56 protein-coding genes (2 of these 56 running past the window's edge) are annotated in these 53,843 nt (G+C 68.9%); 21 read left to right on the top strand and 35 right to left on the bottom strand.

The genetic code is table 11. From position 1 onward, the window contains the following. The 3 genes in view from AC1M14_RS16355 to AC1M14_RS16345 are tightly spaced (at most 4 nt apart) and all read right to left on the bottom strand, a layout consistent with a single transcriptional unit that may run on beyond the window. On the bottom strand, positions 1-366 hold the 5' end (the start) of the coding sequence (locus AC1M14_RS16355; protein WP_479730040.1) for a DMT family transporter. It extends 582 nt beyond the left edge of the window; the window shows 366 of its 948 coding nt (coding positions 1-366); it begins with the start codon at positions 364-366; the stop codon falls past the left edge of the window. Continuing rightward, positions 363-698 carry a thioredoxin family protein gene (locus tag AC1M14_RS16350; RefSeq protein ID WP_102771539.1) on the bottom strand — a complete coding sequence of 112 codons (336 nt, stop codon included), beginning with the start codon at positions 696-698 and terminating at the stop codon, positions 363-365. The genes AC1M14_RS16355 and AC1M14_RS16350 overlap by 4 nt, the downstream gene beginning before the upstream one ends. 4 nt (positions 699-702) lie before the next feature. Then, positions 703-1,980: an allantoate amidohydrolase gene (locus tag AC1M14_RS16345; protein WP_479730039.1), complete on the bottom strand. Its 1,278-nt coding sequence runs from the start codon at positions 1,978-1,980 to the stop codon at positions 703-705. Between the two features lie 137 nt (positions 1,981-2,117). Here AC1M14_RS16345 and AC1M14_RS16340 point away from each other — a divergent pair, with 137 nt between their 5' ends. The 3 genes from AC1M14_RS16340 (at position 2,118) to AC1M14_RS16330 (ending at position 6,372) form a co-directional block, all read left to right on the top strand. Further along, entirely contained in the window at positions 2,118-3,740 is a 1,623-nt protein-coding gene (locus tag AC1M14_RS16340) for an acyl-CoA synthetase (RefSeq protein WP_479730038.1), read from the top strand. Between the two features lie 141 nt (positions 3,741-3,881). After that, a complete protein-coding gene (locus AC1M14_RS16335; protein WP_102771536.1) occupies positions 3,882-5,738 on the top strand; it encodes a phosphoenolpyruvate carboxykinase (GTP) in 1,857 nt (618 codons plus the stop codon). Between the two features lie 7 nt (positions 5,739-5,745). Beyond that, positions 5,746-6,372, top strand: coding sequence for a class I SAM-dependent methyltransferase (locus tag AC1M14_RS16330; RefSeq protein WP_479730037.1), 627 nt, complete (start codon positions 5,746-5,748; stop codon positions 6,370-6,372). A 185-nt stretch (positions 6,373-6,557) separates the two neighbouring features. Here the strand turns inward: AC1M14_RS16330 and AC1M14_RS16325 are convergent, their stop codons facing one another. From AC1M14_RS16325 to AC1M14_RS16295, 7 genes are all read right to left on the bottom strand, one after another. Then, a complete protein-coding gene (locus tag AC1M14_RS16325) occupies positions 6,558-7,052 on the bottom strand; it encodes an ureidoglycolate lyase (RefSeq protein WP_479730036.1) in 495 nt (164 codons plus the stop codon). Continuing rightward, positions 7,052-7,786, bottom strand: a complete 735-nt coding sequence (locus tag AC1M14_RS16320; protein ID WP_102771533.1) for an ABC transporter ATP-binding protein — start codon at positions 7,784-7,786, stop codon at positions 7,052-7,054. Before AC1M14_RS16320 ends, AC1M14_RS16325 begins: the two co-directional genes overlap by 1 nt. Beyond that, entirely contained in the window at positions 7,779-8,516 is a 738-nt protein-coding gene (locus tag AC1M14_RS16315) for an ATP-binding cassette domain-containing protein (protein ID WP_209164859.1), read from the bottom strand. The genes AC1M14_RS16320 and AC1M14_RS16315 overlap by 8 nt, the downstream gene beginning before the upstream one ends. After that, positions 8,516-9,484 carry a branched-chain amino acid ABC transporter permease gene (locus AC1M14_RS16310; RefSeq protein ID WP_479730035.1) on the bottom strand — a complete coding sequence of 323 codons (969 nt, stop codon included), beginning with the start codon at positions 9,482-9,484 and terminating at the stop codon, positions 8,516-8,518. The genes AC1M14_RS16315 and AC1M14_RS16310 overlap by 1 nt, the downstream gene beginning before the upstream one ends. Positions 9,485-9,486: 2 nt before the next feature. Continuing rightward, on the bottom strand, positions 9,487-10,377 hold the full coding sequence (locus AC1M14_RS16305; protein WP_479730034.1) for a branched-chain amino acid ABC transporter permease: 891 nt from the start codon (positions 10,375-10,377) through the stop codon (positions 9,487-9,489). 83 nt (positions 10,378-10,460) lie between these two features. Beyond that, complete coding sequence (locus AC1M14_RS16300) at positions 10,461-11,672, bottom strand: ABC transporter substrate-binding protein (protein ID WP_479730033.1); 1,212 nt, start codon at positions 11,670-11,672, stop codon at positions 10,461-10,463. Positions 11,673-11,828: 156 nt separating this feature from the next. Next, positions 11,829-13,400: an amidase gene (locus AC1M14_RS16295; RefSeq protein WP_102771528.1), complete on the bottom strand. Its 1,572-nt coding sequence runs from the start codon at positions 13,398-13,400 to the stop codon at positions 11,829-11,831. Positions 13,401-13,506: 106 nt separating this feature from the next. On the opposite strand from AC1M14_RS16295, the gene AC1M14_RS16290 reads away from it, so the two are divergent. Beyond that, positions 13,507-14,196: a FadR/GntR family transcriptional regulator gene (locus tag AC1M14_RS16290; protein WP_102771527.1), complete on the top strand. Its 690-nt coding sequence runs from the start codon at positions 13,507-13,509 to the stop codon at positions 14,194-14,196. A gap of 133 nt (positions 14,197-14,329) precedes the next feature. Further along, on the top strand, positions 14,330-15,280 hold the full coding sequence (locus AC1M14_RS16285; protein WP_479731812.1) for a Bug family tripartite tricarboxylate transporter substrate binding protein: 951 nt from the start codon (positions 14,330-14,332) through the stop codon (positions 15,278-15,280). 36 nt (positions 15,281-15,316) lie between these two features. Here the strand turns inward: AC1M14_RS16285 and AC1M14_RS16280 are convergent, their stop codons facing one another. The 3 genes from AC1M14_RS16280 to AC1M14_RS16270 are packed head-to-tail and all read right to left on the bottom strand — an operon-like array spanning position 15,317 to position 17,850. Then, complete coding sequence (locus AC1M14_RS16280) at positions 15,317-15,898, bottom strand: amino acid synthesis family protein (RefSeq protein ID WP_102771525.1); 582 nt, start codon at positions 15,896-15,898, stop codon at positions 15,317-15,319. A gap of 32 nt (positions 15,899-15,930) precedes the next feature. Next, positions 15,931-16,899: a Bug family tripartite tricarboxylate transporter substrate binding protein gene (locus AC1M14_RS16275; protein WP_246842398.1), complete on the bottom strand. Its 969-nt coding sequence runs from the start codon at positions 16,897-16,899 to the stop codon at positions 15,931-15,933. A gap of 42 nt (positions 16,900-16,941) precedes the next feature. Beyond that, positions 16,942-17,850: an NAD(P)-dependent oxidoreductase gene (locus tag AC1M14_RS16270; RefSeq protein ID WP_209164862.1), complete on the bottom strand. Its 909-nt coding sequence runs from the start codon at positions 17,848-17,850 to the stop codon at positions 16,942-16,944. 121 nt (positions 17,851-17,971) lie between these two features. On the opposite strand from AC1M14_RS16270, the gene AC1M14_RS16265 reads away from it, so the two are divergent. Beyond that, the gene (locus AC1M14_RS16265; protein ID WP_102771523.1) at positions 17,972-18,865 is read left to right on the top strand and encodes a LysR family transcriptional regulator; all 894 of its coding nucleotides are present in this window, start codon (positions 17,972-17,974) and stop codon (positions 18,863-18,865) included. Between the two features lie 33 nt (positions 18,866-18,898). Here AC1M14_RS16265 and AC1M14_RS16260 read toward each other — a convergent pair whose 3' ends face one another. Next, a complete protein-coding gene (locus AC1M14_RS16260) occupies positions 18,899-19,717 on the bottom strand; it encodes an IclR family transcriptional regulator (RefSeq protein ID WP_111825424.1) in 819 nt (272 codons plus the stop codon). 124 nt (positions 19,718-19,841) lie between these two features. Between AC1M14_RS16260 and AC1M14_RS16255 the strand changes: the two genes are divergently transcribed. The 3 genes from AC1M14_RS16255 to AC1M14_RS16245 are packed head-to-tail and all read left to right on the top strand — an operon-like array spanning position 19,842 to position 23,765. Continuing rightward, positions 19,842-20,633, top strand: a complete 792-nt coding sequence (locus AC1M14_RS16255; RefSeq protein WP_479730032.1) for an enoyl-CoA hydratase/isomerase family protein — start codon at positions 19,842-19,844, stop codon at positions 20,631-20,633. Then, positions 20,630-22,738: an acetate--CoA ligase family protein gene (locus AC1M14_RS16250; RefSeq protein ID WP_479730031.1), complete on the top strand. Its 2,109-nt coding sequence runs from the start codon at positions 20,630-20,632 to the stop codon at positions 22,736-22,738. Before AC1M14_RS16255 ends, AC1M14_RS16250 begins: the two co-directional genes overlap by 4 nt. Positions 22,739-22,772: 34 nt before the next feature. Continuing rightward, positions 22,773-23,765, top strand: coding sequence for a tripartite tricarboxylate transporter substrate binding protein (locus AC1M14_RS16245; protein ID WP_479730030.1), 993 nt, complete (start codon positions 22,773-22,775; stop codon positions 23,763-23,765). 57 nt (positions 23,766-23,822) lie between these two features. On the opposite strand, the gene AC1M14_RS16240 is transcribed toward AC1M14_RS16245, so the two are convergent. Then, the gene (locus AC1M14_RS16240; RefSeq protein WP_102771518.1) at positions 23,823-24,686 is read right to left on the bottom strand and encodes a pirin family protein; all 864 of its coding nucleotides are present in this window, start codon (positions 24,684-24,686) and stop codon (positions 23,823-23,825) included. 258 nt (positions 24,687-24,944) lie between these two features. Here AC1M14_RS16240 and AC1M14_RS16235 point away from each other — a divergent pair, with 258 nt between their 5' ends. From AC1M14_RS16235 to AC1M14_RS16220, 4 genes are all read left to right on the top strand, one after another. Then, complete coding sequence (locus tag AC1M14_RS16235; protein WP_479731811.1) at positions 24,945-25,382, top strand: DNA-deoxyinosine glycosylase; 438 nt, start codon at positions 24,945-24,947, stop codon at positions 25,380-25,382. Positions 25,383-25,506: 124 nt separating this feature from the next. Then, complete coding sequence (gene dsrO / locus AC1M14_RS16230; RefSeq protein ID WP_102771517.1) at positions 25,507-26,274, top strand: sulfate reduction electron transfer complex DsrMKJOP subunit DsrO; 768 nt, start codon at positions 25,507-25,509, stop codon at positions 26,272-26,274. Between the two features lie 11 nt (positions 26,275-26,285). Next, positions 26,286-27,323 carry an NrfD/PsrC family molybdoenzyme membrane anchor subunit gene (gene nrfD, locus AC1M14_RS16225; protein ID WP_479730029.1) on the top strand — a complete coding sequence of 346 codons (1,038 nt, stop codon included), beginning with the start codon at positions 26,286-26,288 and terminating at the stop codon, positions 27,321-27,323. A gap of 24 nt (positions 27,324-27,347) precedes the next feature. Next, complete coding sequence (locus AC1M14_RS16220) at positions 27,348-30,536, top strand: molybdopterin dinucleotide binding domain-containing protein (protein ID WP_479730028.1); 3,189 nt, start codon at positions 27,348-27,350, stop codon at positions 30,534-30,536. A gap of 2 nt (positions 30,537-30,538) precedes the next feature. Here the strand turns inward: AC1M14_RS16220 and ccmI are convergent, their stop codons facing one another. The 16 genes from ccmI to AC1M14_RS16140 form a co-directional block, all read right to left on the bottom strand. Next, positions 30,539-31,795 (bottom strand): c-type cytochrome biogenesis protein CcmI, encoded by a 1,257-nt coding sequence (gene ccmI, locus AC1M14_RS16215; protein ID WP_102771514.1) that lies wholly within the window; start codon positions 31,793-31,795, stop codon positions 30,539-30,541. Further along, complete coding sequence (locus AC1M14_RS16210; protein WP_479730027.1) at positions 31,792-32,274, bottom strand: cytochrome c-type biogenesis protein; 483 nt, start codon at positions 32,272-32,274, stop codon at positions 31,792-31,794. Before AC1M14_RS16210 ends, ccmI begins: the two co-directional genes overlap by 4 nt. After that, complete coding sequence (locus tag AC1M14_RS16205; RefSeq protein WP_102771512.1) at positions 32,271-32,792, bottom strand: DsbE family thiol:disulfide interchange protein; 522 nt, start codon at positions 32,790-32,792, stop codon at positions 32,271-32,273. Before AC1M14_RS16205 ends, AC1M14_RS16210 begins: the two co-directional genes overlap by 4 nt. Beyond that, complete coding sequence (locus AC1M14_RS16200) at positions 32,792-34,789, bottom strand: heme lyase CcmF/NrfE family subunit (RefSeq protein ID WP_479730026.1); 1,998 nt, start codon at positions 34,787-34,789, stop codon at positions 32,792-32,794. Before AC1M14_RS16200 ends, AC1M14_RS16205 begins: the two co-directional genes overlap by 1 nt. Continuing rightward, positions 34,786-35,241 (bottom strand): cytochrome c maturation protein CcmE, encoded by a 456-nt coding sequence (gene ccmE / locus AC1M14_RS16195; protein ID WP_479730025.1) that lies wholly within the window; start codon positions 35,239-35,241, stop codon positions 34,786-34,788. The genes AC1M14_RS16200 and ccmE overlap by 4 nt, the downstream gene beginning before the upstream one ends. Next, complete coding sequence (gene ccmD / locus AC1M14_RS16190; RefSeq protein WP_102771509.1) at positions 35,238-35,402, bottom strand: heme exporter protein CcmD; 165 nt, start codon at positions 35,400-35,402, stop codon at positions 35,238-35,240. Before ccmD ends, ccmE begins: the two co-directional genes overlap by 4 nt. Further along, on the bottom strand, positions 35,399-36,166 hold the full coding sequence (ccmC, locus tag AC1M14_RS16185; RefSeq protein ID WP_102771508.1) for a heme ABC transporter permease CcmC: 768 nt from the start codon (positions 36,164-36,166) through the stop codon (positions 35,399-35,401). Before ccmC ends, ccmD begins: the two co-directional genes overlap by 4 nt. Positions 36,167-36,170: 4 nt before the next feature. Then, a complete protein-coding gene (gene ccmB / locus AC1M14_RS16180; RefSeq protein ID WP_102771507.1) occupies positions 36,171-36,836 on the bottom strand; it encodes a heme exporter protein CcmB in 666 nt (221 codons plus the stop codon). Further along, complete coding sequence (ccmA, locus tag AC1M14_RS16175) at positions 36,802-37,476, bottom strand: heme ABC exporter ATP-binding protein CcmA (RefSeq protein WP_479730024.1); 675 nt, start codon at positions 37,474-37,476, stop codon at positions 36,802-36,804. The genes ccmB and ccmA overlap by 35 nt, the downstream gene beginning before the upstream one ends. Continuing rightward, on the bottom strand, positions 37,463-38,098 hold the full coding sequence (locus AC1M14_RS16170) for a cytochrome c3 family protein (RefSeq protein WP_479730023.1): 636 nt from the start codon (positions 38,096-38,098) through the stop codon (positions 37,463-37,465). Before AC1M14_RS16170 ends, ccmA begins: the two co-directional genes overlap by 14 nt. A 16-nt stretch (positions 38,099-38,114) precedes the next feature. Further along, positions 38,115-38,591, bottom strand: a complete 477-nt coding sequence (locus AC1M14_RS16165; RefSeq protein ID WP_102771504.1) for a nitrate reductase cytochrome c-type subunit — start codon at positions 38,589-38,591, stop codon at positions 38,115-38,117. A gap of 20 nt (positions 38,592-38,611) precedes the next feature. After that, positions 38,612-41,107: a periplasmic nitrate reductase subunit alpha gene (napA, locus tag AC1M14_RS16160; RefSeq protein ID WP_479730022.1), complete on the bottom strand. Its 2,496-nt coding sequence runs from the start codon at positions 41,105-41,107 to the stop codon at positions 38,612-38,614. Then, positions 41,091-41,408 carry a chaperone NapD gene (locus AC1M14_RS16155; protein ID WP_479730021.1) on the bottom strand — a complete coding sequence of 106 codons (318 nt, stop codon included), beginning with the start codon at positions 41,406-41,408 and terminating at the stop codon, positions 41,091-41,093. Before AC1M14_RS16155 ends, napA begins: the two co-directional genes overlap by 17 nt. 23 nt (positions 41,409-41,431) lie before the next feature. Next, entirely contained in the window at positions 41,432-41,590 is a 159-nt protein-coding gene (napE, locus tag AC1M14_RS16150; RefSeq protein WP_042793085.1) for a periplasmic nitrate reductase, NapE protein, read from the bottom strand. 134 nt (positions 41,591-41,724) lie between these two features. Then, positions 41,725-42,579, bottom strand: a complete 855-nt coding sequence (locus tag AC1M14_RS16145; protein WP_479730020.1) for a beta-keto acid cleavage family enzyme — start codon at positions 42,577-42,579, stop codon at positions 41,725-41,727. Continuing rightward, positions 42,576-43,538, bottom strand: coding sequence for a 3-hydroxyacyl-CoA dehydrogenase family protein (locus tag AC1M14_RS16140; protein WP_479730019.1), 963 nt, complete (start codon positions 43,536-43,538; stop codon positions 42,576-42,578). The genes AC1M14_RS16145 and AC1M14_RS16140 overlap by 4 nt, the downstream gene beginning before the upstream one ends. Before the next feature lie 107 nt (positions 43,539-43,645). Here AC1M14_RS16140 and AC1M14_RS16135 point away from each other — a divergent pair, with 107 nt between their 5' ends. Beyond that, positions 43,646-44,554 (top strand): LysR family transcriptional regulator, encoded by a 909-nt coding sequence (locus AC1M14_RS16135; RefSeq protein WP_102771499.1) that lies wholly within the window; start codon positions 43,646-43,648, stop codon positions 44,552-44,554. Between the two features lie 9 nt (positions 44,555-44,563). Here AC1M14_RS16135 and AC1M14_RS16130 read toward each other — a convergent pair whose 3' ends face one another. Both AC1M14_RS16130 and AC1M14_RS16125 read right to left on the bottom strand, forming a co-directional pair. Beyond that, on the bottom strand, positions 44,564-45,514 hold the full coding sequence (locus AC1M14_RS16130) for a hypothetical protein (protein WP_479730018.1): 951 nt from the start codon (positions 45,512-45,514) through the stop codon (positions 44,564-44,566). Beyond that, complete coding sequence (locus AC1M14_RS16125; protein ID WP_479730017.1) at positions 45,507-46,289, bottom strand: hypothetical protein; 783 nt, start codon at positions 46,287-46,289, stop codon at positions 45,507-45,509. The genes AC1M14_RS16130 and AC1M14_RS16125 overlap by 8 nt, the downstream gene beginning before the upstream one ends. A gap of 201 nt (positions 46,290-46,490) precedes the next feature. Here AC1M14_RS16125 and AC1M14_RS16120 point away from each other — a divergent pair, with 201 nt between their 5' ends. Next, on the top strand, positions 46,491-47,228 hold the full coding sequence (locus AC1M14_RS16120; RefSeq protein ID WP_168202132.1) for an N-acetylmuramoyl-L-alanine amidase: 738 nt from the start codon (positions 46,491-46,493) through the stop codon (positions 47,226-47,228). A 21-nt stretch (positions 47,229-47,249) separates the two neighbouring features. Then, entirely contained in the window at positions 47,250-48,824 is a 1,575-nt protein-coding gene (locus AC1M14_RS16115) for a PGAP1-like alpha/beta domain-containing protein (protein WP_102771495.1), read from the top strand. Positions 48,825-48,836: 12 nt separating this feature from the next. Here the strand turns inward: AC1M14_RS16115 and AC1M14_RS16110 are convergent, their stop codons facing one another. Beyond that, positions 48,837-49,208 (bottom strand): cupin domain-containing protein, encoded by a 372-nt coding sequence (locus AC1M14_RS16110; RefSeq protein ID WP_102771494.1) that lies wholly within the window; start codon positions 49,206-49,208, stop codon positions 48,837-48,839. A gap of 97 nt (positions 49,209-49,305) precedes the next feature. Here AC1M14_RS16110 and soxR point away from each other — a divergent pair, with 97 nt between their 5' ends. The 3 genes from soxR to AC1M14_RS16095 all read left to right on the top strand — a co-directional run bounded on the left by soxR (position 49,306) and on the right by AC1M14_RS16095 (position 50,903). Next, positions 49,306-49,779, top strand: a complete 474-nt coding sequence (soxR, locus tag AC1M14_RS16105; protein WP_479730016.1) for a redox-sensitive transcriptional activator SoxR — start codon at positions 49,306-49,308, stop codon at positions 49,777-49,779. A 58-nt stretch (positions 49,780-49,837) separates the two neighbouring features. Beyond that, positions 49,838-50,260 carry a DoxX family membrane protein gene (locus tag AC1M14_RS16100; RefSeq protein WP_479730015.1) on the top strand — a complete coding sequence of 141 codons (423 nt, stop codon included), beginning with the start codon at positions 49,838-49,840 and terminating at the stop codon, positions 50,258-50,260. Positions 50,261-50,351: 91 nt separating this feature from the next. Then, positions 50,352-50,903: a type 1 glutamine amidotransferase domain-containing protein gene (locus tag AC1M14_RS16095; RefSeq protein WP_102771493.1), complete on the top strand. Its 552-nt coding sequence runs from the start codon at positions 50,352-50,354 to the stop codon at positions 50,901-50,903. A 21-nt stretch (positions 50,904-50,924) separates the two neighbouring features. Here the strand turns inward: AC1M14_RS16095 and AC1M14_RS16090 are convergent, their stop codons facing one another. Next, positions 50,925-51,647: an IclR family transcriptional regulator gene (locus AC1M14_RS16090; RefSeq protein WP_479730014.1), complete on the bottom strand. Its 723-nt coding sequence runs from the start codon at positions 51,645-51,647 to the stop codon at positions 50,925-50,927. A gap of 146 nt (positions 51,648-51,793) precedes the next feature. Here AC1M14_RS16090 and AC1M14_RS16085 point away from each other — a divergent pair, with 146 nt between their 5' ends. Both AC1M14_RS16085 and AC1M14_RS16080 read left to right on the top strand, forming a co-directional pair. Next, on the top strand, positions 51,794-53,041 hold the full coding sequence (locus tag AC1M14_RS16085) for a CaiB/BaiF CoA transferase family protein (RefSeq protein WP_479730013.1): 1,248 nt from the start codon (positions 51,794-51,796) through the stop codon (positions 53,039-53,041). Further along, on the top strand, positions 53,041-53,843 hold the 5' portion of the coding sequence (locus AC1M14_RS16080; RefSeq protein ID WP_479730012.1) for a thiolase family protein. Its footprint extends 358 nt past the window's final position; 803 of the gene's 1,161 nt are visible here — the first part of the coding sequence; the start codon lies at positions 53,041-53,043; its stop codon lies off the right edge, out of view. Before AC1M14_RS16085 ends, AC1M14_RS16080 begins: the two co-directional genes overlap by 1 nt.

Below are 53,843 nucleotides of genomic sequence, written 5' to 3'. Positions count from 1 at the left end.
CAGCCCGAGCGCGGCGAAGATGGGCGCGGTGTACAGGAACACGGACATGTGCGAGGCGGTGGTGTAGACCAGGCCCTGCGCCACGAACAGGAATTCGCCGGCGAACAGCAGGCCCACCACCAGCCCGGGCAGGGCGGTGCCGTCGCGCACGGCCTGCGCGCCCTCGCGCCGCCACACCACCGCGGCCAGCACCAGCGCCGCGAAGGCCGAGCGCAGGCCGATCTGCATGATGGGCGCGACGTCGTCGGCCACCAGCTTGATCGCGATCTGCTGGAAGCCCCAGCAGACGCACAGCAGCAGCATGGCGCCGGTGGCCAGCGCGTCCAGCGGCTGGCGCAGCGGCCGGGGAGCCGGCAGCGCGCTCATGGCAGTTCCGCCGGATAGCTGTCCAGGGCCAGGCCGATCTGCTGGCGCAGGTCCCATTCCGCCAGGCTGGCCTGCACCGGGCCGAAGAACGCGCCGTCGCGGGTCACGAACATGGCGGGCAGGTGGAAGACTTCGTAGCGCTCGACCAGGCCGCCGTTCTCGCCGGCGTCCACCCAGCACAGGCGCTCCACCGGCAGTTCCAGCCGCGGCAGCTGCTCGCGCGCGACCCGGCAGTTGCCGCAGGTGCGGCTGTGAAAGACCAGTAGCGACAGGCCGGGGGCGTCGAGCAGGTAGCGGTCGGCGGTGCTGTCGTTGAGTTCTATCTGTTCCATGGTCTCAGGCGCCGCGCAGCACGCGGTCCAGTTGCAGCACGGACTGGTACAGCACGCGGGTGCCGTCCAGCAGCTGCGCGGGTTCGATCGATTCCTCGGGGCAGTGGCTGCGCCCGTTCAGGCAGGGGATGAAAATCATGCCGATGGGGCCGGTGGGCGCCATGTAGACCGCGTCGTGGCCGGCGCCGCTGGGCAGGCGCATGCTGGCGTAGCCCAGCTGGCCGGCGGCGGCCTCGACCGCGTCCATCACCAGCGACGCGCAGTCGGTGGGCCGCGCGCGGCTGAGCTGGGTCCAGCCGGCCGACAGGCGCAGCGCCTTCAGGTCCTGCGCCACGCCGGCCATCAGGGTTTCGGGAAAGGCGTCCAGCACCGCGTCGCTGTCGCTGCGCACTTCCAGCGTCAGTTCGACCAGGCCGGGCACCGCGTTGGCCGCGTTGGGCGTCATCGACAGGCGCCCGACCGTGGCCACCACGTAATGCGGATTGCCGCTGGCGGCGCTGGCCTGGCGGTTCGCGGCGTCGATGATGCGGGCCGCGCCCACCAGCGCGTCGCGGCGGATGTCCATGGGCGTGGTGCCGGCGTGGTCGGGCTGGCCCTGCACCGTGATCTGCACGCGGCGGATGCCGACGATGTTGGTGACCACGCCGATGGGCAGGCCGCGGCTTTCCAGCACCGGGCCCTGTTCGATGTGCAGTTCGACGAAGGCCGCGGTTTCGCCGGCGCGGCGCAGCGGCGCGCCCAGCGCCGCCGGGTCGCCGCCGATGCGGGCGATGCCTTCGGCCAGCGTCTCGCCCTCGGGGTTGCGCGAGGCCAGCATGTCGGCGCTCAGCTGGCCCGACAGCGCGCGGCTGCCGACACAGGAGATGCCGTAGTCGCTGGGCTCTTCGGACAGGAAATCGATGACCTCGAAGGGGTGCTCTAGCTGTACGCCGTGTTCGCGCAGCGTGTGGGCCACTTCGATGCCGGCCAGCACGCCGATGATGCCGTCGTAGCGGCCGCCGCTCATCACGGTGTCGCAGTGCGAACCGGTGGCGATGGGTTTGCGCGCGGGATCGCGCCCGGGCAGCGTGCCGATCAGGTTGCCGCCGGCGTCCAGGCGGGTGGCCAGGCCGGCGGCTTCGAATTCGCCGCGCAGCCAGGCGCGGGCCTGGTCGAACTGCGGCGAGAACGCGCGGCGGGTCCAGGGCTGGTCGGGCAGGGTGTAGCGGGACAGGGTTTCGGCGCGGGCCCAGAGGCGCTCGGCGTTCAGCGGAGGAAAGGCGGGGGAGGTGGTTTGCGGCATGAGACTTCCTGGAGTGCGCGTGCAATTATGGCACGCGCGGCAGCGGCCATCGCGGCGCGCGCGGCTTACTATATCGGTGCCGGCGCATGGCCCGGATGCCGCGCGCCAACGAGAATTCAAACCACGAGAGACAAACCATGCTGTCCAGAGCCGATTCCTACGCGCAGCTCGCGTCCCAGTTCCAATGGCAGGTGCCGGCGGCCTACAACATCGGCGTGGACGCCTGCGACAAATGGGCCGACGGCAGCGGCCGCCTGGCCCTGATCTACGAGAAAAGCGACGGCGCGCAGTCGCGCTATACCTTCGACCAGATCAAGGCGCTGTCCAACCGCCTGGCCAACAGCATGGCGCGCCACGGCGTGCGGCGCGGCGACCGGGTGGCCGTCTACCTGCCGCAGGCGCCCGAGACCGCCGTGGCCCACATCGCGATCTACAAGATGGGCGCGGTGGCGGTGCCGCTGTTCACGCTGTTCGGCGTGGACGCCATCCAGTACCGGCTGGCCGACAGCGGCGCGGCCGCGCTGGTGACCGACGCGGCCGGCTGCCGCAAGCTGCGCGAAATCCGCGCCGGCCTGCCGGAGCTGAAGGTCGTCTATTGCATCGACGACGAGGCGGTCGACGACGCCGTGCCGTTCCATGCCGCGCTGGCCGCCGAGTCCGACGACTACGCGCCGGCGGCCACCTCGGCCGACGATCCGGCCGTCATCATCTACACGTCGGGAACCACCGGCAAGCCCAAGGGCGCGCTGCATGCGCAGCGCGTGCTGCTGGGCCATCTGCCCGGCGTGGAGATGTCGCACGAATTCTTTCCCGAAAACGCCGCGCTGATGTGGACGCCGGCCGACTGGGCCTGGATCGGCGGGCTGCTGGACGTGCTGCTGCCGTCCTGGCACCACGGCGTGCCGGTGCTGGCGCGCCGCTTCGAGAAGTTCGACGGCGCCGCCGCCTTCGAGCTGATGGCGCGCCACGGCGTGACGCATACGTTCCTGCCGCCCACGGCGCTGAAGATGATGCGCGCCGTGGCCCAGCCGCCCGCGGCCGGCTCGCTGGCGCTGCGCTCGGTGGCCAGCGGCGGCGAGTCGCTGGGCGCCGAGCTGATCGACTGGGGCCGGCGCGTGCTGGGCGTCACCATCAACGAGTTCTACGGGCAGACCGAGTGCAACATGCTGGTGTCCTCGTGCTCGTCGCTGTTCGATCCGGTGATCGGCTCGATCGGCCGCGCCGCGCCGGGGCACCGGGTCGCCATCGTGGACGACCGGGGCGTCGAAGTGGCCGATGGACAGGAAGGCAATATCGGCGTATTGCGGCCGGACCCGGTCATGTTCCTGGGCTACTGGAACAACCCGCAGGCCACGGCCGAGAAATTCGCCGGCGACTACCTGCTCACCGGCGACCAGGGCGTGCGCGACGCGCAGGGTTTCATCCGCTTCGTCGGCCGCAACGACGACGTCATCACCAGCGCCGGCTACCGCATCGGCCCGGGTCCGATCGAAGACTGCCTGCTGGGCCATCCGGCCGTGCGCATGGCGGCGGTGGTGGGCGTGCCCGACGCCGAGCGCACCGAGATCGTGATGGCCTATGTGGTCCTGAACGACGGCGTGCAGGGCGACGAGGCGCTGGTGAAGTCCCTCCAGGCCCACGTGCGCACCCGGCTGGCGGCGCACGAATACCCGCGTGCCATCCGCTTTGTAACCAGTTTGCCGACCACTGCAACGGGCAAGATCATCCGCCGGGAGCTGCGCGACGGACGCTACGGGTAGCCGTCTCAACCCGTGACACTTCGTCCAAGAGGATGGGTTGACGGGCAGCCTGTGGCTGCAAGTATGATGGCCCAAATTGATACGGCCCCACTCAAACTGGGGCCGTATCATCATTCGCTGACTAGTATGGAGATAACCCCGATGGATAAGCCTTTGGATGGGGGATTGGCGGCCTTGAACGTACCTGCCTACGTCAAGCACCGTGGCCTGATCGACTGGGTGGCGAGCTTCGTCGCGCATGCCAAGCCCGAACGCGTCGTCTGGTGCGACGGCTCCCAGGAGGAGTACGACCGGCTCTGTGAGCAGATGGTGCAATCGGGAACCCTGCGCAGGCTGAACCCCGCCAAGCGGCCCAATTCCTATCTGGCCTGGTCCGATCCGTCCGACGTGGCGCGGGTCGAGGACCGCACGTTCATCTGTTCCGACCGTCCCGAGGACGCCGGCCCGACCAACAACTGGGCCGATCCGGCCGAGATGCGCGCCACGCTCAACGGCCTGTTCGAAGGCGCCATGCGCGGGCGCACGCTGTACGTGGTGCCGTTCTCGATGGGCCCGCTGGGTTCCGACATCGCCCACATCGGCGTGGAGCTCTCCGACAGCCCCTACGTGGCGGTGAACATGCGCATCATGACGCGCATGGGCAAGCAGGTCTACGAGGTGCTGGGCACCGACGGCGAGTTCGTGCCCTGCGTGCACTCGGTCGGCAAGCCGCTGGCGCCCGGCGAGGCCGACGTGGCCTGGCCGTGCAACCCCACCAAGTACATCGTCCACTTCCCGCAGACCCGCGAGATCTGGAGCTACGGCTCGGGCTACGGCGGCAACGCGCTGCTGGGCAAGAAATGCTTCGCGCTGCGCATCGCCTCGACCATGGGCCGCGACCAGGGCTGGCTGGCCGAGCACATGCTGATCCTGGGCGTGACCTCGCCCAAGGGCCGCAAGTACCACGTGGCCGCGGCCTTTCCGTCGGCCTGCGGCAAGACCAACTTCGCCATGCTGATCCCGCCCCAGGGCATGGACGGCTGGAAGGTCACCACCATCGGCGACGACATCGCCTGGATCAAGCCCGGCCCCGACGGCCGCCTGCACGCCATCAACCCGGAAGCCGGCTATTTCGGCGTGGCCCCGGGCACCAGCGAGCAGACCAACTTCAACGCCATGGCCACGCTCAAGGCCAACGTCATCTTCACCAACGTGGCGCTGACCGACGACGGCGACGTCTGGTGGGAAGGCATGACCGACACCCCGCCCGAGCACCTGACCGACTGGCAGGGCCAGGACTGGACGCCGGCCATCGCGCGCGAAACCGGCCGCAAGGCCGCGCACCCGAACGCGCGCTTCACCGCGCCGGCGGCGCAATGCCCGTCCATCGACCCCGAATGGGAAAACCCCAAGGGCGTGGTCATCGACGCCTTCATCTTCGGCGGACGCCGCTCCACCACCGTGCCGCTGGTCACCGAGGCCCGCAACTGGGTCGAAGGCGTCTACATGGCCGCCACCATGGGGTCGGAAACCACCGCCGCGGCCGCCGGCCAGCAGGGCGTGGTGCGCCGCGATCCCTTCGCCATGCTGCCGTTCTGCGGCTACAACATGAGCGACTACTTCAACCACTGGCTGAAGCTGGGCAAGCAGCTCGAAGCCGCCGGCGCCACGCTGCCGCGCATCTATTGCGTCAACTGGTTCCGCAAGGGGCCCGACGGCAAGTTCGTGTGGCCGGGCTTCGGCGACAACATGCGCGTGCTGCGCTGGATGCTGGGCCGCATCGACGGCCAGTCCAAGGGCGTGGAGCAGGTGTTCGGCATTTCGCCCAGCTACCAGGACATCGACTGGACCGGCCTGGAATTCAGCCCGGACAAGTTCGAGCAGGTGATGTCGGTGGACGCCGCCGCCTGGCGCGACGAGCTGGCGCTGCACGACCAGCTGTTCAAGCAGCTGGAGCAGGGCCTGCCCGCCGATCTGCCGGCCGCCAAGGCCCGGATCGAAGGCCGCCTGGCGGCCTGACGGCCCCATGAGGCTCGACGCCGAGGACCTGGCCAAGATCAGTGCGCTGACCCTGGCGCACTACCAGGAGAACGCCGAATCGTTCGAGGCCGGCACGCGCGACCACGATGTCAGCCAGAACATCGCCGCGCTGCTGCGCCACATCGAGGGCGCGCCGCCGTGCGACATCCTGGACTTCGGCTGCGGTCCCGGCCGCGACCTCAAGACGTTCACGACGCTGGGCCACCGCGCGGTGGGCCTGGACGGCACGCCGCGCTTCGTCGAGATGGCGCGCCAGGCCAGCGGCTGCGAAGTCTGGCTGCAGGACTTTCTCAAGCTGTCCTTGCCCGCCGGCCGCTTCGACGGCATCTACGCCAATGCGGCGCTGTTCCACGTGCCCGGCCAGGAACTGCCCCGGGTGCTGCGCGAACTGCGCGCCGCGCTCAAGCCGCGCGGGGCGCTGTTCAGCTCCAATCCGCGCGGCGGCAACCAGGAAGGCTGGAACCGCGGGCGCTACGGCGCCTACCACGACCTGGACGGCTGGCGGGGGTTGATGAAAGAGGCCGGATTCGAGGAACTCGAACATTACTATCGGCCGCAGGGTTTGCCGCGGAATCAGCAGCCGTGGCTGGCCAGTGTGTGGCGGCGGGTTTAGGGTGATGGGTTTCGCGCGTTCGATGATTGGGTTCTTGCCCGTGGATTCTCGCGCTGCACCCATCCTACGATGCGATTTCACGGCCGTAGGATGGGTGCAGCGCGAGAGACCCTGACCAAGAACATGAACGCCGAACGCGCGAAACCCATCAGGCGGCGCAAGCCGCCATTCATCCCCACACCCCCTCAAGCAAGCACCACCCAATCCCCCCCCGGCAGCGGCGCCACCTCGCAATCCACCTGCGCGCCCGCGCGCTCCAGCACCGCGAAATCCCCATCCGCCAGCGCCATCAACGGGTGATGCCAGACGCCGCGGCGCAGGGTGACGCCGGCGCCGGGCGCGGCCAGGAAGGCGCGCAAGGTGGCCGGGTCGGGCGCGTCCGCGCCCAGCGCCACCAGCACCACATAGGGCGCGGCGGCCAGGGGCAGGAAGGTCTGGCTGCCCAGGCGGTGGCGTTCCAGTTCGCGCGCGGCGAAGGGCAGGGCGATGGCGCGCGCGCGGAACACCGACAGCGACGGCCGGCCGCCGTCGCCCAGGATGTCGGGCTCGTCCATCTCCACCCGCAGCGAGGTGCCGGCATTGATGCTGCGGCCGCCGCGCCCCGCGCTGCTGACGACTTCGCCATAGGGCGCGAAGACCTCGGCCGTGAGGGGCTGCGCCGTCAAGGTCCGTGTATCCATCAGAAATTGATCCCCAGCCATTCGCGCACCTGCTCGTGCAGGTCGCCGGCGAAATCCTCGGGCGAGCCGGAGGCGGTGATCTCGCCCAGGCTCAGCACGTAGATGTGATTGGACATGGCCACCACGCGGCGCACGTTGTGGTCCACCAGCAGAATCCCCATGCCCGCGTCGGCGAAGGCGCGGATCCACTGGAACACCTCGGCGGCCACGCGCGGGGCCAGGCCGATGCTGGGCTCGTCGATCAGGCAGACCTGCGGCTGCACCATGTAGGCCTTGGCAAATTCCAGCGATTTCTGCTGCCCGCCCGACAGGTTGCCGGCCTGGTCCTTGAGCTTTTCCTTCAGCACCGGAAAGCGCTCCAGCGTGTCGGCGTAGCGCGCCTCCAGCACGTCGCCGTAGCGCTTGCGCCGGCCTTCCAGCGGCAGGCGCAGGTTCTCCTCCACCGTGAGGTAGGGAAACAGGCTGGATTCCTGCGGGATGTACCAGAGCCCGTCGTCGATCATGCGGTGCGGCGCCTGCCCGGAAATATCGCGGCCGGCGCGCGTGACGCGGCCGGACTTGGGCGGCAGAAAGCCGCAGATGGCCTTCATGAGCGTGGACTTGCCGGCGCCGTTCAGCCCGATTAGGCCGCTGATGCGGCCGGCCTGCACGGTCAGAGAAACGCCGCGCAGCACGTCGATGTCGCCGAGGTAGCCGGCGGTCACGTTCTCCATCGCCAGCAGCGTGTCAGCCATGATCGCGCTCCTCGTGTTGTGCTTCGCCGAGGTAGGCCTCGATCACGGCCGGCTCGCGCAGCACCTGCTGGGTCGGGCCGTCGGCCAGCACGCGGCCGGCGTTCATGCAGACCGAGCGCGGGCACAGGTCCACCACCACCGGCATATCGTGGCTGACCAGGATGAAGGTCTGGCCGTCCTGGTTGCGGCGGCGGATGAACGCCGACATGGTTTCCTTCATGACGGGATGCACCGCGGCGAAGGGCTCGTCCAGCAGCGCCACGCGCGGCGGCACCATGAAGCACGCGCCGAACTCCAGCAGCTTTTTCTGGCCGCCCGACAGCTGCCCGGCGTCCAGGTGCATGACGTGGCCGAGCTTCAGCTCCTCCAGCAGTTCCAGCGCGCGCCGGCTGGCGCCGGCCTCGTCCAGGCCCAGCGCCAGCCCGCATACCACCAGGTTGTCGTAGGCGCTCACGCGGTTGAAGACCCGCGTCATCTGGAACATGCGCAGCACGCCCAGCCGGGTCAGGCGGGTCGGCCCCAGGCCCAGCACGCTGCGCCCGTCCAGCCGGACCTCGCCGGCGTCGGCCTCCAGGTGGCCCGACAGCACGTTCAGCAAGGTGGTCTTGCCCGAGCCGTTGGGGCCGATCAGCCCCAGCAGTTCGCCGTCGGCCACGTCCATGCCCGCGCCGTTGACGGCGAGCAGGCCGCCGAAGCGCTTGCGTATTCCGGATATCTGCAACAGCGGCATCAGGCCCCCTTGGCGTTGGCGCAACGGCGCAGCGCGGCCCGGCGCGCCAGGCCCCACAGTCCTTCGCGGAAGAAGCGCGCGAACACGATGACCAGCAGCGCGAACACGATCATCTGGATATTGCCGGCGTCGCGCAGCAGTTCGGAGGCGACGTACACCAGCACCGCGCCCAGCAGCGGGCCGACCAGCGTGCCCATGCCGCCTATCACCACCATGGCGATGACGATGCCGGTTTGCGCCACGATGCCCAGCTCCGGGCTGACCAGCTGCGCGAACGTGCCGTACAGGCCGCCGGCGAAGCCGCAGATCGCGCAGCTCACCAGAAAGGCCAGGGTCTTGTAGCGCACCACGTCTATGCCCCGGCTGGCCGCGCCGATCTCGTCGTCGCGGATCGCCTGCAGGAAACGGCCCGGACGCGCCCGCAGCAGCAGGAACACCAGCAGCGTGACCGCCGCCAGCACGCCCAGGAACAGGTAATAGTTGCCGAGCCGGCTTTGGATCAGCGCCGGCACGTTCAGCCCCTGGTCGCCGCGGGTGAAGTCGATGGAGTTGTAGATCACCAGGCGCGCGATCTCGGCGAACGACAGCGTGGTCAGCGCCAGGTAGGGGCCCGACAGCCGCAGCACGATGCGGCCCAGCACCAGCCCGACCAGCCCCGGCACCACCGCCGACAGCGGCAGCCCCAGCCACAGCGGCGCCTGCCAGTGGTAGGCCAGCAGGCCGGTGGTATAGCCGCCCAGCATGGCGAAGGCCGCCGGCGCCAGCGAGAACTGGCCGGTGTAGCCGGCCAGCAGGTTCCAGCCCGTGGCCAGCATGGCGAAATACATGCTGACGATGAGCACGCCCAGCCAGTACGGCGAGGACACGCCCAGCGGCAGCAGCGCCAGCACCGCCAGGAACACCAGCGACAGGCGCATTTCCTGGCTGAGCTTGTTGCGCAGCAGATTGGGATGAGCCAGCGGTTCCATGTTCAGACCTCCCGCGCGCGTTCGCCGAACAGGCCGCGCGGCCGGAACAGCAGGATCAGGATCAGCAGCGCCAGCCCGAAGGTGTCGCGGTAGTCGTAGGACAGATAGACCGCGCCGAAGCTCTCCAGCACGCCCAGCGCCAGCGCCGCCAGGATGCTGCCGGGAATCGAGCCCATGCCGCCGATCACCACGATGACGTAGGACTTGATGGCGGGGAACGCGCCCACGTCCGGCGCCGGATTGATGACCGGCGCCAGCAGCGCCCCGGCCAGCGCGGCGAGCACGCCCGAGGCCATGAAGATGATGCTGCTGGCGCGCGCGGTGTCGATGCCGGCGATGGAGGCGCCCAGCCGGTTCTGCGCCACCGCCTGGACCTGCCGGCCCCACAGCGAGCGCTTGATGAACAGCGCCAGCCCGACCAGCAGCACGATGGAAAGCCCGGCCGTGATCAGCTTCTGGCCGCTCATCATGAAGGGGCCGACGGCCATGCGCGTCACGTCCGACAGCGCCGGCCCGCGCATGGGGTAGGGGCCCACGACTTTGTCCACCAGATTGATCAGCAGCAGCGACAGGCCGAAGGTGACCACCACCGCGTACTCGTCCTTCATCAGGCCCCAGGAGCCGTAGCCGGCGTAGAGCGGGCGCATCAGCCAGCGTTCGGTGGCCCAGCCCAGCAGCGCGCCGGCGGCCGCGGCCACCGGCAGCGCCAGCAAGGGCGGCACGCCCAGCGCCAGCGACACCAGGGTATAGGTATAGGCGCCGATCATGTAGAACTCGCCGTGGGCGAAGTTCACGACCTTCAGGATACCGAAGATCATGGTCAGGCCGACCGCCATCAGCGCGTAGTACAGGCCGATGATCAGGCCGTTGACGAACAGGTCCAGTGCCAGCACTCGATGCTCCCCGGCGCCGGGGAATTTTCCGGCGCGCATAGCGGTTCAGGAGTGGAGGCGTAAAACGCCTCCACGGGGGGCGGTCATTTTTCCGGTTTGACGGCCTTGTCGATCTGCAGCGGTTGGCCCGAAGCCTGGATCAGCGTGGTCTTGCTCAGCGGCTGTCCGACCTCGGTCAGCTGATAGGTGACGTACGGGATGTCGACCCATTGCTGGAAGCTGTAGCCGGGCTGCTGCGAAAAGCTGAACTTGCCGCGCACGCCTTCGAACTGCATGCCTTGCAGGGTCTTGATGATGGCGGCGCTGTCGGTGGACTTGGCCGCTTCGATGGCGCGGGCGATCAGCAGCACCGAGTCCGCGGCCTGGAAGATCAGGCGGTTGGGTTCGGTCTTGGCCTGCTTCTGGTAGGCGGCGCCCACGTCCAGGCCGAGCTGCGGCATGGGCATCTGCGGGTGGTACAGGCCGAAGGCCAGCATGTACTTGCCGGCTTCCTTCACGTTGTTCCAGAAGTCGGGGTAGTCGGCGATGCCGGCGCCGTCGTAGAACCAGGTGTGGGCGCTGGGCGCCACGCCCTGTTCGTACAGCTGGTTCATGAGGATGTAGGCGGCCGGCGGCAGCATGATGTTGACCACCAGTTCCGGCGGGCTGGCGCGCAGGGGCAGCACGGCGGGCGTGAAGTCCTTGCCGGCGCGGTCCAGCGCCACGTACTTGTATTGCGTCTGGGGCGCGGCCTTCTTGAGGAATTCGCCCAGCAGCTTGGCCTGGCCGATGCCGTAGTCGGTGTTCTCGGCGAAGGCGACCACGCTCTTGACCTTGAGCGCGGCGATGGTGTCGGCCATGGCGCTGGAGACGCGCGTGTTGTAGTTGGCCGGGTTGAATACCTCGGGGTAGCCCTTGGCGCGCACGTCGTCGGACCAGCAGTTGGTATTGACGTAGGGTACCTTGTAGCGGTGGGCCACTTCGATTTCCGCCAGGCAGACCGAGCTCTGGTGGCCGCCGGTCACGGCCACGACCTTGTCGCGGGAGATGAGTTTCTCGGCCGCGGCGCGGCCTTTTTCAGGGATGCCCTGGTTGTCTTCGTAGACGATCTTCAAAGGCCGGCCCAGCACGCCGCCCTTGTCGTTGATCATCTTGGCGATGATCTCGACGCCGTCCTTGACCTGGGTGCCTTGCACCACCGAGCCGGGCGGGGATTGCGCGATGCTGACGCCGATGACGATGGGATCGGCGGCGAGGGCGGAGGAGGAGGCAAGTACGACCGCGGATACGGCTGCGGCGAAGCGAAGCAGTTTCATCGTGGTTTCCTTAGGCGAAGGCGCTGCGGCGGTGCCGGCGTGCGCGCGAAACGCACGGGATCGGCGGTCGGGAACGTCGTTTGTTTTTTAATCCTGTCGGACTGGTCTGACCAGTTAGTGTTTACCAGCATGCGCGGCCGCCCGGCCGCGCCGCGTTCAGGCAGCCAGCAGCGCCTCCACCCGCGCCGCGGCGTTGAGCACGCGCCAGTCGGCGCCGCGCGCGCCCGCGATCTGCAAGCCGATGGGCAGGCCGTTGGCGCCGCTGCCGCAAGGCAGCGTCAGCGCGGGCATGCCGGTCAGGTTGAAGGGCATGGTCAGGCCGGTGACGGCGGTGTGCAGCGGCACCTCCTGGCCGCCGATCTCGACCGCGCCGCCGCCCGAGCGCGGCGGCTCGATGCGCAGGGTGGGCGTGACCAGCACGTCCACCGCCTGCATCGCCTGCTCGAACCTATGCGCCAGCACGGCGCGGCCGCGCTGCGCCCGGGCGTACCAGGTGGCGGGAAAGAACTGGCCGATCTCCAGCCGCACGCGCACGTCGGCGCCCAGGGTCTCGGGCTGGTCGACCAGGCGGCGCCAATGGATGTCGGTGGCTTCGCTGCACAGCGTGGCGAACTGCAGCGCGGCGCTGTGTTCGACGCCGGGCAGGTCGATCGGCACCAGCACCGCGCCGTCGGCCTGCATGCGGGCCAGCGCCTGGTCCACGGCGTGGGCCACGTCCTCGGCCAGCGGCGCGTAGAAGTAATTGCGCGGCACGCCCACGCGCAGCCCGCGCAGCGCGCCGACGCTGACGGTGCGTTCGGCCTGGCCGGCCATGATGGAGTAGGCCAGCGCGGCGTCGGCCACGCTGGCGGCGATCGGGCCGATGTGGTCCAGGCTGGCGCCCAGCGCCTGCGCGCCGTCGCGCGAAATCGCGTCGAAAGTGGGCTTGAATCCGACCACGCCGCAGCACGCGGCCGGGATGCGGATCGAGCCGGCGGTGTCGGTGCCGATGGCCAGGCGCACGATGCCGGCGGCCACCGCCGCGGCCGAGCCGCCGCTGGAGCCGCCCGCCGTGTAGCCGGCCGCCCGCGGGTTGCCGACCCAGCCGTAGTGCGGATTCTCGCTGGTGATGCCGTAGGCCAGTTCGTGCAGGTTGGTGGTGCCCACCACCAGCGCGCCGGCCTCGCGCAGCCGCGCCACGGCCAGCGCGTCGCGCAGCGCGGGCGGAGGCTTGAGCCCGCCGCTGCCGTTGGTCTGCGAGAAGCCGGCCACCTGCATCAGGTCCTTGACCGCGAAGGGCACGCCCATCAGCGGCATGGCGGCGCCTTCCCGCAGCTTGCGCGCCGCGGCGGCGGCCGCGCCATCCAGCGCCGGCGTGTCCGACAGCGTGATGAAGGCGTTCAGGCCGGCCTGCTGGCGGGCCGCGGCCAGCGCGGCCTTGGCCGGTTCGGCCGCGCGCTCGGGCGCGTCGCGCGCTTCGCGTGCAATGGCCGCGATGCCGGGCGCATGGCGCGAGACGGCGATGCCGCGGCCGGCCTGGGCCGCCGGCAGCTTGTCGCCGGGCGCGGCCGGCGGCGGCGCCAGATAGCCCAGCTCGGTCTCCGGGGCCAGCGCGTCCAGCGCCTCCAGTTCCGGCAGGTTGACGCGCAGGCGGTCGAGCCAGGCCTGGCGCCGTTCGCCATAGGGGTAGTCGCCCAGCCGCGCCAGGGCGTCGACGGCGCGCGAGAATCTTTCGTACAGATCGGTCATGTCGTGCTTGTCCTTACCGGTCAGACCAGTTGGGTGTCATAATGCCGAGGCAGGTATGGGCTGTCAACGACGCTACGCGCCGGCCTGCGCACCGAGGGACGCCGCGATGAATACCGTTGAACACATAGCCCAGCAGCTGCAGGCCCGCATCCGCGCCGGCGAATGGGCGGCGGCCGGCAAGCTGCCGGGCCAGCGCCAGCTGGCCGAGTCGCTGGCCGTGAGCCGCGCCTCGCTGCGCGAGGCCATCACCATGCTGGAAGGCCTGGGCCTGCTGCGCAGCGAAGCCGGCCGCGGCGTCTTCATCGCCCGGCCCGGCGAAAAAGGCCTGGGCAGCGCCTACGGGCGCTGGCGCTTCCAGGGGCGCTACGCGCTGCGCGACGTCTACCTGGTGCGCAACCAGCTCGAAGAACTGGCCGCGGGGCTGGCCGCCAGCGTGGTCACCCAGGCCGGGCTGGGCCGCCTGCACGCCACCATCGCGCAGATGGAGCAGGCCGCCGACGCCGGCGACCTGGTCACGATGTCCGAGGGCGACCATGCCTTCCATGCCTGCCTGTTCGAGATCGCCGGCAGCCCCATGCTGCTGGACCTGGCCGAAAGCATCGCCGACGTGGTCGACGGCAGCCGCCAGGTCGCCTTCGCCGACCCGGCCCGCGTGCGCGAGCCGATACGCGAACACGCCGAGATCATCCAGGCGCTGGCCACCGGCTCGCCCGAGGCCGCGCGCCGCGCGATGCGGGCCCATATCTGCAACGTGGCCGACCGCGCCGGGCTGTCGCTGACGATCCCCGGCGCTTGAACCCCCCTTGATACGCAGTCGATATCAGCAGGCAAATTCTTAATATTGGACACGAAGCGCGCCGGCCCTCTAGAGTCAGGTCACAACTAGACCAGATCAGGAGACACAGGTGCGAACCTACAGAAGACAATTGATGGCGGCCGCCATCGGCGGCTGCCTGCTGGCCGCGCTGCCCGCGGCGCACGCCGAGACCTTTCCTTCCCGTCCGCTGAAATTCGTGGTGCCGTTCGGTCCCGGCAGCGGAACCGACACCTCGGCGCGCTATTTCGCGCGCCAGCTGCAGGAGTTGACCGGCCAGCCCGTGGTGGTCGAGAACCGCCCCGGGGCCAACGGCTTCATCGCGGTCAAGAACGTGCTGGCCGCGCCGGCCGACGGCTACACCATCTTCATCGGCAGCAATTCCACGCTGGCCGTGAACGCCGCGCTGTTCAAGCAGCTGCCCTACGACCCGGTGGCCGACTTCTCGCCGCTGACCATGATGATGCGCTCGCCGGCCATGCTGGCCGTCAAGCCGCAGGCGACGTACGCCGACCTGAAAGGCTTGATCGCCTACGCCAAGGCCAATACGGGCAAGGTGAACTTCGGCGCCGGCTCGGCCGGCTACCAGTTGATGGGCGAGCTGCTCAACGACAGCGCCGGCATCCAGGCCGTGCACGTGCCGTTCAAGGGCGCGGCCGACGCCATCACCGCCGTGGCCTCGGGCACGGTGGACTACACCTTCGCCGAAGTGACGGCGGTGCAGGAGCTGGCCAAGGACGGACGGGTCAAGGCCGTCGCCGTGGCGTCGGACAAGCGCGTGTCGACCTCGCCCGACGTGCCGACCGCAAGCGAAGCGGGGCTACCGGGCTTCGAAGCCTATACCTGGGTGGGCGCGATGGTCAGCGCCAAAACGCCGCCCGAGCAGACCGCCAAGCTGGCGGAGCTGTTCACCCAAATCTCGAAAATGGACGAGACCCGGCGCTTCTACGAGCGCCTGGGCGCCACGCCCATGACGGGCGGTCCGCAGCAGATGCGCACCTTCCAGGAAAACGAGATCGCGCTGTGGAAGCGCATCGTCGTCAAGGCGAAGGTGCCGCAGCAGTAAGCGCGCCGGCCACGCCCGCGGGCGTGGCCGCCGGCTTCAGCGCTGGCCGTCGTGCACCTTGACGGCTTCTTTGGTCAGTCCGCCCAGCCGCGAATGCACGCGCCCGCCCGTGCCCATGACCAGCGCGAACAGGATCTCGTTGGCGCGCGGCGCGTCCTGGATGCCGATTTCGATGCTGTTGAAATGGCTGCGCACGTAAGAGGCGTGGATGTAGTGCACCGGCACCATCATGCGGTAGCCGGCCACGGCCACGGCCTTGACCGCCGGGACCATGGCCTTGGGCTCGCCCAGCACGCTGCGCATGGCCCAGCCGCCGGCTTCGTGCCAGACCGCGCCGTGTTCCATTTCGCCGTCCAGGCCCACGATGGCGGCCTTGCTGTAGACCTCGATCCTGTCCTTGCCGCCCAGCGTCTCCACCAGTTCGGTCGCCAGCAGCGTGCCCAGGCTGCGCAGCTCGGCCATGAAGGGCATGAGGTCCGGCTCGTAGCGGCCGGCGTAGGGATTGCGGATGACGGCGCAGGACGCGGCGAGCTTGAGCGGCTGCGCGGGCGGCGGGCCGTTTTCATGGAGCGTGGTCTCGACGATGAGGCAGCGTTTGCGGATATCGATCAGCGACATGGAAGTGTTCCTGGAAAAGTCGAAAGACGGAGTCATTGCGGCGGAATGCCGGTTTCCTTGACGATGGCGGCCCATTTGCCGATTTCGGCGCGCACGAAGCCGCCGAACTCGGCGGGGCTTTGCCGCTTGACGGTCAGGCCCTGGCGCGCGTAGGTCTGCTTCAGTTCCTCGTTGGCCAGCGCCTGGCCCAGCGATTGCGACAGGCGGTCGAGCACCGGCGCGGGCAGGCCGGCCGGGCCCATGAGGCCGAACCACACCGTCAGGTCGAAGCCGGGCGCGCCGGTTTCGTTCAGCGTGGGGATGTCCGGCGCCAGCGCGAAGCGCTCGGGCGTGCTGACGCCGTAGGGCTTGACCTTGCCGGCGCGCGCCTGCTGCAGGCCGTTGGCCAGGTCGGTGAAGGTCAGGTCCACGGTGCCGCCGATGACGTCGGTAAGCGCCTGGGGGCCGCCGCGGTACGGCACCGGCGTGACGTCGATGTTGCCCATGGCCGCCAGCTTGGCGCCGAACACCTGCGCGCTGCCCGAGCCATAGGCATAGGTCAGCTTGCCCGGATGCCGGGCGCCGTAGGCGTACAGGTCGGACACCTTGGTGCCCGGCATGCGCGGCGAACCCACCAGCAGGTAAGGGGTCTCGGCCACCGCGCCGATGGGAGCCAGGTCGGCGGCGGGATCGTAGGGCAGGTCCTTGAACAGGCTCACGCCGCTGGCCGCGGTGGAGACGCCCACCACGACCAGGGTGTAGCCGTCGGGCTTGGCCTTGGCCACGTCGTGCGTGCCGATGATGCCGTTGGCGCCGGGCTTGTTCTCCACCACCACGGGCTGGCCCAGGTCGTCGGCCATGGCCTTGCCCAGGCTGCGGGCCACCACGTCGGTGATGCTGCCGGGCGGAAAGGGCACGACCATGCGGATGGGGCGGTCGGGATAGGCGGCGTGCGCGGCGGCGGCCAGCAGGGCCGCGCCCAGGCCGAGCGCCAGCCCGAGCGCGGCGGCGGATGGTTTCATGTCTGTCTCCTGTGGATGTCGTTATGGTTTGGGCCGGCGCGTTCAGGCCGGCGCGCAAGCGTTCAGGCGTTCCAGGTAGCGATGGATCTCGGTGTTGTCCACGCCGGCCGGCATGGCCTCCAGGGCGCGCTGCCACAGCGCCGTGCACAGCGACAGCTGCGAGGCGGAAACGCCGGCCAGCGCCTGCAGCGAGTCGGCGGTGCGCAGGTCCTTGGCCATCAGCGCCAGCGCGAAGCCGCCGTTGTACGTGCCCGGCACGATGAACTGGCGCAGCTTGGTCTCGGTGGCCACGTTGCGGCCGCTGGAGGCGTTGAGCACTTCGGTGAACACGTCCAGGTCCAGGTCCATGCGGCGCGCGATCGTCAGCGCTTCGCTGGCCGCCAGCAGGCCGGCCGCGTAGACGTAGTTGTTGAGCGCCTTCATGGCGTGGGCCGAGCCCACCTTGCCGGTGTGGATGAGCGAGGCGCCCATGCGCGCGAGCACCGGCCGCACGCGCTCCAGGCCATCGGCGTCGGCGCCTATCATGATGGCCAGCGTGCCGTTGGCGGCCTTGGCCACCGCGCCCGACACCGGCGCGTCGATCAGCGTCACGCCGGCCTCGCGCAGCAGCGGCGCCAGCCGCAGCGTCTCGGCGGGGTTGGACGAACCCATGTCCAGCAGCACCGAACCAGCGCGCATCACGCCGGCCAATCCGTGCTCGCCCTCGATGACGGCGTTGGTCACGGCGCTGTCCGGCAGCATGGTGATGACCACGTCGCAGGCGGCCAGCGCCCGCAGGTCGGCGGCCGGCCGCAGCGTCCTGTTCCAGGCCGGATGCTGCGCCAGGCGTTCCAGCCGCGCGGGGTCGCGGTCATGGGCCAGGATCTCGAAGTTCTCTTCGCCGCGCGCCAGGTTTTCCAGCATGGGCAGGCCCATCATGCCCAGGCCGACGAATCCTATCTTGAGTGTCATGCATTCCCTTTATCGAACCGGCCTGGAAAGTGCCCCAGGCGCTTCCTGGAATGCTAATGAACGCCCGCATTTCCCGGTTATGCTAAGTTCGGCAGGGGATATAACAAACGATTATCGGATCATGCGTTTCAAGCTCAGGCAGATGGAAGTGTTCCGCGCGGTCATGCTGACCGGCTCCATGAACGGGGCGGCCAGGCTGCTGTTCGTGTCGCAGCCGGCCGTCAGCCGCCTCATCGCCCATACCGAACTGAGCCTGGGGCTGCAATTGTTCGAGCGCGACAAGGGCAAACTCACGCCCACCCCCGAGGCCCACCGCCTGTTCCAGGAAGTGGGGCCGCTATTCGAGGAAGCGCTGCGCGTCGACGAGCTGGCGCGCGACCTGGCCGAGCGCCCGCAGGGCGCATTGACGCTGTGCTCCAGCCCCAGCCTGGCGCTGAACTTCGTGCCGCCGGTGATCGCGCAATACCTGGAGCTGTATCCCGGCGTCAGGCTCAAGTTCCACACCACGCTGCTGGCGGACATGGCGCACGAACTGCTGGGGCGCAAGGCCGAGCTGGCGGTGTCGGTGCTGCCCATCGACCATCCCAACCTGGTGGTCGAGCCCCTGGCCACCGGCGAAATGGTCTGCATCCTGCCGCAAGGCCATCCGCTGGCTTCGCAGCCGGCGGTGGGCCTGGCGGAGCTGGCGCGATACCGGCTGATCCTCTACAGCCGCAACATTCCCTTCGGGCAACTGGTGGCGGCCGCGTTCCAGCGCGCCAACGTCAGCTGGAGCGCGGCGGTGGACATCGTGCGCGCGGAACTGGCCTGCGCCCTGGTGCGGGCCGGCGCGGGCGTGGCGATCGTGGACCAGTTCTCGGTCGGCGAGCAGGGCTGGCCGGGCGTGGTGACGCGGCCGCTGCGCGAATCGATTCCGCTGTCGCTGAGCCTGGTGCGCTCGCGCTTCGAGCGTCCCAGCCGGCACGTGCAGCGGTTCGTGCGCCTGATCAAGGAGCACGCGCGCGCCTCGCTCTAGCGTCCTGCCCCGCGCGGGCGATGGCGGGCCGGTTCATCGTCCCGGTTCCTGCGCCTCCAGTTCATGCAGGATCTTGCGCTTCAAGGCCAGCAGCGCCGGGCCGTGCCGCCGTTCGACCCAGGCCTGGGTTTCGTCGGTGATCAGGCTGAGGTTCAAGGCCAGCGTCGCGCCCGCCGGCAGCGCCAGCGGCGTGGACATGGCGACGACGCCCGGCTGCCACGAGGCCAGGCAATAGCCGGCGCTGGCGACCTTGGCGATGGCTTTCCCGATGTCGGCGATGACCGGTTTCCAGGACGCGCTGCGATAGCCGCGCATGATGCCGGCGAGCAAGGCGTCGCGGGCGGCCTCGTCCAGGGTGGCCAGATAGGCCCGTCCCAGCGAAGTCAGCTCGATGGGCACGCGCTGGCCGGCCACGATGGTGCGCAGCGACGCCTTGCGGTTGTAGCGGATGGATTCCAGGTAGACCATCTCGGCGCGGTCGGCGCTGGCCAGGCCGATGTTCACGCGCAGCTTGTTCGAGGCCTCGCGCATCAGCGGCGTGGCCGCCTTGAGCACCGGAGACGCCGCGCGCATCGCATGCCCCAGGCTGAGTACGGGGGCGGCCAGCCGGTAGGCGCGGGCGCGGCGGTCATGCGCCAGGAAGCCGCTGGTGACCAGCGTCTGCGTCAGCCGGCTGACCGTGGCGGCCGACAGTCCGGTGCGTTCGGCCAGCTCGCCGTTGCCCAGCAGATCGGTGCCGGGCTTGAACGCCCGCAGGATTTCCAGACCGCGCTCCAGCGAGCGGTTCTGGCTGACGCCATCGAAGCGCCGGCGCGCCGCGGGCGAAGAATCGGTAAGGGGACGAGCGTTCATGCAATTCCACTTTATGGAAATAGCTGCGTGTATTCGGCAACTGTAGCGCCTACTGTGTCGTCATAGCCAGCGCGGGGTCCGGCAACGGAGCGCGCCGGCCAGACCCCTAAGACGGAGCGTGGAGATGGGCGGGTACGAATACATCGGACTTCAATCGCAGGACGGCGTGGCGACGCTCACGCTGAACCGGCCGGACAAGCGCAACGCGATCAGCGACGCCATGCGCGCCGAACTGATACACGCGCTGGAGGCGGTGGCGCAGGACCGCGCCGTCCGCGCGCTGGTGCTGACCGGCGCGGGCAAGGGCTTCTGCGCCGGCGGCGACATTGCCGGGATGCAGCGCCGCATGGAGGCGCCCGCCGGCGAGGTCGGGTTCAACGGCTGGTCGCGGCAGCAGCGCGTGCATCATGCGGTCAACCTGCTGTTCCGCATGCCCAAGCCGACGATCGCGGCGGTCAATGGCGCGGCCGCGGGGCTGGGCGCGGACACGGCCCTGAGCTGCGATTTCATCGTGGCTTCCGAAGCCGCGACCTTCACCTGGAGCTACATCGCCCGCGGCCTGATTCCCGACGGCGGCGGCATGTATTTCCTGCCTCGCCGCGTGGGCCTGGCGCGCGCCAAGGAACTGATCTATTCCGGCCGCAAGGTGCAGGCCGACGAAGCGCTGCGGCTGGGCATCGCCGACCGGCTCGCGCCCGCGGGCGAGGAGCTGGGCGCCGCCCAGGCCTGGGCCGCCGAACTCGCGCGGGGCTCGGCCACCGCGCTGGCATTGAGCAAGTCCATCCTGGACCAGAGTTCCGAATTGACGGCCGACCAGGTCTTCGCCATGGGCAGCCAGGCGCAGGGCATTTGCTACACCAGCGCCGAGCACTGCGAGTCGGTGGCCGCGTTCCTGGCCGCGAGGCAGTCCAAATGAGCGCGCTGGAGAAACTGCTGCGTCCGCGCAGCGTGGCGGTGGTGGGCGCTTCGGCCGATCCCGCCAAGACCTCGGGCCGGCCGGTGGCGTACCTGCGCAAGCACGGTTTCCAGGGAGCCATCTACCCCGTGAATCCCAAAGCGTCCGAGATCGACGGGCTGGCCTGCTATCCGGACGTGCGTTCGCTGCCGCAGGCGCCGGACGTGGCCATCGTGCTGCTGGGCGCCGATCGCACGCAGCAGGCCGTGCGCGAGCTGGCCGATATCGGCGCGGGCGCGGCCATCGTGCTGGCCAGCGGCTATTCGGAAACCGGCGAGGCGGGCGCGCGCCGCCAGCGCGAGCTGCGCGAGGCGGCGGGCGCCATGCGCATACTCGGGCCGAACACGATCGGCCTGGTCAACCTGACCGACCGCATCGTGCTGTCAGCCAGCGGCGCATTGGAGATGGACGGCCTGGTCAGCGGCGGCATCGGCCTGGTGTCGCAAAGCGGCGGCATCCTGGGCGCGCTGCTGTCGCGGGCCACGGCGCGCGGCATCGGGTTTTCCAAGCTGATTTCCACCAGCAACGAGGTCGACCTGGACCTGGCGGATTTCGTCGACGCGCTGGCCGACGACCCCGCGACCCGCGTGATCGCGCTCTACGTCGAGAGCATCCGCAATCCCCGGACGTTCCGCGCGGCGGCGCGCAAGGCCGCCCGCGCGGGCAAGCCCGTGGTGGCGTTCAAGATCGGCCGCTCCGACTCGGGCGCGCAGGCCGCGGCCTCGCACACGGGCGCGCTGGCCGGCGCCGACGCCATGTACGACGCGCTGTTCGAAGAAACCGGCATCATCCGCGCGCAGACGTTTTCCGATCTGCTGGATATTCCCCTGGCCCTGGCCAGCGGACGTCCGCTGGGCGGGCGCCGGGTCGCCATCCTGACCTCGACCGGCGGGGCGGGCACCCTGGTGGCCGACAGCCTGGGCGTGGCGGGCTTCGCGCTGCCCGCGCCCGATGCGCGCTGCGGCGCGGCCCTGCGGGCGCTGCAGACCGGCGACCATGCGGCGCTGGACCGCAATCCCATCGACGTGACGCTGGCGGGCCTGCAGCCCGAACTGCTGCGCGGCGCCATCCGCATCGTGCTGGAGAGCGACCAGTACGACGCGATGGTGGTCATCGTGGGTTCGTCCGGCGTGGCCCGGCCCGAACTGATGGCCGGCGCGCTGAAGGACACGCTGGCGCTTTCGGACAAGCCGCTGCTGGCCTACATCAGCCCGCACGCGCCGCAGGCTGCCGAGACGCTGGGCCGCTACGGCATCCCGGCCTTCCATACGCCCGAGAGCGTCAGCGCCGCCTTGTCGGCCATGTGGCAGGCGCGCCCGCGCGGCCTGCCGGCGCAGGCCGAAGCTGTCGCGCCGGCGCCGCGCGCTCCGGTGGACTGCCCCGGGCAGGGACAGCTGGACGAAGCCCAGGCCAAGGCGCTGTTCGCCCGCTTCGGGATTCCGGGCGTCCGGGAAATCGTGGTGCATACCGAGGAACAGGCCGCCGAGGCGGCGCGGCAGCTCGGGCCCCGCGTCGTGTTGAAGCTGCTGTCCAGCGAGATCACGCACAAGAGCGACGTGGGCGGCGTGGCGGTCGGCGTGCCGGCCGAACACGTGGCGGCCCGCCTGCGGCGGATGGCCGATGACGTGCAGCGGCATACGGGCCGCCGGCCCGACGCCTTCCTGGTCCAGGAGATGGTGACCGGGGCCGCCGAAGTGATCGTCGGGCTGCACAAGGACCCGCTGGGCGCGGCGATTCTGCTGGGCATGGGCGGCGTCGTCGCCGAACTGATCCGCGACACCACGCTGCTGTTGCTGCCTGAAGACGGCGCGGCGCTGACGCCCGCGCAGGTCGAGGCGGCCTTGCGGCGCCTGAAGACCTGGCCCTTGCTGGACGGCTATCGCGGCCGCGAACGGGCCGACGTGCCGGCCCTGGTCGAGGCCGTGCTGGCCTTTGCCCGCATGGCGCATGCATTGCAGGACCGGCTGGCCGAGGCGGAGATCAATCCGCTGTTCGTCAGGCGCATGGGGCAGGGCGTATGCGCGGCCGACGGCGTCGCGGTGCTGGACCATCCCCGTGCGCCTTGAGCGTACGGGCGTTAAAAAACACGAGGAGACGATAATGAACTTCAGCAGCATATCGACGCGATGCGTCCGGGCCCTGGCCGCCGCGGCGGCGGCGGCGGGCGTTCTGGCGGCGGCGCCGGCGCAGGCCGCTTTTCCGGAACGGCCGCTGCGCATCGTGGTGCCGTTCACGCCGGGCGGCGGCACCGACATCGTCGCGCGCCAGTTGGCCAAGGGACTGACCGATGAACTGGGGCAGTCCGTCATCGTCGAGAACCGGCCCGGCGGCAGCACCATCATCGGCACCGAAAACGTGGCCAAAAGCCCGGCGGACGGCTACACCATGCTGATGGCGACCTTCGCCCACGCCGTGAATCCGGCCATGCAGAAAAAGCTGCCCTACGACACGGACCAGGCCTTCGCGGCGGTGGCGATGATAGGCAAATCGCCCAACGTCCTGGTCGTGTCCGCCAAGTCCCGCTTCAACAGCGTGCGGGACATCCTGGCCTATGCCCGCGCCAATCCGGGCAAGCTGACGTTCGGCTCCTATGGCAACGGCACCTCCGCGCACCTCGCGGGCGAGCTGTTCAAGAGCCTGGGCAAGGCCGACATCCTGCATGTGCCGTACAAGGGATCGGGACCCGCCATCAACGATCTGATCGGCGGCCAGATCGACATGATCTTCTCGACCTCGGCCAGCGTCAGCGGCCAGGTCAAGAACCGGCAATTGCGCACGCTGGCGGTGACGACCAAGAACCGTTCGCCCGCCTATCCGGGCGTGCCGACCGTGGCCGAGTCCGGCGAGCCGGACTACTTCGTCGACAGCTGGTATGGCGTGTTCGTGCCCCAGGGCACGCCCAGGCCCGTCATCGACCGCCTCAACGCCGCGATCAAGAAGGTCTCGACGGACCAGGCGTTCCAGGCGGCGCTGGAATTGGAAGGACTGGCCGCCCAGGTCGGAACGCCCGAGGAGCTGGACGCGTACGTGAAGCAGGAGGAAGCGCGCTGGACCAGGATCGTGGAGCAGGCGGGAATCGCCGAGCAGCCCTAGGCGCGCCGGCCCGGCGGAAAACCCGTTGCGGGGCCGGCCGCCGCCGGCCCCGCCGCTTCAATGCATCTGGCCGTAACGCCCGGCGTTGAAGTCCTGGATGGCCTCGACGATCTCGGCCTGGGAGTTCATCACGAAGGGGCCGTAGCCGACCACCGGCTCGTCGATGGGCTCGCCGCTCAGGATCAGGAACACCGCATCGTTGTTGGCCTCGATGCTGATGTCCTCGCCGTCCTGCGAGAACAGCGCCAGCTGCGCGTCGCGGGCGACGGTTTCGCCGTTGACCAGCACCGTGCCGCGCAGCATCACCAGCATGCTGTTGCGGCCGGCGGCGATCGGGAAGGTCGCCGACTTGCCGGCGCTCATGCGCACGTCCCACACGTCCATGGGCGTGAAGGTGCGCGCCGGCCCCGCGTGGCCCGCGTAGTCGCCCGCGATCACGCGCAGCGTGCCCGCGCCGTCCGGCAGCGCCACCGCCGGGATGTCGGCGTCGAGGATGCTCTGGTAGCCCGCCGGGGCCTTCTTGTCCTTGGCCGGCAGGTTGACCCACAGCTGCACCATTTCCAGTTCTCCGCCCTTGCGGGTGAATTCATGGGAATGGAATTCCTCGTGCAGAATGCCCGAGGCGGCGGTCATCCATTGCACGTCGCCGGGACCGATGACGCCGCCCTTGCCGGTGGAATCGCGGTGCTCGACTTCGCCGCTGTAGACGATGGTCACGGTTTCGAAGCCGCGATGCGGATGCTGGCCCACGCCGCGCGGCTGGTCGGCCGGCTCGAAGCGGGCCGGGCCGGCGTAATCCAGCAGCAGGAACGGGCTGGTGTTCTTGCCCTTGTCGCTATAGGAGAACATAGAGCGCACCGGGAAGCCGTCGCCCACCCAGTGGGGACGGGGGCTGGCATGCAAACCGAGGATCTTCTTCATGGTCGTATTTCCTGTTGCGCGGCCCCATCGGGGCCGTTCGTCATGTTTATGAAGATAAGGGCGCAAGGCCGCTGGCGGTAGTCCCTGCCATTGATAAGCACTGTTCCATAAGCTGAACGATGGCGCGGGATTTTGCCGTTGGCGTATTCTGTGGCCATGCAACATTCCACAGACCCGGCCCGGGCAGGGCATGACGACCGGGTGCAGGGCTTCGCGCCGGTGGCGCGCGCCGATGCGCGCGTCCTGGTGCTGGGCTCCATGCCCGGCGTGGCCTCGCTCAGGCAGGCCCGCTATTACGCGCATCCGCGCAACGCCTTCTGGCCCATCGCGGCCCGCGTTTTCGGCTTCGATCCGGCGCTGGACTACGCGGCCCGGCTGGCCGCGCTGCAGGCGGGCGGAGTCGCCTTATGGGACGTGCTGCAAGCCTGCGAACGCCCGGGCAGCCTGGACGCCGACATCCGCGCCGATACGCTGGTGGCCAACGATTTCGCCGCATTCTTGGAACGGCACCCGGGCATCGCGCGGGTCTGCTTCAACGGCGCCAAGGCCGCCGCGCTGTACCGGCGCCACGTCCTGCCGGGCCTGGACGCCGGGCTGGAATACGTCGCGCTGCCCTCGACCAGCCCGGCCCACGCCGCGGCCTCGTTCGAGCAGAAACTGGCCGCCTGGAGCAGGGCGCTCAGGCCGGCGGACTGACCCGGCGAAGCATTCTGGGGACGGATTCGCGATTAATCCGTCCCCCGTTGATTCATATCAAGCCTCTATATAACCCCGAGTGATAAGTTTATTCACGTAACACTTATGCGCTTGGAGAATCCGTATGCATCCCCCCGCCAGCCCCCCGGAAACGCCTTTGCCGGGTAAACGTGGCTTCCTCAAAGGACTACTCGGGCTGGGGGCGGCGGCGACCGTCATTCCCATCCATGCCGAGGCCGCCGGCCTCAACGGGCAGCCGCCGCGCCGCCCCGGCATGGCGGGCAAGCGCTACGGCATGGTGGTGGACATGCGCAAATGCATCGGCTGCCAATCCTGTACGGTCAGCTGTTCCATGGAGAACCTGCCCCCCATCGGCCAGTTCCGCACCACCGTTCTGCAATACGAGGTCAAGCCCGACGACGGCCCGGCCGCGATGGTGATGCTGCCGCGCCTGTGCAACCACTGCGACAACCCGCCCTGCGTGCCGGTCTGTCCGGTGCAGGCCACGTTCCAGCGCGAGGACGGCATCGTGCTGGTCGACAACGAGCGCTGCGTCGGCTGCGCGTATTGCGTGCAGGCCTGTCCTTACGACGCCCGCTTCATCAACCACGAAACCCAGACCGCGGACAAGTGCACGTTCTGCGAGCACCGGCTGGAGGCCGGCCTGCTGCCGGCCTGCGTGGAAAGCTGCGTGGGCGGCGCCCGCGTGATCGGCGACCTGAACGATCCGGATAGCGCGATTTCGCGGCTGCTGGCCGAGCACAAGGACGAGGTCAAGGTGCTCAAGCCCGAGATGAAGACCGATCCCCACGTCTATTACATCGGCCTGCCCGATGCGTTCGTCCACCAGGTCGACGGCCAGGCCGGCGTGCGGCTGGCCGGCGCCCATTGAAGGGGATATCCATGCAGATCTCCGAATTGCTCACGCCGGTCTACGACGCCGCCTGGCTGCCCTGGGCGGTGCAGTACTTCTTCCTCATCGGCATCAGCGCCACCACGGCGCTGACCGCCGCCTTCTCGGCCTTCGGGCGCGAGGGGTCTTCCGCGCGCCGGCTGCTGCCGGCGGCGGTGGCGGTGCTGCTGGTCAGCGCCATCGCCGCGCCCGTGTCGCTGCTGGCCGACCTGCACCAGCCGGGCCGCTTCTGGCATTTCTATACCCAGCTCACGCCCTGGTCGTGGATGTGGCTGGGCGCGCTGTTGCTGCCGGCCTTCGTGGGCCTGGCGCTGCTGTTCAGCGCGGCCTGGTGGTGGGGCCGCGTCGGCGTGCTGCGCGCGACGGCCACGCTGCTGGCGCTGTCGGCGCTGTCCATCCTGGTCTATACCGGCGCCGAAGTCATGGTGCTGCGTTCGCGGCCGCTGTGGCACACGGTGTTCCTGCCCGTGAACTTCGCGCTGACCGCCTGGCTGGGCGCGCTGGGCGCCATGTTCCTGATGGGCCGCTGGCTGCCCGGCGGCATGCGCGCCTTGCCGGTGGACATGCTGCGCCGCCTGAGCGTGACTGCCGTGGTGATGATGGCGCTGGGCGCCGGCGCCTGGGCGCTGCTGGGCCTGCTGGGGCTGGACCCGTCCTTCGACGCGGCCCTGCGCCTGTTCGCGCAATTCCCCATCTGGCGCATCAGCCTGGCGGGCGCCGTGATCACGGCCTTCTGCATCATCGCGCTGCTGCAGCGCCCGGCCCGCACGCTGGCCGAGCCGCTGCCCTCGGCCGCGCTGGCGCTGACCATGCTGGCCGCCGCCTGGATATTCCGCTGGGTCGTGTTCATGAGCGTGCAGGGCGTGCCGAAGTACGGCGCCGGCCTCTATCTGTACGACATGCCCTGGGGCAGCGATGGCCTGCTCGGCATGGTGGGCGTGCTGGGCCTGTGCGTGGCGCTGGTCGCCGCCGTGACCTGGGCCCTGGAACTGTTCCCGGCGCGCAAGCCGGGCACGGCATCGGCCTGACGCAAGAACCTGGAAGACGAAGCAATGGACAAGCAACACAAAGACGACAAGCCTGGCGCAGCGCCGGAGCAGCCGCGCGACGAAGCGCGGCGCAAACTGATGGTGCGCGGCGGCCTGGTCGCCGGCGGCATGGCGGCCTTCGCGGCCGGCTACGGCGAAACCGTGGCGCGCGCGGTCAAGGGACTGGCGCAGGGCACGGCCGGCGCGCCCACGGCGCACGCCGTGCGCGGCAATTCGCTGACCCCGGAGTTCCGCATCGACCCGCTGACCGGCGCGCTGAGCGCCCAGCCGGGACAGACCGTCAGCCCCTCCAGCTGCCTGGGCTGCTGGACCCAGTGCGGCGTGCGGCTGCGCGTCGACACCGAGCAAAACCGCATCCTGCGGGTGGCGGGCAACCCCTACCATCCGCTGGCCACCACCCAGCCGGCCGCGATGGAGACGCCGGTGCGCGACGTCTACGCGCAGCTGGGCGGCGACAACGGACTGGAAGGGCGGGCCACTTCCTGCGCGCGCGGCTCGTCCATGCTGGAGCAGCTGGAAAGCCCCTACCGCGTGTTGCAGCCGCTCAAGCGGGTCGGCCCGCGCGGCGCGGGCAAGTGGCAGAGCATCTCCTTCGAGCAGCTGGTGCAGGAGGTCTGCGAAGGCGGCGACCTGTTCGGCGAAGGCCATGTGGACGGGCTGCGCGCCATCTACGATCGCGATACGCCGCTGGACCCGCGGAACCCGGAATACGGCGCCAAGGTCAACCAGCTCCTGTTCACCGATGCCGGCAACGAAGGCCGCACGCCGCTGATCCAGCGCTTCGCCGCGCAATCGTTCGGCACGGTCAACGTCAGCAATCACGGCTCGTACTGCGGCCAGAGCTTCCGCGTGGGCGCGGGCGCCGCGCTCGGCGACCTGAAGGGCATGCCACATGGCAAGCCGGACTGGGACCACGCGCGCTTCGGCCTGTTCATCGGCACCTCGCCGGCGCAGGCCGGCAACCCGTTCCAGCGCCAGGCGCGGCAGCTGGCCGAGGCCCGCGTGCGTCCGGAAGAAAGCGGCTTCTCGTATGTGGTCGTGTCGCCCATGCTGCCCGCGTCCTCCAGCCTGTCGGCCGGAACGGGCAACGAGTGGCTGCCGGTCAACCCGGCCGGCGACCTGGCGCTGGTGATGGGCATGATCCGCTGGATGCTGGAGCACGAACGCTTCGACGCCCGCATGCTGTCGCAGCCCGGCCCGGCCGCCATGCAGACCGCCGGCGAGGCGGCCTGGACCAACGCCACCCACCTGGTCGTGGCCGAAGCAGGCCATCCGCGCCAGGGCAGTTTCCTGCGCGGCGCCGACCTGGGCTGGCCGCGTCCGGCGGACGCCGACGAGAAGTGGGAAGACGTGTACGTGGTGCGCCTGGAGGACGGCACGCTGGCGCCGCACACCTCGGCCGTGCCGGCGGCGCTGTTCGTGGACGAGACCGTGGCCGCGCCCGGCATGCAGGGCGCGCCGCAGTCGCTGCGCGTGCGCTCCTCGCTGTCGCTGCTGCGCGAGGAAGCGCGCCGCAAGACGCTGGACGAATACGCCGAACTGAGCGGCGTGCCGGCCGCGAAGATCGCTGCGCTGGCCGAGCGCTTCACCAGCCACGGCAAGCGCGCCGTGGCCGACGCGCACGGCGGCACCATGAGCGGCGCGGGCTTCTACACCGCGTACGCCATCGCCATGCTCAACACGCTGGTGGGCAACCTGAACGTGGAGGGCGGCCTGCTCCTGGACGGCGGCCCGTTCCCGCCCTACGGCCCGGGGCCGCGCTACAACATCGCCGGCTTCGCCAACCGCGCCGCGCCCAAGGGCGTGCCGCTGTCGCGCAACCGCTTCCCGTACGAGAAGTCCAGCGAATTCAAGCGCAAGCAGGCCGCCGGCCAGCCCGTCTATCCGGCCGAAGCGCCCTGGTATCCGGCCACTGGCGGGCTCAGCTCCGAGATGCTGGCCTCCGCGCTGGCGGGCTATCCGTACCGCGCCAAGGTCTGGTTCAACCACATGGGCAACCCGGTCTACGGCGTCGCCGGCTTCCGCAACGTCGTGGCCGACAAGCTGAAAGACCCGCGCCTGCTGCCGCTGTCGGTGTCGATCAATCCCTTCATCAACGAAACCAACGCGCTGGCCGACTATATCGTGCCCGACACCGTGACCTACGAAAGCTGGGGCGTGTCGGCGCCGTGGGCCGACGTGGTGGCCAAGGCCTCCACCGTGCGCTGGCCGGCCGTGCAGCCGCGCGTGGCGCGTACGGCCGGCGGCGAGCCGGTGTGCCTGGAGACCTTCCTGATCGCCTGCGCCAAGCGGCTGGACATGCCGGGCTTCGGCGCCGGCGCGATCTCGGACAAGGAGGGCGGCAAGTATGCGCTGGACACGCCCGAGGACTTCTTCCTGCGCGGCATGGCCAATATCGCGTTCGCCGCGGGCCGCCCGGTGCCCGAGGCCAGCGACGAAGACATGGCGCTGACCGGCGTGGACCGCTACAAGGACCTGCTGCAGCAAAAGCTCAAGCCGGGCGAGTGGCGCCAGGTCGCGATGCTGATGAGCCGCGGCGGCCGCTTCGACAAGATGGAGGACGCCTGGGTCGGCGAGGGCGCCGCGCGCCGCCTGCGCGCGGCCTATGCCAAGCCGCTGACGGTCTGGAGCGAGGAGCTGGCGGGCTTTCACCATTCGCTCACCGGCGAGCGCTACAGCGGCTGTCCGACTTGGTATCCGACGCGCCTGGCCGACGGCCGCGACATGCGCGCCGAATACGGTAGGCAGGAATGGCCGTTCCTGCTCAGCTCGTTCAAGTCCAACCTGATGAGCTCCATGTCCATCGGCGTGAGCCGCCTGCGCCAGGTGCATCCGCACAACCCGGTGTCGATCAACCGCCAGGACGGCGAGCGCCTGGGCCTGCGCAACGGCGATCCGGTGCGCATCGTGACGCCGGGTGGCGCGGTCACCGGGCTGGCGCTGCTGCGCGACGGCATCCAGCCGGGCGCGGTCGGCATCGAGCACGGCTACGGCCATACCGAGCTGGGCGTGCGCGCGCATATCGTGGACGGCAAGCCCATGCCGCACGATCCGGCGCTGAGCGCGGGCGTGAACCTGAACGACCTGGGCTTCGGCGACGCCACGCGCGGCGCGCACGCCAACGTCTGGATCGACTGGGTTTCGGGCGCGGCGGTGCGCCAGGGCCTGCCGGCCCGCATCGAGCGCGCCTGACGCTAGCGCACGACGGTATCGGCCACCAGGTCGACGCCGTCGCTGGGCACGGCCACGCCGGCCAGCGCGCCGCCCAGGTCTCCGGGCCGGGCGGCCGCCGCGCCCGCGCGGCTTACCCGGATCTCCACGCGCACCTTGCTGGCGCCCGACAGGGTCGCCTGCGGCGACATCGCGCTGCTGTCGTCGAGCACGAAATCGCGCGGCAGGTCGGAGACCTGCATCTGCAGGATCGCCAGCGGCATGCGCGGGCCGTCCTCCGGCCGCGCCAGGATGAATACGGTATCGGTGGGCTGGACCTGCGCGCGCAGCGCATCGGCGATGCGGGCGCGTCCGCTGATGCGGGCCTTGGCCGTGGCCGCGGCGGCCGCGTTCGGCGCCGCGCCCTTGGCGGCCGCGGCCGGCGGCGAACCCGTCGCCATGGCGCGCGCCTGCGCGATATTCGATTGGATCTGGCGCGCCGCTTCCGAGTCGGGCGGCAGCCGCGCCTGCAGGCGCTCCCAGTGCGCCAGCGCCTCGGCCGCGTCGCCGCGGCGCAGCGCCATCATGCCGGCCAAGGCCAGGGCCTTGGGCTGGTCGGGCTGGGCCGCCAGGGCCTGCGCGACGGCGGCGATCGATTCCGCGTCAGGCGCGCCCTGGTTGGCCGACAGCAGCGCGTCGGCCAGGTCGGCCAGCACCGCCGGCTGGTCCGGCGCCAGGCGCAGCACCTGCCGGTAGGCGGCCACCGCGTCGCTGTAGCGTCCCAGGGTTTCGTAAGAGCGCGCCAGCACATACCAGCCGTCGGGGTCGTCGGGGGCGGACCGCAGGCGCCGGGCCAGCGCGTTGATCGCCATCGCCATATCGTCGTTGGAGGCGCCCGCGTGCGGCTCGGCGGCGGCCACGACCGCGGCCGCGCTGGCCGCCGCGCGCGGATTGCCCAGCTGGCCGTAAAGCAGCACCGCCGCCACCGGAATCAGCACGCTCAGCAGGCAGGCGGCCGCCACGCCGGCGCGCTGGCCGGCCCACGGCGCGGCGCGGCTGCGGCGCAGCGCCAGGTCCTGCAGCAGGTCGCGCTGCAGTTCCTCTTCGGCGCGGGCCCGGGCCTCGGGGCTGAGACTGCCGTTCTTCAGGTCGCGCTCCAGCTGCTCGCGCTGCGCCAGGTAAAAGGCGCGCACACTGGCCTCGGCGGCCTGCGCCGCCGGCGCGCGGCGCAGCAGCGGCGGGATCAGGCAGAGCAGGGTCGCCAGCAGCAGCACGAGCACGGCAATCCAGAGCGCGGTCATGAGCCGGTGTCCAGGAAACGGGCGGCGCGTTCGCGCTCGTCGGCGGTCAGCGGCGCGCGCGCGCCGGCGCGGCGCCTGAGCGTGCGCAGCAGCACGGCGAAGCCCAGCGCCAGCAGCGCGAACGGGCCCAGCCACAACAGCCAGGTGATCGGCTTGAACGGCGGGTCGTAGCGCACGAAGTCGCCGTAGCGCTCCTCGAAGAAACGCATGATCTGCGCATCGGTCCTGCCGGCGGCCAGCTGGCCGCGGATCAGGTCGCGCATGTCCTGCGCCAGCGGCGCGTTGGATTCGGCCAGGGGTTGGTTCTGGCACACCAGGCAGCGCAGGCCGTGCGCCAGCTTGTCGGCGCGCTGCTCCTGTTCGGCCGACAGCGCCGGCGCGGCCGCTGCCGGGGCCTGGACCTGGGCCTGCGCCTGCGCCTGCGCCAGGACCAGCGCCAGGACCAGCGCCAGCGCCGCGAGCATGGCCGCCGCCTTCATTGCAGCGCCTCGATCACGGGCAGCATGCGGGCGCTCCAGATCTCGGGCGTGATGAGGCCGAGCTGCCTGTAGCGGATGCGTCCTTGCTTGTCGATCACGAAAGTCTCCGGCACGCCGTACACGCCGTACTCGATGCCGATGCGGCCGTCGGCGTCGCTGGCCGAGGCGATGTACGGGTTGCCGTTGCGCGCCAGCCAGGCGGTGGCGTCGTCCGGCTTGTCCTTGTAGTTCAGGCCGTACAGGGGGATGCCGTGGCGCTGCGAGACCTCGCGCAGCACCGGCAGTTCGTCGCGGCAGGGGCCGCACCACGACGCCCACACGTTCAGCAGCCAGACCTGCCCGCGCAGCGCCTGCACGTCCAGTTTCCGGTCCGGCGCCAGCAGCACCGGCAGGCCGATGGCCGGGGCCGGCTTGTCTATCAGGACCGAGGGCACCGCGCGCGGATCGCGCGACAGCCCCATCGCCAGGAACACGGCCATCGCCAGGAAAGCGGCCAGCGGCAGCAGGTAACGCAGCATCAGGCGCCCTCCCGGGTGGGCGCGGCCACCGGCGCGGGCATGCGCGCCTGCGCCTCCAGCGCGCGGCGGTAGCGCTTGTCGCCGGCCGCCAGCAGCCCGCCCAGCGCCATCAGGATGCAGCCCGACCAGATCCAGGTCATGAAAGGCTTGACCTGCAGGCGCACCGTCCAGGCCTGATCGCCCACCGGTTCGCCCAGCGCCACGAAGAGGTCGCGGGTAAAGCCGCTGTCGATGTCGGCCTGGCTGAGCGCCATGTCCTGCACGGTGTAGAGACGCTTTTCCGGATAGAGCGTGGTCACCGGCCTGCCGTCGCGCGTCACCGTGAAGACCGCGCGCTGCGCGCTGTAGTTGGGGCCGGCGGCCGGCCCCAGGCCGGCGAAAGTGAAGCGGTAGCCGCCGGCCTCGCGCGTCTCGCCCAGCGCCAGCCGCAGTTCCTGCTTGACCTCGTAGCCGTTGGCCAGCGTGACGCCGGCGATGAATATGCCCACGCCGGCGTGGGCCAGCAGCATGCCATACCAGGCGCGCGGCTGGCGGCCCAGGCGGCGCAGCCAGTGGCCGTCGCCGTCGGTCAGGCGCTGCCAGGCATGGGCGGCGGCGCTGGCCACCGACCATGCCGCCAGCCACAGCCCCAGTATCACCATGGGCGAGCCCAGCCGCGCCGGGCCGGGCATGGCCAGCGGCAGCAGCACGGCGGTGGCCACGCTGACGGCGAAGGCCGCGCGCAGGCGCCGGCCCAGGTCCGGCAGTTCCGCCTGCTTCCAGCGCGCCACCGGCCCCACGCCCATGAGGAAGATGGCCGGCGTCATCAGCGGCACGAACACGGCCTCGAAGTAGGGCGGGCCGATGGAGATCTTGCCCCACTCCAGCACGTCCAGCACCACCGGATACAGCGTGCCCAGCAGCACCGAGCCGGCCGCCACCGTCAGCACCACGTTGTTCGACAGCAGCAGCGATTCCCGCGACAGCAGGGCGAAGCCGCCGCCCAGGCCCACCGTGGGCGCGCGCCAGGCATACAGCGTCAGCGAGCCGCCCACGATCAGGGTCATGAACCCGAGTATGTACAGGCCGCGGCCCGGGTCGACCGCGAAGGCGTGAACCGAGGTCAGCACGCCCGAGCGCACCAGGAAGGTGCCCAGAATGCTGAGCGAGAAGGCGCAGATGGCCAGCAGCACCGTCCAGCTGCGGAAGGCGCCGCGGCGCTCGGTCACGATCAGCGAATGGATCAGGGCGGTGCCGGCCAGCCAGGGCATGAACGAGGCGTTTTCCACCGGGTCCCAGAACCACCAGCCGCCCCAGCCCAGCACATAGTAGGCCCAGGCGCTGCCCAGCAGAATGCCTATGGTCAGGAAGGTCCAGGCCGCCAGCGTCCACGGCCGCACCCAGCGCGCCCACATCGCGTCCAGCTCGCCGGACAGCAGCGCCGCGATGGCGAAGGCGAAGGCCACGGAAAAGCCGACATAGCCCATGTACAGCATGGGCGGATGCACGATCATGCCCGGATCCTGCAGCAGCGGATTCAGGTCGCGCCCGGCCATGGCCGGCGGCATCAGGCGTTCGAACGGATTGGATAGGAACAGCAGGAACAGCAGAAAGCCCACGCTGATCCAGCCCATCACGGCCAGCACCCGTCCCACGAAAGGCAGCGGCAGCCGGCGGCTGCACATGGCCACCGCCAGCGTCCAGGCGGTCAGCAGGTACAGCCACAGCAGCAGCGATCCCTCGTGCCCGCCCCATACCGCCGCGAACCGGTAGCCGGCGGGCAGGTCGGCATGGGAATTGGCGGCCACGTACAGCACCGAGAAATCGTTGTCCACGAAGGCCCAGGCCAGGCAGCAGAAGGCCACCGTGGTCAGGCCGAACTGCCCGACGGCGGCCGGCCGCGCCACCCGCAGCCCGGCCTGCCAGCCGGTGGCCGCGCCCACCAGCGGCAGTATGCCCTGGGCCAGCGCCGCCAGCAGCGCCAGGATCAGGCTGAACAGGCCGATCTCCGGAATCATTGCGCCTCCCGCATCAGATGGGCGGGCGCGGCGCCGGCGCGCTTGATGGCGTCGGCCGCTTCGGGCGGCATGTAGTTCTCGTCGTGCTTGGCCAGCACCTCGGTGGCGCGGAACACGCCGTCGGCGCCGAGCTTGCCGGCCACCACTACGCCCTTGCCCTCGCGGAACAGGTCCGGCAGCAGCCCCTGGTAGCTCACCCGCACGGTGTGCGCGGTGTCCGTCACCACGAAGCTCAGCGTCAGGCCATCGGCCTCGCGCCGCAGCGACCCCTGTTCGACCAGGCCGCCCACGCGGAAGCTGCCGCTGGCCGGCGCTTCCCTGGCCACCACCTGGGTCGGGCTGAAGAAGAACACCAGGTTCGATTGCAGCGCATTGAGCACCAGCGCGGCGGCCAGGGCCAGCAGCCCCAGGCCGCCGGCGATCGCCAGGGCGCGGCGCTTGCGCGGGCTCATGGGCGGCCTCCGCCGGGTTGCGCCTGCCGCGCCGCGCGCCGGGCGCGGGCGCGGCGCCACAGCACGAACGCTTCGACGCCGATCAGCGCCAGCGTCACGCCGTAGGCGCCCAGCAGGTAAGGGCCGTGGCCCTGCATCGAGAACAGCGCGTCCCAGCTCATCGCGCCTCCCGCGCGGCGCGCCCGATGGCGGCCGGCTCGCGCTCGGCGATGATGCCGCGCACGCGCGCCAGCCCGGCCGCCGCGCTGTAGAGCCAGAACGCGGCCACCATCAGCAGCATCGCGGTGACCATGATGCCGGCCATGCTGGGCGCGGCGGTCAGGTTGATGGAAGCGCCCTGGTGCAGGGTGTTCCACCAGCGCACCGAGAAATAGATGATGGGCACGTTGATCACGCCGGCCAGCAGCAGGATGGCGCCGCCGCGGTCGGCGCGCTGGGCGTCGTCGCAGGCGGCCTGCAGCGCCATGAAGCCCAGGTACAGGAACAGCAGGATCAGCTCGGACGTGAGGCGCGCGTCCCAGACCCACCACGTGCCCCAGGTCGGCTTGCCCCACAGCGCGCCGGTCCACAGCGTCAGGAAGGTGAAGAGCGCGCCGGTGGGCGCCAGCGCCCGCATCATCATGAACGACAGGCGGGTGTTGAAGACCAGGCCCAGCGCCGCGTACAGCGCCATCACCAGGTACAGGAACATGGACATCCAGGCCGCCGCCACGTGGATGAACAGGATGCGGTAGACCTCGCCCTGCTGGCTGTCGGTGGGGGCCACGGCCAGGCCCACGACCAGGCCGGCGCCGCCCAGCAGCGCCGCGGCCAGTGCCAGCCACGGAATCAGCCGTCCGGCCAGCGGGTAGAACAGCGCCGGCGAGGCGTAGCGCAGCCAGGACGCGCCGGCGGCGGGATATGAGTTGAGGGGCGGATTCTGCATGGCGTCAGTCCAGCGCCACGCGCAGCGCCGCCGAGGCGCTCCAGGGGCACAGCAGTATGGCCAGGCACAGGCCCGCGCCCAGCAGCGACAGCTGCGGGCCGGCGCCCATGCCGTCATGGGCGGCCGACACCGCGCCGGCGCCGAAGATCAGCACCGGCACGTACAGGGGCAGCACCAGCAGGGGCAGCAGCGCGCCGCCGCGCAGGCCCAGCGTCAGCGCCGCGCCCAGTCCGCCCACCAGCGCCAGCGTGGGCGTGCCCAGCAGCAGCGACAGCGCCAGGATGCCGATGGCCTGTGGCGGCAGGCCGAACTGCAGTGCCAGCACCGGGCTGGCCAGGATCAGCGGCAGGCAGCTGCTGAACCAGTGCGCGGCCAGCTTGGCGCCCACCAGCAGCGGCAGCGGATGCGGCGACACCAGCAGCTGTTCCAGCGCGCCGTTCTCGTAGTCCTGCGCGAAGGGGCGGTTCAGGGTCAGCAGCACGCCGAGCAGCGCGCAGACCCACAGCACGCCCGGCCCGATGGCCGCCAGCAGCGCCGGGTCGGGTCCTACCGCCAGCGGGAACATCGAGCCCGCCACGACGAAAAACAGGGTGGCGCCCAGCGTATCCGCCGGCCGTCTCCAGGCCTGCCGTATCTCACGTAACGCCAACTGCGACAGCGTGCCCAGCATCCGCGTAGTCATCCATATCCAGGGTTTGGGTTTGCGCCGCGGCCGTGCCCGGCTCGCGGTGCGAGGCCACCACGGCCGCGCCGCCGGCGGCCAGATGAGCTTGCAGCGCGGCGTGCAGCTGCGCCAGGCTGGGCGCGTCCAGGCCGGCGTCGGGCTCGTCCAGCAGCCACAGCGGCTTGGCGCCCAGCACGATGGCCGCGAGCGCCAGCCGCCGGCTCTGCCCCTGGGACAGGCGCCGGGCGGGCACGTCGGCGCAGCGCTCCAGGCGCCAGCCGCGCAGGGTCTCGGCAATGCGCGGCGCCGCTTGCGGCGTGCCGGCGACGTGCAGCGCGTAGCGCAGGTTCTCGGCCGCGGTCAGTTCGGCGCACAGGCCATTGCCATGCGCCAGGAACGCCATGCCGCCGTGGTACGCCGGCAGGTCGCGGCGCGCGTCGGCGCCACGCCACAGCACGCTGCCGGCCTGCGGGCGCAGCAGCCCGGCCAGGGTGCGCAGCAGGCTGGTCTTGCCGCTGCCGTTGGCGCCGCGCACGTGCAGCAGCTGGCCGGCGTACAGCTCGAAATCCACCGGCGCCGCGCCGCCGCGGCGGCCGACCAGGCCGCGCGCGCCCAGCATGGGCGGCGGCGCGTCAGCGGGACGCACGCGCGACCTCTTTGCCCGCCTCCGGGGCGGCCCCCATCGAAGCGCCGCCCGGCCCCATGTTGGGCAACTGGTGGGCGATGCCCTTGTGGCAGTCGATGCAGGTCTTGCTCTTGTCGGCCAGATAGGTGGAATGCATGTTCTGCGCGCGCACGCTCTGGCGCGTGAAGTCCATGTAGTCGTAATTGTGGCAGTTGCGGCATTCCAGCGAATCGTTGGCCTTGAAGCGCGCCCATTCGTGCTGCGCCAGTTCGAGCCGCTTGTCGACGAACTTCTCGCGCGTGTCGATGGTGCCGAAGATCTTGCCCCACACCTCCTTGGAGGCCTGCATCTTGCGCGCGATCTTGTCGGTCCAGTTGTGCGGGACGTGGCAGTCCGAGCACAGCGCCCGCACGCCCGAGCGGTTGGTGAAGTGGATGGTGCCCTTGAGCTCGGCGTATACGTTGTCGCGCATCTCGTGGCAGCCGGTGCAGAACTTCTCGGTGTTGGTGAGCTCCATGGCGGTGTTGAAGGCGCCCCAGAACAGGATGCCGCCGATGAACCCGCCCACCGTCAGGAAGCCCAGGCTGAAATGCACGCTGGGCCGGCGGACGATGTTCCAGTAGCGCTTGATGAGTTTGACCATGGCAGCCTCCCGCGCCTTACTTCTTGTCGGACGCCGGAGCCGTCAGGCGCTTGAGGATCACGTCTATGTCCTGGTAGGTGTTGCTCACCAGCGGCTTGGCCTCGGCCTGCGGCACGTGGCATTGCACACAGAAGTAGCGGCGCGGCGACACCTCGGCCAGCACGTTGCTGTCGCGGTCCATGTAGTGGGTCACGCTCAGCGGCGGCGCCTGGGTCTCCTCGGTGTTGACGCGCGCGTGACAGGCCAGGCAGCGGTTGAAGTTCTTGTCGATCTGGTAGCCGTCGATCTTGTGCGGGATGGTGGGCGGCTGCATCGAATACGTGCGCATCCGCTTGATGTCCTTGTTCTCGATCGGGCTGATGAGCGGCGGATCGGTCTCCTGGGCGACCGGCGTCGGCCCGCGCATCGGGTCTTCCAGTTCCAGCGGCGGCGCGGCCCAGGCGGCGGTGGCGAGGACGGCGCACAAGGTGAGGGTGAGGGCGCGTAGCTTCATGGCTGTCTCCGGTTCGCCTTTCAGACCTTGACGATCTTGACCGCGCACTTCTTGAAGTCGGTCTGGAACGAGATGGGGTCGGTGGCGTCCAGCGTGACCTTGTTGATCAGCTGGCTGGCGTCGAACCAGGGCACGAACACCAGGCCGCGCGGCGGCTTGTCGCGTCCGCGGGTCTCCAGGCGCGTGCGCATCTTGCCGCGGCGCGACACGATCTCGACCTCGACGCCGCGGCGCAGGCCCATCTCCTGGGCGTCGTCCGGATGCATGAAACAGACCGCGTTGGGAAAGGCCTTGTACAGCTCCGGCACGCGCCGCGTCATGGAGCCGGAATGCCAGTGCTCCAGCACCCGCCCGGTCGACAGCCAGAACGGATATTCCTTGTCGGGCGACTCCGCCGGCGGCTCATAGGGCAGGGCATAGATCACCGCGCGGCCGTCCGGATTGCCGTAGAACTCGAAGCCGGCGCCCGGCTTCACATAGGGGTCGCTGCCTTCGCGGTAGCGCCACAGGGTCTCCTTGCCCTTGACCACGGGCCAGCGCAGCCCGCGCACTTCGTGATAGGTGTCGAACGGCGCCAGGTCGTGGCCATGGCCGCGGCCGAATTCGGCGTATTCCTCGAACAGGCCCTTCTGCACATAGAAGCCGAAGGCGTCCGACTCCTGGTTGGCGTAGTCCTTGGCGCGCTCGGTGTTGGGGTAGCGGTTGACCTTGCCATTGGCGAACAGCACGTCGAACAGCGTCTTGTCGCGGTATTCGGGCTTCTTGGCCAGCAGGTCGGCGGGCCAGACCTCCTCGACCTTGAAGCGCTTGGAGAACTCCATCAGCTGCCACAGGTCGGAGCGCGCCTGGCCGGGCGCGTTGACCAGCTGGTGCCAGAACTGGGTGCGGCGCTCGGCGTTGCCATAGGCGCCTTCCTTCTCGACCCACATGGCAGCCGGCAGGATCAGGTCGGCGGAGATGGTCGTGACCGTGGGGTAGGCGTCCGACACCACGATGAAGTTCTCGGGGTTGCGGTAGCCCGGCAGGCCTTCGTTCATCAGGTTGGCGGCGGCCTGCATATTGTTGTTGACCATCACCCAGTAGGCGTTGATCTGGCCGTCCTTGAGCATGCGGTTCTGCAGCACCGCGTGCGCGCCCACCTTGCTGGGTATGGTGCCGTCGGGCAGCTGCCACAGCTCTTCGGCATGGGCGCGGTGCTTGGGATTGGTCACCACCAGGTCGGCCGGCAGGCGGTGCGAGAAGGTGCCCACTTCGCGCGCCGTGCCACAGGCCGAGGGCTGGCCGGTCAGCGAGAACGGGCTGTTGCCCGGCGTGGAGATCTTGCCCGTCAGCAGGTGGATGTTGTAGACCATGTTGTTGGCCCACACGCCGCGCGTATGCTGGTTGAAGCCCATGGTCCAGAACGAGGTCACGCGCACCTTGGGATCGGCGTACAGCTCGGCCAGGTCCTGCAGCTGCTTCTTGGGCACGCCGCTCAGCTTGGAGGTGTAGTCCAGGTCGTACTTGGAGACGAACTTGGCGAATTCCTCGAAGGTGATGGGGTGCGAGCCGCCGGCCTTGTCGGCGTTCTTGGCGGCTTTCTGCAGCGGATGGTCGGGGCGCAGCCCGTAGCCGATGTCCGCGTTGCCCTGGTGGAACACCGTGTGCTTGTCGACGAAGTCCCGGTTCACCCGCTTGGTTTCGATGATGTAGTTGGCGATGTAGTTCAGGATCGCCAGGTCGGTCTGCGGGGTGAAGGTCAGCGTCAGGTCGGCCAGCTCGTACGAACGGTGCTCGAAGGTGGAGAGCACCGCCACCTTGGTCTTGGGCGCGGACAGGCGGCGGTCGGTGACGCGGGTCCACAGGATGGGGTGCATCTCCGCCATGTTCGAGCCCCACAGCACGAAGGCGTCGGCGTTCTCGATGTCGTCGTAGCAGCCCATGGGCTCGTCGGCGCCGAAGGTGCGCATGAAGCCCACCGCGGCAGAGGCCATGCAGTGGCGCGCGTTCGGGTCCAGGTTGTTGGAGCGAAAGCCCGCCTTCATCAGCTTGAGCGCGGCGTAACCTTCCCAGACGGTCCATTGCCCCGAGCCGAACATGCCCACGGCCTCCGGGCCTTTCTCCTTGAGCACGCGCTTGAACTGTTCGGCCATCACGTCGAAGGCCTGGTCCCAGGACACCGGCGCGAACTCGCCGTCCTTGGCGTACTTGCCATCCTTCATGCGCAACAGCGGCTGGGTCAGCCGGTCGTTGCCGTACATGATCTTGGACAGGAAGTAGCCCTTGACGCAGTTCAGGCCCTTGTTGACCTCGGCGTTGAAATCGCCGTGCGTGGCCACGACCTGGTTGTCCTTCACGGCGACGTTCACGCCGCAGCCGGTCCCGCAGAACCTACAGGGCGCCTTGGACCACTTGAGCTTGGCGGCCTCGGATTCGGTGACGATGTTCTGCGTGTAGCCGACGATGGGAATGCCGGCGACGGTGGCGGCCGCCGCGGCGGCGGATTGCTTGATGAAGTCCCTACGAGCCATTGCCATCGTCAATCTCCTCGTTCATCGCGTCCAGCGTGTCGGCATGCTGGTAGACCAGCGCCGAGGCCAGTACGCCATCGAGGCGCTGGATTTCCGATATCCGCGCCATCATGTCGTCGGTGGAGGGAGCTTCCAGCGTGACCACCAGTTTCCCGGTATCGGAAGCGGCATGGATTTCCGCGCTGGCGATCTCGAGGATCGCCGCTCGGACGTCGTTGATGCGCGGCGGCGCCGCGTGCACCACCATGCTGGCGATGTGCAGCTCTGGCGGCGCCGCGGGAGGCGCACGGTGGGGAAGGGTAGGCATGGGAGCGCTTCCGTCGCGTCTGGTCAGCTGCCGGGAGGGCCGGCGAACAGCTGATAGAACCAGACGAGGAAACCGTAACCCGCCACGATAATGACCGACAGGACGGGCGCCATGACTGCCGTCAGGAACAGGAAGCTGCGGAGTTCCTGCGGCTTTGTGTAGCCATCAGACTCGTTTTGCACACACCACCTCGCTACGACGTTGGGGCATTGCGTTTAACGTGCGGATGTCGCAGTTTTTAGCAGATGCCCTTGCGGGGCGTCAATGTTGCGCCGCGGCGTTGCGCGGGCGCCGGCGCGCGGCCGGCGCAGGGTATTCAGCCCAGTTGTCCGTAGATGCGGCGCGCGGCGGCCGCGTCGGCCAGCGGCCGGCCCAGCGCGTGCGCGCCTTCGGCGGCCTGCGCGACCAGCGCCGCGTTGCCGGGCGCCACGCTGCCGTCGCGCAGCTTCAGGTTGTTCTCGAAGCCCACGCGCATATGGCCGCCGAACGCCGCCGCGGTCGTGACGCAGGCGTTTTCCTCGGGACCGAAAGCGCAGACGGCCCAGGGCAGCGAATGGTCGTACGCCGACAGGAACGGCAGCAGGTCGTAAGCCGATGAAGTCTGGCCCGCGCTGTAGCGGCCCAGCACGAACAGCACCGACCAGGCGCCGGGCGGCACCAGCCCGCGCTGGCGCAGGGCCAGCCAGCGCCGCACGTCGCCTTCGTCGTACAGGATGATCTGCGTCATGATGCGGCGCTCGGCCAGCCAAGCCAGGAAGGCCGCCAGCTCCGTTTCCGGAATGTCCGGCACGGCGATTTCGCGCAGCCCGATGGAAACCGCCTCGGGCTGCAGCTCGCGCACCACGGCGATCTGTTCGGCCGCCTTGTAGACGCCGGCGGCCTCGCTGGTCACCTGCACCAGCAGCTCGTCGCCGACCGCGCGCCGCACCGCGGCCAGCGCCTCGCGGTAGGCGTCGGCGCACAGCAGATGGCTGCCGTCGGGCTTGCGCACGTGCATGTGCATCATGGCCGCGCCCGCGTCCAGGCAGGCGCGGGCCTCGCGCGCCAGGGCCTCGGCCGTCAGCGGCACGGCGGGATGGTCGGCGGCTTTCTTATAGGCGCCGTTGGGCGCCACGGTAATGATGGCGGGCGTATCGGCCAGCGCCGCGCGCGGCAGGGCGGTTGCGTTCATGGCTGGATCTCCGGCAGTTCGGGCGCCATCAGATCCAGGCCGGCGCGCAGCAGGCGGTCGTAGCGCTCGCGCTCGGCCGCGATGGTCTCGGGCGTCCAGGCGTAGAAGCCCTGGCCGGCCTTCATGCCGTGGCGGCCGTCCTGGGCGCGCTCGGTCAGGCAGCGCGCGGGCCGGTCGGCGTTGCAGAACGTCGGGTACATGGTGGCGCCGGCCGCGGCATGCACGTCGATGCCCGCGTGGTCGCGCTGCATCACCGGCCCGGCGGCCAGGAAGCGAAAGCCGAAACCGAAGCGCACCGCCGCGTCCACATCTTCCGGCGACGCGATGCCGCGGTCGATCAGGTCGAAGGCCTCGCGCGAGAGGGCGTGCTGCAGCCGGTTAGCCAGAAAGCCCGGCAGGTCCTGGGCCACCTTCACCGGCACGCTGCCGCAACGCCGCATGAAGGCGATCAGCGCGTCCGCGCAAGCGCCGTCGCTGCCCGCGCCCAGCACCACCTCGACCAGCGGCACCAGGTGAGCCGGCATGAAAAAGTGCAGGCCCAGCATGCGGCCCTGGCTCGCCAGCCCCTGGCCGATCGCGCTGATCGGAAAACTGGAACTGTTGCTGGCCAGGATGGTGTCGGGCCGCGCGCGCCGCTCCAGTTCCGCGAACAGGGCCTGCTTGATGTCCAGGCGCTCGGGGATGCACTCGATGATCAGGTCCACGCCGGACCAGTCCACCGCGTCCAGGTCCGGCGCCGTGGCCACCAGCGCCGCGTTCTGCTGGCGGCCGATGGCTTCCAGATTGGCGGCCACGCGCGCCGGCACGCCAGCGGCGCGCTCCGCGTTCGATTCGATCACCGTCGTGCGGCACGAGGCGCGGGTCAGCACCACGGCGACGTCCGCGCCCATGGTCCCGCCGCCCACCACCACCGCGTGCGCCGCGCCCGGATTGGGCAGCGCTTTCGCGTCCGTCTGCATGCATAGCTCCTTGTTTCTAGCTTGGAGCCGAGTGTAGAGAAGCCGCTTTGATTGATGAATCAGATTTTTTGGATAGAATGATCTTCAAATCAGATCAATGTAGACCCGTGCAGATCAATCTCTCGATGCGCGACATCGACACCACGCTGGTGCTGGGCCGCACGCTCAATTTCCGCCAGGCGGCGGCGCAGCTGCACCTGTCGCAGTCGGCCCTGTCCACGCAGATCCAGCGCATCGAGGACGCGTTGGGCGTGCGCCTGTTCGACCGCACCACGCGCACGGTCCGGCTCACCGCGGCCGGCGAAGTCTTCATGCAGCAGGCCGCGAGCCTGCAGGTGGCGTTTCGCGACGCCGTGGCCGCGGTCAGCGGCATCGTCAACGCCGAGCAAGGGCAGGTCTCGGTGGCCGCCTTGCCCTCGGTCGCCGCGCGCCTGCTGCCGCGGGTGCTCATGGCCTACCGCCAGGCCCACCCGCGTGTCGCCCTCAAGGTGCGCGACACGCTGTCGGGGCCGGCCTTCGACCTGGTGCGCGCCGGCGAAGTGGACTTCGCGCTGACGGCGGCCGACCCCCAGCACGCCGACCTGCACTACGAACCGCTGATGTCCGACAGCTTCCTGCTGCTGATCCCCGAGACCCATCCGCTGGCTCGCGCGCGCGGCCCGCTGCGCTGGGCCGACAGCGCCGACGCCGCCCACGTCTCCATGGTGCAGCCCAGCAGCGTGCGCCAGTACACCGAATGGGCTTTTCTGCAGAACCGCATCCGCTTCACGCCCGCGTTCGAGGCCGAACACCTGACCACCATCGTGGCCATGGTCGAATGCGGCTTCGGCGTCGCCGCGCTGCCCGAAATCGCCGCCGGCGCCGTGGCCCAGAACGGCATCGTGCAGCGCCCGCTCATCGGTCCGGTGGCGGAACGCTCAATCGGCCTGGTCACCTCGCGCAACCGCAGCCTGTCGCCCGCGGCCGCGGCGCTGGTGCGGGTGTTGAAGGATTATCTGGCGGGAGAGTGGCGGTAGCGGAATGGCTTAGCTGATGGCGCCGGGTTTTTCCTTGCTTGCAGCGCCGAAAAACTCGCCATCGAGTTTCAGCGTCGAAGAGATCCAGGCTGCAAGCGGATAGGAAAACAAGCCTATCAGCACGCCGCCGCTGAAGTCCGTGACGGTCAGCACCACGGGCGAGCCGATCCCCTGCGTCGTCTGTCCCAGCAAAAGCGCGATGGCCGACAGCAGCGCGCCGCGCAGGCCCGTCAGCGCGGTCACGAAGAGATTCCGAATCCATCGCTCGCGTACCCGGGGATTCTTGAGCAGGCGTTCCACCCAGACGAATATCGCCAGCAGCATGGCGCCGACCGCGCCGCCGATGAAGATGCTGATTTCGCTGGCCTGGACTGGAACCATAGGAAAAAATCGGAAATTCGGGGAACGTTTGCCGCTGGAAGCTTCTTTTTCGAGGGTGACATTTACCGACAGCCGAAGATTGGCGCTGAACAAGCGGTCGTACCAGGACGGGTAGATCCATCCGCCATCGGCTGGCGTCACGGGTTGAGCAACGCCTTTATCGTTGCCCTGCTGTTTTTTCACCACGGGAAATCGACAGCTTTGGCTGTATATTTCTCCAGGTTTTAGTGTTATTTCGCCGGTGCCATCGAGATCGCAGGGATCTTCCCCGTTGAAGCGGCTGTTTGCGGAGGCATCGATGGTTATGCTGGCGTTGGTAATTATCTGAAGACTGGAGCTTATGTTCTTGAATGTAAGGACTATGAGCACCGGGCTGCCAACCCGGTTCGTCGGATCGCCTGCGGCGCTGACTTCTAATGGTTGCTTCTCGATTTTTATCTCGGGCGGCTGGTTGTCGTTTTTGACTTCAGTCGGCTGCGTGTGATTCGGCTGCGAAGCGGGTTCAACGGCTTGCACCGGGCTAGAGATCAAAAAAAAGGCCATTCCGGCGAGACGCGCACATATAGATGCATTAATCATTCAAGCATCCTCCGTCTGCGGTGAGACGCCGAAGGACGGCGATCTCCCTTCCTGTCTTGGAAGAAAAGAGTTGCGATTTCATTTCGTCCACGGATGCGAGGAAATCGGAGATTGTCTTCTGGCAGATCTGTCTGTCCTTGACGGCGCATAGGTTTACGTTTGGATCGCCATCGAATTTGTCGCAGGAAGACACCGCTTGCAGCCATGCGCGGACAGCTTCATGGTCAATAATATTTGTTGGCTTTTGGGAAAGGTATTCGGCTATTTCGGCGTACTTTTTTCTCTTTACATATGCTGTGGCCATGGCTGACAGATGCTTGACAGTGGCCCGCTGTAGCGATTCAGACTTTCGGGTCTCGTCATCCGCGGCAAGGACCTGCTCTATGAATTTCTCTCTTACGGCTATCTCTTTGTCCAGATAACTGTTGGCGATGGCAACATAGCCCTCTGCCAAGCGCTTAAGGTAAGCTTGCCTGTGGAGATCGGCCACTTCAAGGAAAAAGCTGATTAGCACTTGATCGGTTAGCGAAGGTTTATCGAAATTGATACCTTCTGCCCAGCCATATCCGCACTCTGCCCCTGCGGGAGCGCGACCGCTTTTTCCCAGGTCATTGATGACATTACGCACCTGCACCAGGCTCGCGTCTCCGTCCGGACAGGCTTCTGCCATGACGGCGAACGCCCAAAAGAACGAAAGCACAGCGGCAATCATCCGGCCGCCTGGCGAAAACACACGGATGAACCTTGGTCGATCCACACACTTTGGAATCTTCATGATCGCAACTCCGGTGTGATGCTGCACGGACGTCTCGGACGGGTAGCGCGCCGTCGGATTATGCGAGCGCTTCCCGCATTTCCGCATACCCAATTTGAGGTATGGCTGAACAACGGCTGAATCGGGGAAAGTTGCCGGCAGCGCTTCCGGGCAGCGGCGATGCCGCCACTGCGGCGAGGGCGCCGGACCAGTGAGGCCATCGTGAAACCCGATCAAGAATGGAATGCCCTCGTACCGCCGGACAACAGAATAAAAACGAACAATTCCAATGCGAGAAGACCCCGGGACAAGGTTCCCACCCATATCGTCATTCACGTCACGGGAACCAAGGATTTTTCTTCGGTCCGCAGGACGTTCACCGCGCCGAAATCGGTCAGCTCGCACTATCTGGTTCACAGCGACGGCGGGCTTTTCCAGTTCGTGCCCGATGCGGGCCGCGCCTACCATTCAGGCATAGATAAAAGCACCGCGTCCTTGTACAAAAAGGGCGGCAAGGAATGGCAGAAGTACCTGAAGTACTTCTCCTGGTACAAGAATTACCCGCCGGGGTCCATTTATCTGGATGGCGATTTGAACCCCGTCTGGGACAAGACCGAGGCGGTTTTCGTTGCGCAGCCGGACGGCGGCGCCTGGGACAGTTTCCGGTACTTCAACGAGCGCTGGGCGACCGACAAGCCGGTCAATTTCGAGAACGATCCGGACCCGAACAACTACTCCATCGGCATCGAAACCCTGGGCGTCGGCTCGGTGAACGCGGACCCTTCCGTCTATCCCGATGCCATGTACGCATCGTTGCGCAAGCTGGTCGTCCTGCTTTGCGGCAAGTACGGAATCCCCAACAAAAAGGGCTTCGTCGTCGGCCATGAAGACGTCAATCCGATCGGCCGATTCGGATGGGACCCGGCGCGGGGGTTCGATTGGTCGCGCATACACGATTGACCGAGAAAAGGGAGAATCCCGATGAGCGAGAATCCGCTGGCCCCATACCATCCCATCATCTATGTGCGGGGCTTTGCCGCCATGCAAAGCGAGATCGAAGATACGGTCGCCGACCCGTACATGGGCTTCAATATCGGTTCGACCAAGTCCAGAATGGCATGGACCGGCGACGTCAAGCGCTACTACTTCGAGTCGCCGCTGGTGCGCCTGATGAGCGAGCACGGCTACCGCGACGTGTTCGAGGACGGCGAGGACATGGTCGCTTCCGAGCGGCCCGATTGCGAGATTCCGTACCGCAGCGTCGTCATCTACCGCTATTACGACGAGGCCAGCCAGGATTTCGGCACGGGCAAGACGCCTCCGATCGAGCATTTCGCGCAAGGCCTGGGCGAGCTGATACTGCGCCTGCGGGACAAGATCTGCGCCAATCCCAGGAGCGGGGTCGCCAAAGAGCACTTCCGCGTGCACCTGGTGGCGCATTCCATGGGCGGGCTGGTGTGCCGCGCCCTGTTGCAGAATCCGAAGCTGGGCAGCGCGCAGGCGCGCGCGGCGGTGGACAAGCTGTTCACCTACGCCACGCCGCACAACGGCATCGATATGCGCATCGTGCGCAACGTGCCCGGCTGGCTGTCGTTCGGCGACGCCAACAATTTCAATCGGGACCGCATGGCCGACTACCTGGGCCTGTCGTCGAGCGAGGACGTCGCGGTGGTGAAGAATTTCCCGCCCGAGCGCATCTTCAACCTGGTGGGCACCAATCCGCGCGACTATACGGTGGCCGCGGGGCTTTCCGCCTGGGGGGCGGGCGACGCGAGCGATGGCCTGGTCCGCATCGACAACGCCACCACGCACGGTCCCGGCGCGGACGGCAAGGACGTGAGTTCGCCGCGCGCCTTCGTGCACCGCAGCCACTCGGGCCACTATGGCATCGTGAATTCCGAGGAGGGTTACCAGAATCTGACGCGATTCCTGTTCGGCGCGCTGCGGGTCGACGGCATACTCGATGTCGACGACATCACGCTGCCGGCCGAAGTGCAGAAGGAGTTCGATGCGGGCAAGGAGGTGCAGGCTTCCTATCAGTTCGAGGTCACCGTGAGCGTGCGCGGCTGCCAATGGCAGATGACCCGCCGCGAGGTGCGGGAATGTTCCGCGATATTCCGCACCTACGATGAGCTGTTCCCGGGCAAGAAAGGCACCATGCGTCCGCCGGACCGCGCCAGGAGCCCTTATCTGTTCTCGGTATTCCTCGATCCGTCCAAGAGCGTGAAGGCGTCGAAATCGGTGAGCTTCGCGTTCGACATCAAGGTGCTGGTTCCCGACTACAGCGTCGACGGCCTGCTTTTCATGAAGCGCCACTACGAAGGCGGCTACATCATGCGCGAGCTGATCCTGGTGGAAGCGTTTCCCGATGCGGCGGCGCTCGGGGGATGGCGCATCAAGTACGGCTATCAGGACGACAACCCCGGCAAGGCGACGCTAAGCGTCGAAACCCACGCGCTTGGCGACGGCACCGGCTTCGGTTTTGAGCTTGCCATCGCGCAGAAGACCCGCCCCGGCCTGAAAGGCACGTTGCGGATCGAAGCCCGGCCGGTATAGCCGGAAAAGAGCCTAGCCGTCCTCGTCGTCCCTGGGCTGCCAGGCGCCCGGCGGATGGTGCGCCAGCGTCAGCAGCGCGACCGTGGGCGCCTGCGCGTGCAGGCTGTGGGGTTCGTTGCCCTGCAACATCACCAGCTGTCCCTCGGCCAGCGTGCACTGGCGTTGCGGGGTTTCGACATCGACCCGCCCGACGAGGCACTGCAGCGTCAATACGCCCGGCACCTGGTGCCAGGGGAGCCGGTGCCCCGCCGGCAGCACCAGGCGGATCAGTTGCAGCTCTTTCGTGCGCAGCAGGCTGACGCTGGCCGGCGGGTCCGGCTCCAGGGACGGCCGCGGATGGAACAGGTCTATGACTTCCAAGGGCGTTGCGTGCTTGAGCGCCATGAGCGTCTCCGGTGTGGTGTGCGTGCACCTGATGATTGTATGTCCCGCTGCGATGCCCGACTTCAAGTATGGTTCGGGTTCTTCATTCGGGAGGCCCATGATCGATCCGTCCAAAACCTTGTCCGTCGGGGAGGTGGCCCGGCGCAGCGGCGTTTCCGCCGCCACGGTGCGCTTCTATGAGGAACTGGGGCTGATCGCATCGTCGCGCACCCAGGGCAACCAGCGGCGCTACACCAGGGAGGTGCTGCGCCACATCGCCATCATCAAGGTCGCCCAGCGCGTCGGCATTCCGCTGGAAGTCATCAAGCGGCACCTGGACAAGGTCCCGCGGGGGCGTCCCGTGACCGCCCCGGAATGGAGCGAAATGACGGCGGCATGGCGGCGCGAACTGGACGAACGCATCGAGCGCCTGATCCGCCTGCGCGACGAGCTGTCGAGCTGCATAGGTTGCGGCTGCCTGTCGCTGCAGGACTGCCCGTTGCGCAACCCCGGCGACGCCCTGGGCGTCGACGGCGCCGGCCCGCGCATCCTGGAGCGCGGCCTGTCGTCAGCATCGGAAGAGGATGCTTGACTTCAAGTTAACTTGAAGTCTTAGGCTGCGCGATTTGCCTACTTCTGGAGCAAACCGCATGCGCAACATCGTCGATTCCATCCTGGCCAGCCGCGGATTCTGGCTGCTCGCCCGCATCCTGCTGGCGGTGGTGTTCGTTTCTTCCGGCCTGGCCAAGCTGCTGGACTTCGAGGGCGGCATGGCGGAAATGCGCAAGGCCGGCCTGGCTCCGGAAGCCTTGTTCAACGCCGCGACCATCGCGCTGCTGCTGGGCGGCTCCGCGCTACTGTTGCTGGACCGGGCGCTGTGGCTGGGCGTCGCCGCGCTGGCCGTATTCCTGGCGCTCACCATCGCCATCGTGCATCGTTTCTGGGCGCTGCCCGAGCCGCAGGCCATGCTGGCGCTGTACGTGGCGCTGGAACATGTCTCGGTGATCGGCGGCCTGTTCGCGGCCGCCGTGGCCAGCCATCTGCGCACGCGGCTGCGGGCCGCCCGCGCCTGACCGGCGGCATGCCGCTTGCTGCCTGATTGCCGCGGCGCGCGCGGCCCGGCGCGCCGCGCAGCCTCTGCCGGGCCGCGAACCAGGAGCAATCATGGCGACACTCAAAGACCTGACCATCGCAATACTGGCCGTCGACGGCTTCGAACAGGTAGAACTGACCGGTCCGCGCGACCGCCTCCACGAGCAGGGCGCGCGCACCGTGCTGGTCTCGGCCCGCACCGACCCCATCCAGGGCGTGCACCACCAGAAGCCCGGCGACCGCTTTCCCGTGGACCTGACTTTCGCGCAGGCCGCGTCGGAGCCGGAAGTCTTCGACGGCCTCTTGCTGCCGGGCGGCGTGTTCAACGCCGACGACATCCGCATGCAGCCCAAGGCGCAGGAGCTGGCCCGGGCGCTGCTGGAGGCCGGCAAGCCCGTGGCCGTCATCTGCCACGGCCCCTGGCTGCTGGTGTCCGCCGGCCTGGTGCGGGGCCGCAGGATGACGAGCTGGCCTTCGTTGCAGGACGACCTGCGCAACGCCGGCGCCGAATGGGTGGACCAGGAAGTCGTGATCGACGCAAACCTGATATCGAGCCGCAAGCCCGACGATATTCCCGCGTTCAGCCGGGCGTTCATCGAGGCGCTGGAGCAGGGGCGCGGCTGAACGCCGCCCCATGCCGCGCCGCTACTGCGCGGCTGCAATGGCCGCGGCGATTTCGGCGGCCGCGGCTTCCATGGGCTGGCGGAACCCGGCCAGCGCGTCGTAGGCCACGCGCGCGCTGGGCACGGAAATGCCCAGGCCGGCGATCAGCTTGCCCTGGGCGTCGCGCACCGGCACGGCGCAGCCGACCACGCCGGCCATGACTTCCTCGTTGCTTGCCGCCCATTGTTCCTTGCGCACTTTGTGGATCACCTTGCGCAGCACGTCCACCGACACGATGGTGTTGGGCGCGCGCGGCTCCAGCACGGCGTGCGCCAGCCACCATTCGAACCGGTCAGCCGGCATCTCCGACAGGAACAGTTTGCCTATGGACGTGCAGTACAGCGGCGAGCGGCGGCCGTGCTCGAAGTGCAGGCCCTGCGAACGGGTGGCGTAGGCGGCGTCCACATACACCACGTCGTCGTCCACGCGCTGCCCGATCTGGCAGTGCTCGCCGATGCGGTTCGACAGCGCGACCAGGATCTGGTGGCTCTGGTCGGCGCGCATGGCGGCCGAGACGGCGGCCATCCCCAGGTTGACCAGCGCGGCCCCGACCATGAGCTTCTTGGTGCCGAGCACGCGCTTGAGCAGCTGCCGCTCTTCCAGTTGCGCGACCAGCCGGTGCACGGTGGGCACGGGCAGGCCGCAGGCCGCGGCCACGTCGGTCATGGTGATGGGGCGTTCGGCATGCGCCACCACGTCGAGCACATGCAGCAGCCGGTCTAGGGGTTGATCCCTAGGGACAGGTGGTGAATCGCTGACCATAATGAATCCAATTAGTGAAAGAAAAACTTCCAATATTTGGAAGTTTATCACGGAGCGGATTTTCTTTCCAAGCGAGAGCGGAACCCACCATGTCGACTTTCTCCGAGACCGTAGCCGGCGCCGACCCTGAGGCGCAGGCCACCCGCAAGGGCCCCCTGGCGGGACTGCGCGTGATCGATGCGGGCAATATGATCGCCGGGCCGCTGGCGGCCACGCAGATGGCCGATTTCGGCGCCGACGTCATCAAGCTGGAGCTGCCCGGCTCCGGCGACTCGATGCGCCACTGGACGCCGATGAAGGACGGGCTGTCGCTATGGTGGAAGGTCATCGCCCGCAACAAGCGGCTGATCACGCTGACCCTGTCGAATCCGCGCGGCCAGGAGCTGTTCCGGGAGCTGGTGCGCGAGGCCGACGTGCTGATCGAGAACTACCGCCCCGGCACGTTCGAGCGCTGGGGACTCGGTTACGAGGAGCTGGCGCGCATCAATCCGCGCCTGGTGATGGTGCGGGTCTCGGGCTTCGGCCAGACCGGCCCTTACGCCCGGCGCGGCGGCTACGGCACGATCGCGGAGGCGTTTTCCGGCATTCCGTCCTTCACCGGCGCGCCGGACCGCCCGCCCACGCTGCCGGGCTTTCCCATGGCCGATTCGGTGGCCTCCACCTTCGCGGCCATGGCGGCCATGTTCGCGGTGTACAACCGCGACCACGGCAACGGCCGCGGGCAGGAGATCGACGTCAGCCTGTATGAGCCGCTGTTCCGCCTGGTCGAGTCTCAGGTGATCGGTTTCGACCAGCTGGGCATCGTCAAGCAGCGCCTGGGCAACCGCCTGGCCGAGGATTCGCCGCGCAATACCTATCAGACGGCCGACGGGCGCTGGGTGGGCATCTCGGCCAGTTCGCAGCGCACGTTCGAGCGGCTGGCCCAGGCGCTGGGCATGCCCGAGCTCATCACCGATCCCCGATTCGCCGACAACGCCAGGCGCTGCGAGCACGACACGGCGCTGGACGAGATCATCGCCGGCTGGTTCCGCGAGCGCGACTGCGCGTCGATCATGGCCTTGTTCGAGCAGGCCGAGGTGGTGGCCGGGCCGGTGCTGGACATCAGCGACATCGTGCGCGATCCGCACTACCAGGCGCGCCAGAACATCGTGGCGGTGCGCGACGACGATTTCGGCGAGGTGCGCATGCAGGGCGTGGTGCCGCGCTTTCTGGAAACCCCGGGCGAGGTGCGCCATTCCGGCCGCGCCCTGGGCGCCGACAACCGCGAAATCTACCAGGGCATGCTGGGCCTGTCGCAGCAGGAATTCGACGCGCTGAGCGCGCAGGGGGTGATCTGATGGCCGGGATGTTCGAGGGAGTGCGCATCGTGGGCGCGGGGCAGGCGCCTTACGCCAAGCGTTCGGAGCGCGGCGTGCAGCGCCTGATGTACGAGGCGGGCGCGGCGGCGCTGGCCGACGCCGGCCTGCCGTGGAGCGCCGTGGACGGGCTGGCCGTCACCTGCTTTCTGCTGCCGCCGGACAACGCGCCCACCGTGGCCGAGCACCTGGGGATCGAGGCGCGGTTCCTGTTCCAGGGACTGTACGGCGGCGCCTCGGGCATCATCGGCATGGCCCACGCGGCGCGCGCCATCCGCGACGGCGCCTGCGACGTGGCGCTGGTGCTGGCCGCCGACGCCTTCGACGTGGCCGCGCACAACGAGACCCTGGACCACTTCAACGGCTCCATCAAGGAGTACATGTCGCCGCAGGGCTTCGGCGGGGCCAACGGCATGTTCGCGCTGCACACGCGCCTGTACATGGAACGGCACGGCGCCACGCGCGAGGATTTCGGCCGCTTCTGCGTGGCCCTGCGCGAGAACGCGCTGCGCAATCCCAACGCCTTGTTCAAGATGCCGCTGAGCATGGACGACTACCTCAACGCCAAGCCCATCGCCGATCCGCTGCGCCTGTACGACTGCGTCATGCCCTGCGTGGGAGGCGACGCCATCGTGCTGGCCTCGGAACGCGTGGCCGCCGGCCTGAAAGGGCCGTCGCTGCGCATCCTGGCGGCCGAGGAGATCCACAACTATCCGGCCAACGATCCCTATTCGGTGCCGGGCGGCTGGGCGGGCCTGGCCGACCGGCTCTACGGCCGCGCGGG

The organism is Achromobacter sp. SX5, from assembly GCF_056711425.1.
This window is presented reverse-complemented; position numbering and strand designations above follow the sequence as displayed.

Excerpts from the sequence above, each read along its gene's own strand:
- AC1M14_RS16350 (WP_102771539.1), bottom strand. The coding sequence starts at position 698 with ATGGAACAGATAGAACTCAACGACAGCACCGCCGACCGCTACCTGCTC.
- AC1M14_RS16345 (WP_479730039.1), bottom strand. The coding sequence starts at position 1,980 with ATGCCGCAAACCACCTCCCCCGCCTTTCCTCCGCTGAACGCCGAGCGC.
- AC1M14_RS16340 (WP_479730038.1), top strand. The coding sequence starts at position 2,118 with ATGCTGTCCAGAGCCGATTCCTACGCGCAGCTCGCGTCCCAGTTCCAA.
- AC1M14_RS16335 (WP_102771536.1), top strand. The coding sequence starts at position 3,882 with ATGGATAAGCCTTTGGATGGGGGATTGGCGGCCTTGAACGTACCTGCC.
- AC1M14_RS16330 (WP_479730037.1), top strand. The coding sequence starts at position 5,746 with ATGAGGCTCGACGCCGAGGACCTGGCCAAGATCAGTGCGCTGACCCTG.
- AC1M14_RS16325 (WP_479730036.1), bottom strand. The coding sequence starts at position 7,052 with ATGGATACACGGACCTTGACGGCGCAGCCCCTCACGGCCGAGGTCTTC.
- AC1M14_RS16320 (WP_102771533.1), bottom strand. The coding sequence starts at position 7,786 with ATGGCTGACACGCTGCTGGCGATGGAGAACGTGACCGCCGGCTACCTC.
- AC1M14_RS16315 (WP_209164859.1), bottom strand. The coding sequence starts at position 8,516 with ATGCCGCTGTTGCAGATATCCGGAATACGCAAGCGCTTCGGCGGCCTG.
- AC1M14_RS16310 (WP_479730035.1), bottom strand. The coding sequence starts at position 9,484 with ATGGAACCGCTGGCTCATCCCAATCTGCTGCGCAACAAGCTCAGCCAG.
- AC1M14_RS16300 (WP_479730033.1), bottom strand. The coding sequence starts at position 11,672 with ATGAAACTGCTTCGCTTCGCCGCAGCCGTATCCGCGGTCGTACTTGCC.
- AC1M14_RS16295 (WP_102771528.1), bottom strand. The coding sequence starts at position 13,400 with ATGACCGATCTGTACGAAAGATTCTCGCGCGCCGTCGACGCCCTGGCG.
- AC1M14_RS16290 (WP_102771527.1), top strand. The coding sequence starts at position 13,507 with ATGAATACCGTTGAACACATAGCCCAGCAGCTGCAGGCCCGCATCCGC.
- AC1M14_RS16285 (WP_479731812.1), top strand. The coding sequence starts at position 14,330 with ATGGCGGCCGCCATCGGCGGCTGCCTGCTGGCCGCGCTGCCCGCGGCG.
- AC1M14_RS16280 (WP_102771525.1), bottom strand. The coding sequence starts at position 15,898 with ATGTCGCTGATCGATATCCGCAAACGCTGCCTCATCGTCGAGACCACG.
- AC1M14_RS16275 (WP_246842398.1), bottom strand. The coding sequence starts at position 16,899 with ATGAAACCATCCGCCGCCGCGCTCGGGCTGGCGCTCGGCCTGGGCGCG.
- AC1M14_RS16270 (WP_209164862.1), bottom strand. The coding sequence starts at position 17,850 with ATGACACTCAAGATAGGATTCGTCGGCCTGGGCATGATGGGCCTGCCC.
- AC1M14_RS16265 (WP_102771523.1), top strand. The coding sequence starts at position 17,972 with ATGCGTTTCAAGCTCAGGCAGATGGAAGTGTTCCGCGCGGTCATGCTG.
- AC1M14_RS16260 (WP_111825424.1), bottom strand. The coding sequence starts at position 19,717 with ATGAACGCTCGTCCCCTTACCGATTCTTCGCCCGCGGCGCGCCGGCGC.
- AC1M14_RS16255 (WP_479730032.1), top strand. The coding sequence starts at position 19,842 with ATGGGCGGGTACGAATACATCGGACTTCAATCGCAGGACGGCGTGGCG.
- AC1M14_RS16250 (WP_479730031.1), top strand. The coding sequence starts at position 20,630 with ATGAGCGCGCTGGAGAAACTGCTGCGTCCGCGCAGCGTGGCGGTGGTG.
- AC1M14_RS16245 (WP_479730030.1), top strand. The coding sequence starts at position 22,773 with ATGAACTTCAGCAGCATATCGACGCGATGCGTCCGGGCCCTGGCCGCC.
- AC1M14_RS16240 (WP_102771518.1), bottom strand. The coding sequence starts at position 24,686 with ATGAAGAAGATCCTCGGTTTGCATGCCAGCCCCCGTCCCCACTGGGTG.
- AC1M14_RS16235 (WP_479731811.1), top strand. The coding sequence starts at position 24,945 with ATGCCCGGCGTGGCCTCGCTCAGGCAGGCCCGCTATTACGCGCATCCG.
- dsrO (WP_102771517.1), top strand. The coding sequence starts at position 25,507 with ATGCATCCCCCCGCCAGCCCCCCGGAAACGCCTTTGCCGGGTAAACGT.
- nrfD (WP_479730029.1), top strand. The coding sequence starts at position 26,286 with ATGCAGATCTCCGAATTGCTCACGCCGGTCTACGACGCCGCCTGGCTG.
- AC1M14_RS16220 (WP_479730028.1), top strand. The coding sequence starts at position 27,348 with ATGGACAAGCAACACAAAGACGACAAGCCTGGCGCAGCGCCGGAGCAG.
- ccmI (WP_102771514.1), bottom strand. The coding sequence starts at position 31,795 with ATGACCGCGCTCTGGATTGCCGTGCTCGTGCTGCTGCTGGCGACCCTG.
- AC1M14_RS16210 (WP_479730027.1), bottom strand. The coding sequence starts at position 32,274 with ATGAAGGCGGCGGCCATGCTCGCGGCGCTGGCGCTGGTCCTGGCGCTG.
- AC1M14_RS16205 (WP_102771512.1), bottom strand. The coding sequence starts at position 32,792 with ATGCTGCGTTACCTGCTGCCGCTGGCCGCTTTCCTGGCGATGGCCGTG.
- AC1M14_RS16200 (WP_479730026.1), bottom strand. The coding sequence starts at position 34,789 with ATGATTCCGGAGATCGGCCTGTTCAGCCTGATCCTGGCGCTGCTGGCG.
- ccmE (WP_479730025.1), bottom strand. The coding sequence starts at position 35,241 with ATGAGCCCGCGCAAGCGCCGCGCCCTGGCGATCGCCGGCGGCCTGGGG.
- ccmD (WP_102771509.1), bottom strand. The coding sequence starts at position 35,402 with ATGAGCTGGGACGCGCTGTTCTCGATGCAGGGCCACGGCCCTTACCTG.
- ccmC (WP_102771508.1), bottom strand. The coding sequence starts at position 36,166 with ATGCAGAATCCGCCCCTCAACTCATATCCCGCCGCCGGCGCGTCCTGG.
- ccmB (WP_102771507.1), bottom strand. The coding sequence starts at position 36,836 with ATGCTGGGCACGCTGTCGCAGTTGGCGTTACGTGAGATACGGCAGGCC.
- AC1M14_RS16170 (WP_479730023.1), bottom strand. The coding sequence starts at position 38,098 with ATGGTCAAACTCATCAAGCGCTACTGGAACATCGTCCGCCGGCCCAGC.
- AC1M14_RS16165 (WP_102771504.1), bottom strand. The coding sequence starts at position 38,591 with ATGAAGCTACGCGCCCTCACCCTCACCTTGTGCGCCGTCCTCGCCACC.
- napA (WP_479730022.1), bottom strand. The coding sequence starts at position 41,107 with ATGGCAATGGCTCGTAGGGACTTCATCAAGCAATCCGCCGCCGCGGCG.
- AC1M14_RS16155 (WP_479730021.1), bottom strand. The coding sequence starts at position 41,408 with ATGCCTACCCTTCCCCACCGTGCGCCTCCCGCGGCGCCGCCAGAGCTG.
- AC1M14_RS16145 (WP_479730020.1), bottom strand. The coding sequence starts at position 42,579 with ATGAACGCAACCGCCCTGCCGCGCGCGGCGCTGGCCGATACGCCCGCC.
- AC1M14_RS16140 (WP_479730019.1), bottom strand. The coding sequence starts at position 43,538 with ATGCAGACGGACGCGAAAGCGCTGCCCAATCCGGGCGCGGCGCACGCG.
- AC1M14_RS16130 (WP_479730018.1), bottom strand. The coding sequence starts at position 45,514 with ATGATTAATGCATCTATATGTGCGCGTCTCGCCGGAATGGCCTTTTTT.
- AC1M14_RS16125 (WP_479730017.1), bottom strand. The coding sequence starts at position 46,289 with ATGAAGATTCCAAAGTGTGTGGATCGACCAAGGTTCATCCGTGTGTTT.
- AC1M14_RS16115 (WP_102771495.1), top strand. The coding sequence starts at position 47,250 with ATGAGCGAGAATCCGCTGGCCCCATACCATCCCATCATCTATGTGCGG.
- AC1M14_RS16110 (WP_102771494.1), bottom strand. The coding sequence starts at position 49,208 with ATGGCGCTCAAGCACGCAACGCCCTTGGAAGTCATAGACCTGTTCCAT.
- soxR (WP_479730016.1), top strand. The coding sequence starts at position 49,306 with ATGATCGATCCGTCCAAAACCTTGTCCGTCGGGGAGGTGGCCCGGCGC.
- AC1M14_RS16100 (WP_479730015.1), top strand. The coding sequence starts at position 49,838 with ATGCGCAACATCGTCGATTCCATCCTGGCCAGCCGCGGATTCTGGCTG.
- AC1M14_RS16095 (WP_102771493.1), top strand. The coding sequence starts at position 50,352 with ATGGCGACACTCAAAGACCTGACCATCGCAATACTGGCCGTCGACGGC.
- AC1M14_RS16085 (WP_479730013.1), top strand. The coding sequence starts at position 51,794 with ATGTCGACTTTCTCCGAGACCGTAGCCGGCGCCGACCCTGAGGCGCAG.